This is a genomic window from Microcoleus sp. MON2_D5, from assembly GCF_036701905.1.
In the GTDB taxonomy this organism is placed as follows: domain Bacteria; phylum Cyanobacteriota; class Cyanobacteriia; order Cyanobacteriales; family Microcoleaceae; genus Microcoleus.
The window spans coordinates 1-57,671 of the sequence record NZ_JAUBRM010000026.1 but is presented as its reverse complement, the minus strand read 5'-3'; the positions used below and the strand labels follow the sequence as shown (position 1 = coordinate 57,671).

41 protein-coding genes and 2 tRNA genes (1 of these 43 running past the window's edge) are annotated in these 57,671 nt (G+C 46.7%); 17 read left to right on the top strand and 26 right to left on the bottom strand.

Annotated elements, in window-relative coordinates; genetic code table 11:
- The 4 genes from QUA47_RS11835 to QUA47_RS11820 form a co-directional block, all read right to left on the bottom strand.
- Positions 1-6,006: the 5' portion of a DUF4347 domain-containing protein gene (locus QUA47_RS11835; protein WP_333430877.1), read on the bottom strand. 1,893 nt of this gene lie to the left of the window's left edge; the window shows 6,006 of its 7,899 coding nt (coding positions 1-6,006); it begins with the start codon at positions 6,004-6,006; its stop codon lies beyond the left edge, outside the window.
- A gap of 402 nt (positions 6,007-6,408) precedes the next feature.
- Positions 6,409-7,287 carry an inositol monophosphatase family protein gene (locus QUA47_RS11830; protein WP_333430876.1) on the bottom strand — a complete coding sequence of 293 codons (879 nt, stop codon included), beginning with the start codon at positions 7,285-7,287 and terminating at the stop codon, positions 6,409-6,411.
- A gap of 188 nt (positions 7,288-7,475) precedes the next feature.
- Complete coding sequence (locus QUA47_RS11825) at positions 7,476-8,600, bottom strand: cupin-like domain-containing protein (RefSeq protein ID WP_333285450.1); 1,125 nt, start codon at positions 8,598-8,600, stop codon at positions 7,476-7,478.
- 232 nt (positions 8,601-8,832) lie between these two features.
- On the bottom strand, positions 8,833-9,690 hold the full coding sequence (locus QUA47_RS11820) for a PfkB family carbohydrate kinase (protein WP_333430875.1): 858 nt from the start codon (positions 9,688-9,690) through the stop codon (positions 8,833-8,835).
- 84 nt (positions 9,691-9,774) lie between these two features.
- Between QUA47_RS11820 and rsmI the strand changes: the two genes are divergently transcribed.
- Positions 9,775-10,626, top strand: coding sequence for a 16S rRNA (cytidine(1402)-2'-O)-methyltransferase (gene rsmI, locus QUA47_RS11815; protein WP_333430874.1), 852 nt, complete (start codon positions 9,775-9,777; stop codon positions 10,624-10,626).
- Positions 10,627-10,756: 130 nt separating this feature from the next.
- Entirely contained in the window at positions 10,757-11,974 is a 1,218-nt protein-coding gene (locus QUA47_RS11810; protein WP_333430873.1) for a glycosyltransferase, read from the top strand.
- Between the two features lie 186 nt (positions 11,975-12,160).
- Here QUA47_RS11810 and QUA47_RS11805 read toward each other — a convergent pair whose 3' ends face one another.
- On the bottom strand, positions 12,161-13,150 hold the full coding sequence (locus tag QUA47_RS11805) for a DNA cytosine methyltransferase (RefSeq protein WP_333430872.1): 990 nt from the start codon (positions 13,148-13,150) through the stop codon (positions 12,161-12,163).
- Positions 13,151-13,228: 78 nt separating this feature from the next.
- Here QUA47_RS11805 and QUA47_RS11800 point away from each other — a divergent pair, with 78 nt between their 5' ends.
- Positions 13,229-14,491, top strand: a complete 1,263-nt coding sequence (locus QUA47_RS11800; protein WP_333430871.1) for a folylpolyglutamate synthase/dihydrofolate synthase family protein — start codon at positions 13,229-13,231, stop codon at positions 14,489-14,491.
- A gap of 5 nt (positions 14,492-14,496) precedes the next feature.
- On the opposite strand, the gene QUA47_RS11795 is transcribed toward QUA47_RS11800, so the two are convergent.
- The 3 genes from QUA47_RS11795 to QUA47_RS11785 all read right to left on the bottom strand — a co-directional run bounded on the left by QUA47_RS11795 (position 14,497) and on the right by QUA47_RS11785 (position 17,006).
- Positions 14,497-15,072, bottom strand: coding sequence for a Uma2 family endonuclease (locus QUA47_RS11795; RefSeq protein ID WP_333315702.1), 576 nt, complete (start codon positions 15,070-15,072; stop codon positions 14,497-14,499).
- A gap of 394 nt (positions 15,073-15,466) precedes the next feature.
- Positions 15,467-16,750, bottom strand: coding sequence for a sugar ABC transporter substrate-binding protein (locus QUA47_RS11790; RefSeq protein ID WP_333430870.1), 1,284 nt, complete (start codon positions 16,748-16,750; stop codon positions 15,467-15,469).
- A complete protein-coding gene (locus tag QUA47_RS11785) occupies positions 16,740-17,006 on the bottom strand; it encodes a hypothetical protein (protein WP_333430869.1) in 267 nt (88 codons plus the stop codon). The genes QUA47_RS11790 and QUA47_RS11785 overlap by 11 nt, the downstream gene beginning before the upstream one ends.
- A 172-nt stretch (positions 17,007-17,178) precedes the next feature.
- Here QUA47_RS11785 and pilM point away from each other — a divergent pair, with 172 nt between their 5' ends.
- The 7 genes from pilM to QUA47_RS11750 all read left to right on the top strand — a co-directional run bounded on the left by pilM (position 17,179) and on the right by QUA47_RS11750 (position 27,051).
- A complete protein-coding gene (gene pilM / locus QUA47_RS11780; protein ID WP_333326906.1) occupies positions 17,179-18,273 on the top strand; it encodes a type IV pilus assembly protein PilM in 1,095 nt (364 codons plus the stop codon).
- Positions 18,274-18,671: 398 nt separating this feature from the next.
- Positions 18,672-19,577 carry a PilN domain-containing protein gene (locus QUA47_RS11775; RefSeq protein ID WP_333430868.1) on the top strand — a complete coding sequence of 302 codons (906 nt, stop codon included), beginning with the start codon at positions 18,672-18,674 and terminating at the stop codon, positions 19,575-19,577.
- The gene (locus QUA47_RS11770) at positions 19,574-20,374 is read left to right on the top strand and encodes a pilus assembly protein PilO (RefSeq protein ID WP_333430867.1); all 801 of its coding nucleotides are present in this window, start codon (positions 19,574-19,576) and stop codon (positions 20,372-20,374) included. Before QUA47_RS11775 ends, QUA47_RS11770 begins: the two co-directional genes overlap by 4 nt.
- 475 nt (positions 20,375-20,849) lie before the next feature.
- A complete protein-coding gene (locus QUA47_RS11765; RefSeq protein WP_333430866.1) occupies positions 20,850-23,234 on the top strand; it encodes an AMIN domain-containing protein in 2,385 nt (794 codons plus the stop codon).
- A 662-nt stretch (positions 23,235-23,896) separates the two neighbouring features.
- On the top strand, positions 23,897-24,205 hold the full coding sequence (locus QUA47_RS11760; protein WP_278187376.1) for an HU family DNA-binding protein: 309 nt from the start codon (positions 23,897-23,899) through the stop codon (positions 24,203-24,205).
- Between the two features lie 15 nt (positions 24,206-24,220).
- On the top strand, positions 24,221-25,372 hold the full coding sequence (cobD, locus tag QUA47_RS11755; RefSeq protein ID WP_333430865.1) for a threonine-phosphate decarboxylase CobD: 1,152 nt from the start codon (positions 24,221-24,223) through the stop codon (positions 25,370-25,372).
- A gap of 200 nt (positions 25,373-25,572) precedes the next feature.
- Positions 25,573-27,051: an NAD(P)/FAD-dependent oxidoreductase gene (locus tag QUA47_RS11750; RefSeq protein WP_333430864.1), complete on the top strand. Its 1,479-nt coding sequence runs from the start codon at positions 25,573-25,575 to the stop codon at positions 27,049-27,051.
- A 335-nt stretch (positions 27,052-27,386) separates the two neighbouring features.
- Here QUA47_RS11750 and QUA47_RS11745 read toward each other — a convergent pair whose 3' ends face one another.
- Positions 27,387-28,643 (bottom strand): FAD/NAD(P)-binding protein, encoded by a 1,257-nt coding sequence (locus tag QUA47_RS11745; protein ID WP_333430863.1) that lies wholly within the window; start codon positions 28,641-28,643, stop codon positions 27,387-27,389.
- Positions 28,644-28,925: 282 nt separating this feature from the next.
- Positions 28,926-29,069, bottom strand: coding sequence for a hypothetical protein (locus QUA47_RS11740; RefSeq protein ID WP_333430862.1), 144 nt, complete (start codon positions 29,067-29,069; stop codon positions 28,926-28,928).
- Between the two features lie 504 nt (positions 29,070-29,573).
- On the opposite strand from QUA47_RS11740, the gene QUA47_RS11735 reads away from it, so the two are divergent.
- Complete coding sequence (locus QUA47_RS11735; RefSeq protein ID WP_333430861.1) at positions 29,574-35,045, top strand: AAA family ATPase; 5,472 nt, start codon at positions 29,574-29,576, stop codon at positions 35,043-35,045.
- A 548-nt stretch (positions 35,046-35,593) separates the two neighbouring features.
- Here the strand turns inward: QUA47_RS11735 and QUA47_RS11730 are convergent.
- The 3 genes from QUA47_RS11730 to QUA47_RS11720 form a co-directional block, all read right to left on the bottom strand.
- A tRNA-Ser gene (locus tag QUA47_RS11730) sits at positions 35,594-35,680 on the bottom strand.
- Positions 35,681-35,740: 60 nt separating this feature from the next.
- Positions 35,741-38,311, bottom strand: a complete 2,571-nt coding sequence (locus QUA47_RS11725; protein WP_333430860.1) for a ComEC/Rec2 family competence protein — start codon at positions 38,309-38,311, stop codon at positions 35,741-35,743.
- Between the two features lie 211 nt (positions 38,312-38,522).
- Positions 38,523-39,002 (bottom strand): DUF4079 domain-containing protein, encoded by a 480-nt coding sequence (locus QUA47_RS11720; RefSeq protein WP_333285484.1) that lies wholly within the window; start codon positions 39,000-39,002, stop codon positions 38,523-38,525.
- A 252-nt stretch (positions 39,003-39,254) separates the two neighbouring features.
- On the opposite strand from QUA47_RS11720, the gene QUA47_RS11715 reads away from it, so the two are divergent.
- Complete coding sequence (locus QUA47_RS11715) at positions 39,255-40,301, top strand: endonuclease/exonuclease/phosphatase family protein (protein WP_333430859.1); 1,047 nt, start codon at positions 39,255-39,257, stop codon at positions 40,299-40,301.
- A gap of 838 nt (positions 40,302-41,139) precedes the next feature.
- Here the strand turns inward: QUA47_RS11715 and QUA47_RS11710 are convergent.
- The 4 genes from QUA47_RS11710 to QUA47_RS11695 all read right to left on the bottom strand — a co-directional run bounded on the left by QUA47_RS11710 (position 41,140) and on the right by QUA47_RS11695 (position 44,078).
- Complete coding sequence (locus QUA47_RS11710; protein ID WP_006634844.1) at positions 41,140-41,478, bottom strand: DUF1815 family protein; 339 nt, start codon at positions 41,476-41,478, stop codon at positions 41,140-41,142.
- Between the two features lie 317 nt (positions 41,479-41,795).
- Entirely contained in the window at positions 41,796-42,527 is a 732-nt protein-coding gene (radC, locus tag QUA47_RS11705) for a RadC family protein (protein WP_006634845.1), read from the bottom strand.
- A 122-nt stretch (positions 42,528-42,649) separates the two neighbouring features.
- Positions 42,650-43,279 carry a hypothetical protein gene (locus tag QUA47_RS11700; protein ID WP_333430858.1) on the bottom strand — a complete coding sequence of 210 codons (630 nt, stop codon included), beginning with the start codon at positions 43,277-43,279 and terminating at the stop codon, positions 42,650-42,652.
- A gap of 556 nt (positions 43,280-43,835) precedes the next feature.
- Positions 43,836-44,078 (bottom strand): hypothetical protein, encoded by a 243-nt coding sequence (locus QUA47_RS11695; protein WP_190736146.1) that lies wholly within the window; start codon positions 44,076-44,078, stop codon positions 43,836-43,838.
- 238 nt (positions 44,079-44,316) lie between these two features.
- Between QUA47_RS11695 and QUA47_RS11690 the strand changes: the two genes are divergently transcribed.
- Both QUA47_RS11690 and QUA47_RS11685 read left to right on the top strand, forming a co-directional pair.
- Positions 44,317-45,333 (top strand): succinate dehydrogenase/fumarate reductase iron-sulfur subunit, encoded by a 1,017-nt coding sequence (locus QUA47_RS11690; protein WP_333430857.1) that lies wholly within the window; start codon positions 44,317-44,319, stop codon positions 45,331-45,333.
- Between the two features lie 94 nt (positions 45,334-45,427).
- Complete coding sequence (locus QUA47_RS11685) at positions 45,428-45,619, top strand: chlorophyll a/b-binding protein (RefSeq protein ID WP_333430856.1); 192 nt, start codon at positions 45,428-45,430, stop codon at positions 45,617-45,619.
- Positions 45,620-45,858: 239 nt separating this feature from the next.
- Here the strand turns inward: QUA47_RS11685 and QUA47_RS11680 are convergent, their stop codons facing one another.
- The 5 genes from QUA47_RS11680 to psbX all read right to left on the bottom strand — a co-directional run bounded on the left by QUA47_RS11680 (position 45,859) and on the right by psbX (position 50,823).
- Positions 45,859-46,479, bottom strand: coding sequence for a pre-peptidase C-terminal domain-containing protein (locus QUA47_RS11680; RefSeq protein ID WP_333430855.1), 621 nt, complete (start codon positions 46,477-46,479; stop codon positions 45,859-45,861).
- A gap of 183 nt (positions 46,480-46,662) precedes the next feature.
- Positions 46,663-48,111 (bottom strand): trypsin-like peptidase domain-containing protein, encoded by a 1,449-nt coding sequence (locus QUA47_RS11675; protein WP_333430854.1) that lies wholly within the window; start codon positions 48,109-48,111, stop codon positions 46,663-46,665.
- Between the two features lie 109 nt (positions 48,112-48,220).
- Positions 48,221-49,345, bottom strand: a complete 1,125-nt coding sequence (locus tag QUA47_RS11670; RefSeq protein WP_333430853.1) for a redoxin domain-containing protein — start codon at positions 49,343-49,345, stop codon at positions 48,221-48,223.
- Between the two features lie 267 nt (positions 49,346-49,612).
- On the bottom strand, positions 49,613-50,422 hold the full coding sequence (locus QUA47_RS11665; protein WP_333430852.1) for a Ycf66 family protein: 810 nt from the start codon (positions 50,420-50,422) through the stop codon (positions 49,613-49,615).
- A 281-nt stretch (positions 50,423-50,703) separates the two neighbouring features.
- Positions 50,704-50,823, bottom strand: coding sequence for a photosystem II reaction center X protein (psbX, locus tag QUA47_RS11660; protein WP_006634855.1), 120 nt, complete (start codon positions 50,821-50,823; stop codon positions 50,704-50,706).
- A 124-nt stretch (positions 50,824-50,947) separates the two neighbouring features.
- Between psbX and QUA47_RS11655 the strand changes: the two genes are divergently transcribed.
- The gene (locus tag QUA47_RS11655; protein WP_333285505.1) at positions 50,948-51,232 is read left to right on the top strand and encodes a YggT family protein; all 285 of its coding nucleotides are present in this window, start codon (positions 50,948-50,950) and stop codon (positions 51,230-51,232) included.
- A gap of 88 nt (positions 51,233-51,320) precedes the next feature.
- Here the strand turns inward: QUA47_RS11655 and accC are convergent, their stop codons facing one another.
- Positions 51,321-52,673 (bottom strand): acetyl-CoA carboxylase biotin carboxylase subunit, encoded by a 1,353-nt coding sequence (gene accC, locus QUA47_RS11650; protein ID WP_333430851.1) that lies wholly within the window; start codon positions 52,671-52,673, stop codon positions 51,321-51,323.
- A gap of 228 nt (positions 52,674-52,901) precedes the next feature.
- Between accC and QUA47_RS11645 the strand changes: the two genes are divergently transcribed.
- Positions 52,902-52,985 (top strand) — tRNA-Leu (locus QUA47_RS11645).
- Positions 52,986-53,210: 225 nt separating this feature from the next.
- Entirely contained in the window at positions 53,211-53,423 is a 213-nt protein-coding gene (locus tag QUA47_RS11640) for a helix-turn-helix transcriptional regulator (RefSeq protein ID WP_333132465.1), read from the top strand.
- A gap of 68 nt (positions 53,424-53,491) precedes the next feature.
- Here QUA47_RS11640 and QUA47_RS11635 read toward each other — a convergent pair whose 3' ends face one another.
- The 3 genes from QUA47_RS11635 to QUA47_RS11625 form a co-directional block, all read right to left on the bottom strand.
- Positions 53,492-54,988, bottom strand: a complete 1,497-nt coding sequence (locus QUA47_RS11635; RefSeq protein WP_333430850.1) for a hypothetical protein — start codon at positions 54,986-54,988, stop codon at positions 53,492-53,494.
- Positions 54,985-55,326 (bottom strand): hypothetical protein, encoded by a 342-nt coding sequence (locus QUA47_RS11630; protein WP_333430849.1) that lies wholly within the window; start codon positions 55,324-55,326, stop codon positions 54,985-54,987. Before QUA47_RS11630 ends, QUA47_RS11635 begins: the two co-directional genes overlap by 4 nt.
- A gap of 3 nt (positions 55,327-55,329) precedes the next feature.
- Positions 55,330-57,671: CHAT domain-containing tetratricopeptide repeat protein (locus tag QUA47_RS11625; protein ID WP_333430848.1), on the bottom strand; the 2,342-nt coding region annotated here is incomplete at its 5' end.

The window sequence follows — 57,671 nt, the reverse complement described above, 5'->3', positions numbered from 1 at the left end:
TATCAAATCGATCCCGACTTTTCCTTGAATTCCACCTTTGACATAACCCTCGACAATTTTTGCATCTATCCCAGCACCCACCGCAATACTAGCGTCAAGACTGAGTTCGTCAACATCTGGCCCTGTACCGTCAGCATTTTCGCGATCGCTCACATAAAATCCATCCAAAACTTTGTCAGCAGAACCCGCATCAAAATTCGAGTTTTTCCACTCATTTAATCCGTAGGTATCGTACCCAAATCCTAGATGAGCTGAAGCACTAAAATTCCCTTCTAGTAAACCCTCGATCGGCCCCCAAATTGGAAATTTTTGATCGATATTAAAGTCAAATCCCAGTTGGGGCATCTGATAGCTGAAGACCGGAACATCCGGTTTACCTATCAACAATTGAATTGCGGTTTCTGGTTTTGTCAATAGTGGCAAATCAAAGCCATCAATATCTTGTAAAGCATTTAAGAAGTCCTTGACAGTGGCGCTTGTTTTGGAGTTAATTTGTTGGTTAGCCGTTTGCTGTACAGCATTTGTTGGAACTGGTAAAGCATTCTGAAGATTAGCACTTGGGTCGGCAACATCTATATTACCCAGAGTGTAGGAACCCAAGTCGATTTTATCTGGAGAATTTGCTATTTGGTTTGCCAAATCCACAACTTTATCAACCTTGGCAACCGCATCTAAAAAGCGAGTATCGATATCGCGACCAGATATTTTTGCGGCCAGCTCTAGTACACTGACTATGCCATCCTCATTTTTATCAAACGGCCCCGCTAGACCGATTTTAGACAGTAACTTGGTGTCGGCATTGAGGAAGTTGATAACTGGTCGAAATGGTTTAATGACATCGGAAATTTTACCGATAATTGGTTTGGCAAAATTATTGACAAATGTTCCCAAATCTAGTTGCATATTGTTAAATGCAACTGTGGGCTTTTGCGGCCCGGTGAATTGACCGTTAGCGTAATTTAGGATGGGCCAATCAACTGCTAAGTCGAAGTTATAGGAGGGGAATGCAGCATTGCCGTTGATGCTGGTTTTTGCTGTGAGACCGAGATTAGCATTGCTGCTTAAGCTGGCGTTGAATAAGTCTTTAAACTGATAGTTGCCTTGCAGTTCTGGCAAGGTGAGGCGAGATCCATCATTGGGGCCGCCTAGATTGTCTAAGTCATTGAGCTTGACTTCGAGGTTGGCATCGACTTTAGTAGGGTTGTTGGTATCGTTTGCCAGGTCAACTTGGAAAAAACCTAAGTTCCCTTTAGCCTTGAATTGGTCATCTAGGTTCAAGTCAATGTTGGCGGTTAACTTGGTTTTGTCAGTATCTATGTAGCAGCCGAAATCTTTACTAACACCAACTCCTAGGGACAAGTTGTAGTTGTATTTTGATTTGGCTTTTCCCTCTACATCTAAGCTTAACGCTGGTACTCCTAAATTTTGCGACAGATTGATCTCGGGAAACTGATATTGCTTGCCCAGAGTAATTAGCAAGCTACTTTCATCAGCACTAGAATTCTCAGTTAGAGCAACATTGAAGTCAGATCCCAGTGCAGTGCGGAGGCTACTTTCTAACTGACTCAGAGTTTGATTTCCCTGATTTTTAAGGGTATCGACTAGCTTAGTCTTGAAGTTGCCAATAAAATCTGGGGAAATGTCCTTGAGGGGGCCGACAATGGGTAGGTTAACTGCCTGTAATTGGTCGTCAAGAATTTTCTCAAGTTTATCCAATCCAGCTTCTACGCCGCACCAATTCTTCTGTGTGTCGATGGTACCAACAGGCGTTGGCGGTGTCGGTGTCGGCGGTTCAGGTGTCGGTGTCGGCGGTTCAGGTGTCGGTGTCGGCGGTTCAGGTGTCGGCGGTTCAGGTGTCGGCGTCGGCGGTTCAGGTGTCGGTGTCGGCGGTTCAGGTGTCGGCGGTTCAGGTGTCGGTGTCGGCGGTTCAGGTGTCGGCGTCGGCGGTTCAGGTGTCGGTGTCGGCGGTTCAGGTGTCGGCGTCGGCGGTTCAGGTGTCGGCGTCGGCGGTTCAGGTGTCGGCGTCGGCGGTTCAGGTGTCGGTGTCGGCGGTTCAGGTGTCGGTGTGGGTGTAGTGTCGTTATCCGCGATCGCCACTGTCACCCCTGGAACCACAACCCCATTATACTTAGTATCACTGCTAGTCACATTGTGAGTAAAATTAGCGCTGTGTCCCCCTTCCACAATCGTATCGTCAACAGCCTGCACTGTAACTGTTTGAGCGTCGTTCCAATTATCCGCAGTGAAAGTCACAGGGGCGATCGCCTGAATCTGCTCACCTGTTGTGAGAGTGATCGTTACAGGGGCGATCGGCTGCGAGGTTAATTTGATCCCATAACTGCCATTCGCACCGCCTTCTGTAGCAGTTGTTTGCGTGGAAGTAACAGAAATACCAGCGGTATCATTGTCCTTATTGCTAAGGCTAACATCCGCTACATCTCGGTTGTTATAATTCACATCTGTACTAACAGCAGCAGCCGTGACTATTTTGTAGTCAATATCGCCGTCAGCACTGCTATCCTCAACCCCTGTTACTGTTACTGGTTGCGCTCTATTCCAGTTAGCCGGAGTGAAAGTTAAGCTATTAGTCGAAACTGTTCCCTCGGCAACATTCTCACTGTTCAAACCGATAGTCACATCAGCAGTCGGCTGAGTATTCAGAACCGCAGTAAAGTTAGCCTTGGTGCCATCTTCCCCAGTAATTAATCTCGTCATCGGATTAATTGTAATTCCCGGAGTGTCATCGTCACTGTTGGTGACGGTGACATCATCAGGATCGAGGTTATTGTAATTAGCATCGGTACTCACAGCAGCAGCCGTGACAATTTTGTAAGGTTGAGGGCCATCAGCTACCAAATCGTCAACACCAATTATCGTTATTGTTTGCGGTTGATTGTAGTTAGCAGGAGTGAAAGTTAAGCTATTAGTTGAAACTGTTCCTTCGGCAAGATTGTCACTCCTCAAACCGATAGTAACGTCAGCAGTTGGTTGAGAATCAAGTTTGACTGTGAAATCTGCCTTGCCACCAGCTTCTGTTGTTGATATTGCTTTTGGACTGACAGTGAAACCGGCAGCATCATCATTAGTAATAGTTGTGGTAGCAGTAGCAGTGGTAATTGTCGGTGTAGAATCTAATGCCGAGGGATTTGACAGCGTAACCTCAAGGGTTTCATTGGCTTCGATCGCCGCATCGCCTAAAACATCAAGAGTAATGGTTTTCGATGTCTCGCCCGCTGCAAAATTAATCGTACCAGTCGCAGCAGTTGCACCGGATGTGCCACCGATGTTGTTGTAATCGCTGACGTTGCTTGCAGTACCTGCGATCGCATAATCTACTGTGCTCGCCAAATCAGTGCAACCGCTGCGGGTAACAGTAAAAGTGGCAGCAGTTGTACCGGAGTTGCCTTCTGTAACGGTTGCAACACCAGCAGTAATCGCGTAGTCGATCGGATTAAGCAGAATTGTCACCTTGCTAGCACCCGATCCGATGCGATCGCTATATCCGGAAATCACCCTGTTAAATCCGGCGTAAATCTCGGAATTGACTGGCCCCGTAGCATCAACTTGACCGTTGAGGGCGTAAAGATACGGGGAATTCAAGCTATTTTTTAGCCCGCTTTTGTTATCCCACGCCAGTTGTTCGTTGCTGATTTCTAACTCGACGGGGGAAGCGTTAGTCACAAAGTTAGGCACATTTCCTGGGGTAAGTTCTCCGCCAGGAGGTGTATTGTAGTCATTGCCGAAAACGCTCATATTGCCGTCAACAATGTTCATCTCGGCATCGCGGCTTTGAGTGCTGCCATCCCCTCCATAGCCGTCGTTTGACCCAGAGTCGCCGAGATTTACCGTCCATCCTGACGGGGCTTTGTCGTATTCAACGATGAATTTTGCTTTCTTGATCTTGCCGTCAAAATTGATTTTGGCTACGGCTTCTAACCAACTGTCGCCGTCTGAGTCTTCAGGGGTATTTACTAGAGAAATAAACTGGTTTTGCCCACCGATAATTGTGCCTGTTTTGAGGTCTATTTGATACGGACTCAGGCTTGAAACAGTACCGTTGGCTGGAATAGTTAATGTGGTTTGAGCCGTTGTACCGGCTATGCCACCTGTAATTGTGTCAAAGTTGAGGATTGCGGTTTCATCGTTTTCAGGGAGATTGTCAGGTTTGATAGTAACTGCAACATTCTGGGTGAGTTCCACACCTGTCGCACCTGCGGGGAATGTAATCGAGGTAGGGGAAATGGTGTAGTCTGAATTTTGGGTGGCTGTGCTGCTGGGGTCGATCGCAATTGGTACTGTTACATCAGCAAAAGGAGTGCCGCCGCTGATGGTGACGGGAATATTAACTACTGTGTCTGTTGTTCCTTCTGTACCGCTGTAAGTAGCCGCACCGAAATTCACTGTATTGGCTGTATTCAGCAGAATTGAGACATCTTTAGAGGTAAAGTTTGGCGTCGCTAAATCCAACTGGCCGTCAGCATTAAAATCTGCCGCAGCGATCGAACGGGGAACAGTTCCTACACTAAAATTGACTGCAGTACCAAAACTACCCGTACCATCCCCCAACAAGACTGAGACATTGTTATCTCCGCCGTTAGACGCTGCTAAATCGGTTTTGCCGTCGCCATTAAAGTCGCTCGCAATTACAGATTCTGGAGATGAGCCGACACTAAAGTTGGTAGTAGTACCAAAATTACCCGTACCATCCCCCAACAAGACTGAAACGTTGTTAGAACCAGTGTTCGATACGGCCAGATCGAGTTGGCTGTCGCCATTAAAGTCCCCTGTAGCGACAAAGTGATTCCCCGTCCCCGCACTAAAGTTAACGGGGGCGCTAAAGTTCCCTGTACCCTCTCCTAACAAAACTGAGATATTGTTAGTGGCGCTATTGTTCGAGGTGACTAAATCGAGTTGGCCATCGCCATTAAAATCGGCTGTGGCAATAGTAAGAGATGCTCCTGCATTAATGCTAACGGGATCGCTAAAGCTACCGGTACCGTCTCCCAAAAGAATTGAAAGGTTGTTACCACTCAAAGGGGCGGTGGCTAAATCTAACCTGCTATCTCCATTAAAGTCGCCGGCAGCGATTGATCGAGGATTTATCCCTTGACCGAAGTTGGTAGGATTGCCAAAAGTGCCAGTACCTGTCCCCAGCCGGATGGAAACGAAATCGCCGTTAGCGTCACTGAGAGGATTGGCTACAGCTAAATCGAGGTTGCCGTCTCCATTAAAGTCGCGCACTGCACTGAAAAAGGGATTCTCGTTGCCGGGGTTAAATAAGTTGGTAGCAGTACCAAAGCTACCCGTACCTGTCCCCAACAATATGGAAATATCTCTGGAGTTGAGGTTGATCACGGCTAAGTCGGGGAAACCGTCGCCGTTAAAGTCGCCCGTATCAATCGAAAAAGGAGTTGCCGTCGGGGTCAAGCCCGCACTCAAGTTAGTAGCCGTACTGAAGCTGGAGAGAACGTGGCTGTAAGCCGCCAGCACTTCTGGCCGAAATGCTAAAGGTGTTGCTATTTTCCCTGATGTTACTTCTAGGAACCAGTCGCCGCCTTTTGCTGCACTTCCGGTGAGGTTTTGCGAAGCAGCAACCGACGCGCCGGTTAACTCACTCAGGCGTTTTATAAATGCTTTACCTGTCTCGCCTGCTGCTACGTTGCACCCGTACAAAAGAATGTGAGGTCGATTGTTGGGGATTGAGTCGGTTCGTGGCGAAAACCACTGCTGTAGATCATGCCGATCGCACTCTGTATCATCTAAACTAAAGCGAACGTCGCCGAGTTGCAAGCTGCCGGGAGCACCGTGAGAAATGATGTGAATGCTGTCAATATTGCTGCGATCGCCTAAAATTTCAGTAATTTGGTCGATCGCATCCCGGTTCCCATCCAAAACGACTACTTCCGTACCCGGTTTTACCCCGGCAATCAAACTTTGATAATCTTCAACTTGAGTGTCGATAAAGGCGATCGACCTTACTGAAACTGGAATATTTAAATTGGGCATAATCCACCTGACTGGGGTTTCAAAAAAATACAAAAATTCCGCTATTTCGTGACTGGCGTCCGAAACTATCTATCAATTTTTATTTATACAGACACACCCTTTATCCGTAAAAACCCGGTGAGTCCTCATCTTTTGTCGTAACCATAACAGTTTTTTTACAGAAAATATGTAAATTTTTCTTAAAAAATACCTGGTTAATTAAAATTTTGATAAAGATGTGAAAAATACTTAAGTATTATTACTGTAAAAAATGCGAGATGGATTTACCAAAAATATTTAGGAAACGTAAGTGCAATTGTACAGAAATTTCAAACTCAGCAAATTTGATACATACTTTAGGGTGCGTAAGCAATTAGTCGTGCACAAAATACGGTCTTCTAACGCACCCTACTAAACTTTTGATTACTTCAAACCCCCATCTATCCCCGCTAAAATCTGCTCAGCTTGCCCGCACAAAGCAGCGTGACAGCAACCGTTACTCGCCAACAATCCCCCCCACTGACTCACATCTCCCCGGTTATATTGCAAAGTAGAACCGTCAAAACGAGTAAATTGACCGCCCGCTTCAGTCAAAATTAATTCCGGTGCCGCTAAATCCCAATCTTTCGGTGCCGACTTTCCCGAAAGCGCAATATAAGCATCAGCCTTTTGTTCGACAATTGTCGCAATTTTACAGCCAATACTGCCGACAGCTAGTTGATTTTGACAAGGCAGTTTTTGTAACAATTGATTAAAGCGATCACCCCGGTGACTGCGGCTAGTTACTATAGATAAATCTTCCACTATATTTCGCGCCGAAACCTGCAATTTGACTGCAGAACCGTCCCGACTTTCCCCAAAAGCACCCGCATCGCGGATTGCGTAATAAATCTTTTGCTGTTGAGGCCAAGCCACAACTGCCAATACCGGTCTTCCCTCGAAGGCTAAAGCAATGTGAACCGCAAATTCACCTGTCCTGTCAATAAAATCTCGCGTTCCATCCAAAGGGTCAATAATCCAAACCCAACTTTGAGGTAAGGGAATTTGACCGTTTTTTTCTAAATAAGATTTGTAAGTTTCTTCGCTGAGATAGCCAAATTCTGCATTTCCTAAAGCCGACTGCAATTCGTCGAGAATGTAAGAGTTGACAGCGACATCGGCGGCGGTGACGGGGCCATCTTTTTTCTCTTGGATGTCAAGGTTAGGAGTGTTGGAATCCTGGCGATAATAGGATTGTAGGATATCTGATGCACTCCAGGCGATCGATCGGGCAATTTCGCTGATTTCTTCGAGATTTTTCATCCTCAAATTTCCCCTATATTAGCTTGATTATACTCGTTCCCAGGCTCTGCCTGGGAATGCCTACTCGGAGGCTCTGCCTCCTGCTTCCTGTTCCTAGAATCAGCAGCAGAGCGTTCCTTTTCCTATTAGTAGAATCGGAGGCAGAGCCTCTAGATATGCGTTACCAGGCAGAGCCTAGCAACGATAGATTACCAATTAATATGAGGATATTTCCATTCATAATAATTGGGAAACACAAAATTAGTAAACGAAACCGAAATACTAACCTCCAATGATTTTACATGATGCCACCAACCGACAGGAATAAAGATAGCTTCTCCCGGTTCCAAAATCACTTCAATAATTTTTGCATCTCTGTAAAGCGGGTATTTGTCATAATCGGGATTTTCGCCGTCCACCTTGCTGAAAACTCCGACGTGATTGTAAAGCAGAGGTGTTTGTTGCGGAGAAATCAATTTAATTAGTTTGCGACCCGACACTTGAGCTAAAATTAAATTAACTGGGTCATGGTGCAGCGGTGTAATCGTGCCTTTCGGACCGAACCAAAAGAAAACTCTGCCTTTTGTGTCCGTTGGATTTAGGTATTCTGGGAAGATTTCAATGTCATCGAATAGGGGTTTAAATTCCTCTCTTTCCAGAGTTTGGTTGTTAGCAACCATGTAGTAGTCGTTGCTAGGTCCGCCCTTGACCACCATCTCTACATATTTGCGGAACAAAACAATTTTTTTGTGATTTTCTATCTTAATTTCGTAATTCGGGTCGGAATTGCGGTTAGCTTGAATTTGTACCTCTGCATCGCCATATTTTTGCTGCAAATACTCCGGCGTCCACAATTGCAACGCTTTCCAGTTGTGCATAATGTTGGTAATAATTACTGGAGTATTTTTGGCGTAGTAATTTTCGAGAAAATACTCTCTAGAAAGGCTGCTTTTGCGTTCGATTGTGCCAAACTTGGAAGACAATGCAGCTAATTGATTGCTAATCCTGAGATGCGATTCTAATTTCTGCAATAACTGCACGTACTGACTACCTGCTTGAAAGTAAGGATGAGATGATATTTCCCTAACTTCTGCGGTGGCTGTTTCCGCATCTATGCCGGTATTTATTAGTGCTTGAATGATTTCTGCATCGGGTTGATTTAATAACTTGTTAGCCGCCACCCACTGTTTCATATTGTCTGGGACTTCTTGTTTGCTTGGGGTGAGGAGATTGGGCAAGTTTTGTGTCAGCCATTCTAGGTTAACTTGCTGTTGTTCTGTGAGGGTAATCCGCAAAGGGGGAAGGGTGATACTTAGAGGTTGGGTGTCAGGCATGATTAGGGTATGTTGTTTTGGGAGTGTTTTGTGTGACTTTAACTTGTCTTACTAATATAGCAATTTTGTTAACGAACCGCGAAGGCGCTAAGGGCGCGAAGGAAGAGAAGAGGGAAGTTCACAAATTTTGTCGAGGTTGCTGTCAGGATTTTAACTTAACAAGTGTTGCCAGTTCAAGTTTTCTAGCTTTGAGGGGTTTTAACCGGATAGTTTGGTTAATTTTAATTTTAAATTAACCCTTATTCATCCAGGCGCGGGTTCCGAAGTTTTTGCAGGATTGGGAAGCGATTTTAGCCGCTGCGGTGAGAGTATCGGTAAAGTTATTTTGCAAAATGTAGTGACAGAAAGCCCCGTGAAAGATGTCGCCAGCGCCTAAAGTGTCTGTGGCTTTAATTTGAGGTACTTCTACAGCGCCAGAACTGCCATTGCTGAGGTATAAAATTGATTTTTCGCCGCGAGTGATGGCAATATGGGAAATTCCGGCTGCTGACAGGTAAGCAAAGACTTGTTCTGAATTGTCGCACTCTGGCGGATGAAAGTTATCCGAACATACGGCCCATTCTATAAAAGGCAATATTTCCTCTAATCCGGGTTTCCAACTGCCACCGTCGAGGACAAGGGGAATGTTTTTTGACTTGGCAAGTTGAGCAATTTCTTTGCTGGCTGCGATTTGATGTCCGTCAAGCAGTACAATATTAACTGATGTTAAAATATCCGGGTTAATTGTTTGACTGTCAACTTGCGATTTCGTAGCATTGATGGAAATTACCGATCGATCGCCCGTTGCTTCAGTTACAATAATCGAGGAAACTGGCGGCGAGTGCGATCGCCCGGGTTCTAAATCGATTATCCTGACATTATACTCCGCTAAGTCTGCACGAATTAATTGGGCGATCGCGTGAGTGCCCAAAACCCCAGCCCATATCGCCGCATTCCCCAAATAGCTAAAAGTCACCGCCGCATTCGCCGCCGGCCCGCCCGCAGCAATGGTACAATCAGAAGCAACAACTTTCTGATTTTCACCCGGAGGCTTCTGGGCCAAATAAATTAAATCTAAAGTCGCCAATCCCAAAAACAATCCGGTTTTCATATCTTCTTAAATATGTGGCATGGGCGTGTGGCATGGGCGTCCCGCCCGTGTCCCATCTGCGGTTAAAAACTTCAAAATATCAAAATGCAGCCAAATCCCAATACAGGAACACTTTACATCGTAGGAACCCCGATCGGCAACCTCGAAGACATGACATTTCGCGGCATCCGAATCTTGCAAACAGTAGACTTCATCGCCGCCGAAGATACCCGCCATACCGGCAAACTTTTGCACCACTTTCAAATCCAAACGCCCCAAATCAGCTATCACGAACACAACCAACACCAGCGACTTCCCGAACTCATCGACAAACTGCATTTAGGCAAAGATATCGCCCTCGTCACGGATGCCGGAATGCCTGGAATTTCTGACCCCGGATACGAGTTAGTCAAAGCTTGCGCCGATGCTAATATTAACATTATTCCGATTCCCGGCCCAACCGCCTGCATTGTTGGCATAACTGCATCAGGATTACCCACAGAAAGATTTGTATTTGAAGGTTTCTTACCCGTGAAAGGTCAAGAACGACAACAAAGTTTAGAAGCTTTGCAAATAGAATCCCGCACTATAGTATTATACGAATCTCCCCACCGATTGCGGCAAACTTTACAAGATTTAGCAAATACTTTGGGAAGCGACAGACAGATTGTGCTGGCGAGAGAGTTAACTAAAATGCACGAAGAGTTTTGGCGTGGTAGTATGGAAAGTGCGATCGAACTTTACACCCGTCGCGAACCCCAGGGAGAATTTACCCTCGTAATAGCCGGCATCCAAACAGCAGCCCCAATATTTTCCGAAGACGCCATTAAAGCAGAATTGCAAACATTAATTGCAGAAGGCATAAGTCGTTCCCAAGCCAGCCGCCAGCTAGCGCAACAAACATCCCTCCCCCGCCGCCAAATCTACCAACTAGCCCTCACAATAGGCGACAGTTAATGATTATAATAGAAGCAATGCACGACACCGATTTTGACACGCATACACGGATTAATTATTGACCGTGAGGCAGCAGTTAGAAAAAAAACCGAAGTTTGGAATAATACCTACAATCATACTATAAAAACCTATGGCACGCGGCAACTACGAGCGACACAAACCATATTTACGCAACCCCCACATCAACAAACCAATCGCCGAAATTTATGCAGACTTAGACGCCTTTAGCTGGGAGATATTTGAGGATCAACCCCAGCGCTTCGATACCGTCAGTTTTTACGTTTTGCTTCCCCCATTGATGTACGAAGGAAAATTCATCAAAGGAATTTACTTCAGCGAAGGAATCGAACTCATCAACAAACTATTTCCCGGATTATCATCAGTCTTTCATTCCTTTGCCTATAACCCCTGGATTGGATATCCTTGGGCACCGATAGCCGATGCTTACTCCAGCTTGTACAAAAACCCGCAGCGGGATAAATGGTTTCGCGAAACTTATCCCCATCGCGCGCACAAACCAACTATACCCTTACAAGACTGCGACTTCATCAACGAATACTGGATTTCCCCCAAGAATGTCCCTGAAAAAGACATCGATTTACTCGCCGTCGCCCGAATTTCCGAAGAAAAGAACTTGCCAACAATTGCCAAAGCCTTAAAAGTTTACCGCCAAAAATACCCGCAAAAACCGATAAAATTAACAGTGCTCACCGGACACGACTTTGAGCCTAGCAACCTGAACACTCTCGACGAATGTGCCTTAAACGAATGGCGACAAATCGAGACAATTTTAACCAATCCCAAGGACTACATCAGCTTAGTACCGAGAGTAGACTACTACAGCGAAATGCCGCTGTATTATTCGCGAGCAAAAGCATTTGTACTCGGTTCTCTCCTCGAAGGAAAAAACCGAGCCATCATGGAAGCCATGAGTTGCAACGTACCAGTAATTTGTTTCCAAGAATTCAATCAATACGCCAGAGGAGACTCGCCCGTTTTCCCCGAAGGTGCAGGGCTTTATGCTAAATTCAACCCAGAATCTCTCGCCGATACTATATATACAGTATTGGAAAATCGGACAGAATTCAAACCACGATATCAGTATTTAAAGCATTCCGGGCGCAAGAACTTTTTCAATACTTGTATAGACAGTTTTCCTTACTATCAGCACAACATTCCCGACTACAAGCCCGGAGATGCGATTAACAATTTGTGGCTGGATTTAGCAGTTCAACAAAATTATCAAGTTAGTTTGAATAGCTTTTTATACGGAGGTTCTCCTTTGTCTCATATTCGCGGGATAAATACGATTCAGCAAAATCTAGGCGAGTTAACAAAATTCAAATGACAGATAATTCGGAATGATGAAACCACAGAGGGCACAGAGGACACAGAGGAAGAGAAGAGAGAGATGAATAATTCTGATGTCAACGGATTTGAGATTAGTCTTCATAGCGAGGAGTTTCGCTAAAAGGCCAGTGGAATTCATTCCCTAGCGACTGGTAGATGGTCGGTTTCAGTTGACACCGATGCCCTATTCCCTATGCCCTATGACAATATCCTCAAAAATCTTACTTGCCAAAACTCTAGCAAAATTCACAGGAACAGCATTGCCGACCATTTTGTATCCATCAGCAATATACTTGTACTTAAAAATAAACTCATCCGGGAAAGTCTGAACTCTCGCGCACTCTCGCACAGAAAGGCGACGGTAAGGCAGAGGCGAATTGGGGTCAAAAATGCGTTTGTCTTTGCCAACCAAAATCATTTTACTAGCTTGAGGATGTAGAGGCGCGTGTCTGCCGCTTGCCTGAATAGTAAAAGAAGGTTCCGACCAACTTCGGACTCGATTCCGCGACATATAAAGGCTGGAAAACCCCAAATCCGCACATTCGTGATTTGGGACAGAATCGTGATAATTATCTAATTTAGCCTTAACTGACAGTGGCGCGGCCTGCAAATCAAAAATCGCATCTTTCAGCGTCAAAACATCGGTTCCAGGTTCGGGAAACTCAAAACTAAAACCCAGATTTTCCCGATAGCCAACAACAATCACCCTTTGCCTATCTTGCGGAACACCAAAATTTCTAGCATTCAACAACTTGTACGAAACCCGATACCCGATGTCCTCAAACTGCGATAATATATAAGTGAAAGCATCCTTGTTTCTGGGAGCTAAGATTCCGCTAACATTCTCAGCTAAAAAAAACAAAGGCTGCTTGTCCCGCACAATTCTGATATACTCCCAGAAAAGTTGGCCCCGACTATCATCAATCCCCCGTTTCGCCCCCGCTTCACTCCAACTTTGACAAGGAGGCCCGCCGATTATCCCAATACAATTGGGAATATCATCAGAATTAATTTTTCTGATATCTCTGCGATCTAAAATGGTTTCAGGATGGTTAAACTCGTAGGTATCCCAAATAGACTTATCATATTCATTCGCCCAAATCGGATTAAACCCAGCCAAGCGAAAACCCAAATCCAACCCGCCACAACCCGAAAACAGAGAAATAATATTCATACCTATCGACATCTATCTCCTCTCTTCCTTCGCGCCCTTCGCGCCTTCGCGGTTCGTTAAAAAATCCAATAATCCTCAATGAATGCAGAATCCATCCTTCAATCTTACCAACACTTCGGCGTCCACCTCGGCTTAGAAAGAATTCACCAACTTCTCCAAAAACTACACAACCCCCACAAACAAGTACCCATTATCCACGTTGCCGGCACAAATGGTAAAGGTTCCGTTTGCGCTTATCTCTCTTCCGTACTAACAGAAGCAGGCTATCGAGTCGGGCGCTACACATCCCCGCACCTAATCGATTGGATAGAAAGAATTTGCATCAACCAAAAACCGATTTCCCCAACAGAATTGCAACAGTGTCTAGAACGAGTTGTCGCCGCCACCGAAAACAACACCGAAACTCCCACCCAATTTGAAATGATCACCGCCGCAGCTTGGCTGTATTTCGCCGAACAAAAAACCGACATCGCAGTGATAGAAACTGGATTGGGCGGTAGACTAGACGCGACTAATGTTTGCGAAACACCTCTCGCTAGCGTTATTACTTCTATCAGTCTCGAACACTGGCAAATACTCGGCCCCACCGTCGCGGATATTGCTGGGGAAAAAGCGGGAATTCTCAAATCAAAGTGTCCGGCAGTTATCGGAGAATTGCCAGAATCAGCTAGAATAGTAGTAGAAAAACGCATTCAAGAATTAGACTGTCCGGCAACTTGGGTAAAACCCGCAATAGATTTAGGACAAGGATTCGCAGAATATCAGTTAAATCAAAATGCGGATAAAATAAAATATCAATTGCCGCTGCTGGGAAAAATTCAATTAATGAATTCAGCAATTGCGATCGCAACTCTCGAAATTCTCCAAAACCAAGGATGGCAAATTTCCTCAACCGCCATCGAAAACGGTATAGCCAAAACCCAATGGCCCGGAAGACTCCAGCAGACAACTTGGAAAAACCGCAAAATCTTAATTGACGGCGCGCACAACCCCGCTGCTGCGATCGCACTGCGCGAATATGTCGATAATCTTAACAGTTCCCAACCGATTAACTGGGTAATTGGGATTCTGGCTACCAAAGACTGCGATGATATTTTGAAAGCATTACTCAAAAAGGGCGATCGACTTTACTTAGTACCCGTACCCGATCAAAACTCATCATCCCCCGCAGAATTAGCCACCCTAGCTCAAATTATCTGCCGCGAATTAACTCTCTGTCAAGCCTTCTCCGACTTAACAACAGCTTTAGATGCTGCTGTTACAGGTGACAACCTAACAATCCTTTGCGGTTCGCTTTATCTCGTGGGCTACTTTCTGCAACAACAACAATCCCAAGCTTAAACGCATCAGAATTGTGTTTCTTCCTCAGTAAAGATAGGAGGCCACAATTCTGAAACGGGCAATTCCCAACCGGGAAAAAGTTCTGCTACTGTTAAGATATCGCCATTTCCTAAAACAGTCGGTTCACCTGTAGAGCGATAAATAGTCACTGTCTCTTCATCAGGATCGATCAGAATTCCGACGATCGCACCCAGCTCTATAAACTTCAAAACCTTGGTTTCTATAGGCTTAATGCGATCGCTCTGAGATTTAATCTCAACCACCAAATCGGGGACAAGTTCTCCAAAATAACGCGGACTTTGGCGCAAGCGGGCGGCCCGCACAAAAGAAACATCCGGTGCTTTGACATTCGTATCCGGCATGATGAAACCGCCTGCGGAGTCAAAGACTCTCCCCAAGCGACGGGGATAAACCCAGTTACCCAGCAAGCGAATCAAAATACTACTGATTTCACTGGATACGATGTCTGATGGCCCCACAATTGAAAGTCTCCCGTCTTCTAGTTCAATTTTGTAATCTAAACCCGCTTCGGAAAAAAGGGTTTGAACTTGGTTTAAATCTTTGAGTGTCATTGCTGGCATAAGAATTTTCTCCTATTCCGATCTGAGCTTTGATTTTAACACAAGTCAAATTTCTGAATATTTGAGGGATTCAGGCTATATTCCTACAAATAATCAATCAAGCTTAATTTAGAAAGGCGATCGCACGGGATAAAGAAACCCGGTTTTTGGGATGAGGGATCGTTTTTATCAACAAACATTTACGTCTAAAATAGTCGAGATTGACTTATCCAGAGTTCTCCTCCGACTCCGCGTTGTGAAGAGGCGGTAATTTCATCATTCGATAATAACTTAAAAGCTTATATATGCTTATATATATGGTGGCACAGATTCCCATTATTTAATAATACGTCAAGTGGCAGAAAAAAGCAAGGGGCGAGAGCAAATAAAATCCCGCCCCTGCTGCAATTCAAAACTACCTTTGATCCCAAGCCTTAGCCGCATCAGCCACAGCCTGTTCTACCGATTTATCCTCCAACATTGCAGCCTGCAAATTGTCATAAATCGCCTTTTGCAACTTCTTAACATCCTTGAGAGGCGGAATCAATAGCTCGGCGGAAGTCAACCCAGAAGCACTAACAACCCGAGCTCGATCGGCAGCAGTAGCATCAGTCGGAACGTTCTTAAAATAATCGTCCTGCAAAGCCTCAACCGTAGAAGGCAAAACATTAGCAGCCTTAGCAAAAGCCAACTGATTTTGAGAATTAGTCACGTACAGAGCAAACTTGACAGCATCATCAGGGCGCTTGCTGTCGCGGGGCACAACCAAATTCATCACCGCCACAGTCTTCTTGCCGGTTTCCCCCGTAATTTGAGGCGCAGCAGCCGAAACAGCACCAATACTAGGAGCATTCTCAGCAATCGCCTTCAAAAACTGAGGCCCCGAAGCTAACAAAGTAGTTTCCCCAGCTTGATAAAGCTCGATCGCCCTGCGATGTCCCTGCACCAAAACATCCTGCGGCAAAAGTCCGTTCTTGTACAAATCTACCCAATACTGAAAAACAGCTTTGCCCTTAGCAGTATTAAAAGCCGCCTTGCCTTTAGCGTCAATCAAAGGCACACCCATCTGCACGAAAGATTGCAAAACTTCTGCCGAATCTTCCGGCACAAAAGTCACAAAAAAAGCAAACTTACCAGTCTTTTCCTTCACCTGCTTGGCAACAGTTGCCAACTCGGCATAGGTAGCCGGAGGCTTAGCAATTCCAGCCTTCTTCAACAAATCAGTATTGTAAATTGTCACCCCAGTCGTGAGATACCAAGGAATGCCAAAACTCTTGCCGTCGAGTACGCCAGCTTTCCAGATATTTGGCAGATAGGTCGATCGAACTTGCTGCGGAATCCGAGAATCCAAATCCAGCCAAGCATTGCGTCCCGCCAACAGCGAAGCAAAATCGGGATTTAGGTTCACCACATCCGGCGCAGTTTTCGCCGAAACAGCCCCCAAAATCTTGCTTTCCATCGCCGACCAAGGAACGTCCACCCAGCGCACCTTCACCCCCGCATTTTCCGCTTCAAAACCGGCGATCGTCTTGTTGAAATACTCAGAAAACTGAGGTTGAAGCTGCATAGTCCAGAACTCGATTTCCTGCGTATTATTTGCCTGGGAATTAACAGCAGGCTTGCCGCAACTCACCACCGCAGCCAGCAGCAGCCCCACCAGTCCAAAAACAGCAAACAGTTGCCAAGATTTACGTTTCATAGAATAAAATTTGAGAGTTATGGGAACCGTCAGACAAAAAAGCGTGAAGCGAAGCTATCCCGTTCCCCGCAGGGGTTCCCGAAGGGTAGGGAATCGCCCCAATCAAGGGCGATCGAGTCACTAACAGAGTTTTGTACCTGGGCCTAGGAGCGAGATAGTCTGTTTTTGTGCAGAATCGGCAGGTTTTCGGTCGATCGAGCTGGAATTTATTGACATTCGCAGCAGAATAGCTATTGTCAAGTAAATTGGATAGCATAAAATCGGAACTAGCGATCGCGCAACACAGACAGAGCTGCGTAGCTACGGCGGGATACCGAGATTACAGCACTATTTCGGCAGTTGGAAACCAACCCTCCAACACCGGGCGCGCTTAATCAGGCTGGCCAACTACAAAAGAAAAAAATAGCAATTACCGGCGACCCAATCACATGGTTAACTTTTTCAAAGGTCTACTTTCCCAACGCCAGCCAGGAATCGGGATCGAAATAGCCCCAGACCGCATCAACATCATTCAGCTCGAAAAGAAAGCTCAGACATTAAAATTAGCCACCCTAGCCTCAATAGAAGTTCCCGAAGACATAGTACAAGAAGGACAAATAGTCGATCCGCCAGGAATGGCAGAACTCATACGCGCCGTCCTCGCCGAAAACAAAATCAAAGCCAAGCGAGTAGCCACAGCCATTCCCGGCCGCGAAGCCGTCATCCGCCTCATTCCAGTTCCTGCAGAACTCAACGAAGAAGAACTGCGGGATTACATGAACGCAGAAGCAGGACTGTACTTGCCGTTTCCCAGAGAAGACGCCGACGTAGACTATCAAAAAATAGGCCTTTTTGTAGATGACGACGGAGTAGAAAAAGTGCAAGTCGTGTTAGTAGCCACCCGCAGAGAAGTTACCGACACATACATCGAAACCTTCAAAGAAGCCGGACTGATTATAGACGTACTAGAAGTAACCAGTTTTGCCCTAATCCGCACCCTCAAAGAACAACTGCAACAATTTTCCTCCCAAGAAGCCGCAGTTCTCACCGCCATAGAATTTGACAGCACCGAGTTAGCTATAGTAGTGGACGGCATACCTCAGTTCAACCGTACCATCCCGATCGGCACCTACCAAATCCAGACCGCCCTCAACCAAGCCATGAACCTGCCGCCAACCAGGGACACCAGCGAACTGCAAGGCATGACCCTGCCAGTCACAGATACAATGGGGGCATCGGGAGACGCCAATCCCGGCACAAATGCGATGATTAAAGTATTGGGAGAACTAGCAGACGAACTGCGCCGCTCAGTAGACTTTTACCTCAACCAGAGCGAAGAACTCGAAGTAGCGCAACTGCTGCTAGCGGGTCCAGGGGCTGCGATCGGCAAACTAGACGAATTTTTTATGCAAAGATTAAGCTTGCCCGCATCTCAAGTCGATCCCATCGAAACCCTAGGACTCGAAATCAGCCAAGAAATTACCCCAGAACAGCGAGCAGGTTTAGGAGTTGCCCTAGGTTTAGGACTGAGGGAGGTTATGTGACCTAACAGTTTTAGATGAGAGAAAAACCGATTTGAGAATTTTAGGTGAAAACCCCTTCCAAAAGAAGAAGGCAGAAAGCAGAAGGTAGAATATTGGAGGTAGAAGGTAAAAGGTAGAATATATCTGAGGTAGAAGCAGCCCCTTCCTTCAGTAGAAGGCAGAAAGTTGTTTCTTTCTCCCTAAATAAATCCTTCACTTGTACCAGCAATCTTGGGTTCTGTCTAAAATCTAAAATTTCAAATTTAAATCTATAGCAACAGCCAAGACTGTTAGGACCTTCTTAATTGCTGAAACATAACCGGTAGATAACTTTTTCCTTCTACCTTCTACCTCGTGCCTTCTACCTTTTACCTTGTGCCTTCTACCTTCTTCCTTCTGCTATAAAATCGAGTGAAGCCATGTACAGTCTAGATATTAATTTTCTCAACGACCGTCCGGACTACAAACCCGTTGCAGCAGCCAAAAGCTCAACTAAAAAAAGTTCCGGTGGAGCCAAAGACCAACTGCCCATATATGGGGCGGTACTGTTTGCCTTTGGGATCAACGCCGCAGTCATGGGCGCCTGGTGGTGGAAGACTAACGAAAATACCAAATTAGCCGCAAAACAAGCCACCATCGACCAAGAACTGGCAACGTTAAACACTCAAGCCAACGTCATCAAAGCCATCAATGCCGAAACCGACCAAGTTACCGCCGAATACAAAGCGTTAGCCGGAGTATTCGACCAAATTAAACCTTGGTCGGCGATGCTGCAAGACCTCAGTGCCCGTACTCCGGCAGGAGTGCAAATTGGCAAAATCGAGCAAATCGACCCGAGCCCCTCCCCGGTTGCAGCAGCACCCCCACCCCCCGCTGCCACCCCCGCAGCCAGCCCGTCCCCAGGGGCGAGTCCGTCCCCAGCCAGCCCAACTCCGGCTGCCGCTCCCCCCCCCGTCGTCCCGCAGCAGGCAGCAAAAGTACAAATTTCAGGGATAGCCAGTACCTTTGCCCAAGTTAACGACTTTATGCTGCTAGTCCAGCGCTCTCCTTTCTTCCTCAACACCGATACCAAACTGGTAGCGGCCACATTAAAGAACAACCCCGCCCAATTACAAGTACGCAACCAAAACGCAGCACCACCAGAACTTCCCAAACTGCGACCGGTGGTGGAATATAAAATTGAAACGACGCTCAGCCCGACGGGGGCCTCCGAGTTGCTCCCCGAGCTCCGCAGCAAGCAAGCAGACGGGCTAGCAATACGGATAGAAACACTTCAAGAAAAAGGAGTGCTAGAACCACAAAAACCAGAGGTGAAAAAACAATGACAGCAAATCAGTTTATTCCCAGCGGCGCACAAGCAGAAGAGACAGGGGCTCAGGAAATATTCGGCATTAAGCTGACACCCCAAGTCCAAGCAATCGGCATCGCCGTTCTCGGTCTCGGAATTGCGGGCTACCTCGGCTACCAGTTCGTACTTCCCGAATTCCAAAAAAACAGCGAATTCCAGCAAAAACTTAGCGAAAGCGAGCAAACGCAACGGCAATTGCAAACTCAAATTCAAAAAAAGGCAGAAGCAGAAGCCAAGCAAGAAGAAGCAAAACAGCGTCGGGCAAACGTGACGGCAATGTTTGCCAGCGACGCCAGCGCCAACACGCTTTTGCTTGACATGACGCAACTGGTTAATAGAATCAACGCCGGCGTGCAAGGAGATGACCTGAAGGCTAAAATTACCAAATTTGAGCCGGATATGCCCCCAGCAGCAGCAACCGCCGCGCCCGGAGCTCCAGACCCTGATATTCTGGCCGATACCTCCTTCGGGCAGTCCCTGGCGGGCAAGCTCAGACGCAAAAAATTTAAGGTAGAGTTTGAAGGCACTTTCGCTCAAACCCGCAATTTTATGCGTAACTTGGAGTTGATGCAGTCGCTATTGGTAGTGAGGAATTTGAAATCTGAATTGCTAGCATCAAATCAGCCAATTGAAGTTGATTTTTTGAAAGGGAAAATAGTTCCTGTGGAGCAGCCACCAACTAAAATTAAAACTGCTTTTGACTTGCACGCGCTGCTACCGTTAAAGCAAGAAGAAAAACCGCCAACTCCGGCTCCAAGTCCTGGTGCTAAGTAGCTGTAGTTGGGCGGAGATTAGCTATTGTTCTAAACTCGCTCTTTCACAAGAAGGGAGAAGGCAGAAGGTTGAAATTGGATGATTGAAGGTAGAAGTCAAAAAAATATGAATGCCACAAAATTATTTTTTATATGGCAATCAACAATTTGCTCTAAAACCTAATTTCTTCTAATACCTGTTTCAAAAATTAATGGAACTGTATAGCAATCATTGCAGGAGTCGTAAATTTTTTACCCCACCCCAACCCTCCCCTTACAAAGGGGAGGGAGTAAGAAATTCACAAATGATGCGAGGATTGCTGTAGGATAGCTTCTAACCCTGATGTCATCAGTTATTCCCAATCGAAAATAGAAAATCGAAAAGGGCATAACTTCTTCCTTAAAAAAGGCTCGAAGCGAGAATATTTTAGTCAGTTTAGCAGCTAGCGACAAAAGACTGCGAACAACAAATAACAAAGTGTAGTGGAGGAGAGAACGTGAAACAGCATCTACGGTTAAGTGGAGGACTCTTATGCAGCGTTGCAGGAGTTCTGATCGCCCAAGCCCCCGTCTTGGCAGCACCGACTCAAGTCACAGGAGTGCAAGTAAGTCAAGGCAATAATGGCGTAAATATTGTGCTGGCGACAGAAAAGGGCGATCGCCCGCAAGTTTTCGCCATCAATAACGGCAATACTTACCAAGCCACAATTGTTAACACCCAGCTCCGCTTGCCACAAGGCAACAGCTTCCGTCAAGATAACCCCGCTCCGGGAATTTCTTCAGTAGAAATCAGCCAGGTAGAGGCTAACAGCATCCGCGTTGTGGTAGCCGGCACCAACGGAGTTCCCAACGGACAAATTGTGCCGGGACAAGGCCAAAGCATCGTCCTCAGCGTTGCCGGACAGGGTGGTACAGTACAGTCTGCCCAAACAGCACCTCCGCCGCCTCCAGGGCTGCCACTGAGCCAAACAGCTCCCCCGCCGGCTCCCCAAGTCCGCACCTCGCAAAACCCAGGCGTGCTGCTGCCAAATCCCGAAGTTACTGTTACCAGAAACGATCGCCCGCCCCTCCCCAGCGAAATACAATCCCAGACAAATCAGGCTGCGCCTTTCCAGCCGCGGGCCGTGGCGCCGCCCTTGGGAGATATCGCGGTGTCTAACATCGCCCCCGGCGCTGGAAATATTGAACTGAGTTCGGGAGAACGCATCCCCCGCTTGGTGCTGCGGGATGCCCCAGTCCGGGACGTTTTGGCTCTGCTGGCCCGCGCTGCTGGATTGAACATCGCTTTTACAGGCGGTGGGGCCCCTGGTCAACCGGGTCAGCCCGCAGTGCCTGGTCAGCCGGGAGCCTCCGGTTCAGATGAAGGGCCGAAGATTTCTTTGGACATCGAAAATGAGTCGGTGCAAGATGTCTTTAATTACGTGCTGCGGCTCAGCGGACTGCAAGCTAACCGCCAGGGGCGGACGATTTTTGTAGGGACTAGCTTGCCGATCGACTCACGCAATATTATCATTCGGACTTTGCGGCTCAATCAAGTTCGCTCTACGGATGCAGCTAACTTTTTGAGCGCTCAAGGCGCGGAAAGTCAACTGCCGATTACTCGGGTGACTATTCAAAGCGTGGGCCAGGGAAATGCGGCGCGGGATGTGGAAATTAGGGAACCGGACATTAAGGCGATCGGCGCTACCCAAGGCACCGGGCCGCTCTTGCTGAGGGGACTGTCGGTGCTGGCGGATGCGAGGCTCAATTCCATCACTTTGGTGGGCGACCCGCGCAAAGTTGATATGGCTGTGGCTTTCTTGACACAGCTAGATTTGCGCCGCCGTCAAGTGGCTGTCAACGTCAAGGTGATCGATATCAACTTGTTGGGAGACAACAGAACCAACAGCAGTTTCTCTTTCGGAATTAATAACAATTTCTTCGTCAATGACGGCGGGGTGGCCAGTCTCAATTTTGGTGGCATCAATCCGCCCGCTGGCCTTGGAGATCCCATCGCTAGGCCGATCGTCCCCAATCCAGTAACCGGGGACGTTTTCTACGATGCGAACGGCCGGCTTATCGTGCCGTCTACAGGTCAAGCTCTAGGTCCAGGTCTCCCCCCCACCAAAGGTGTGTTCCTCCAGCCGACAGCCCCTGTTACTAATGACCCCACGCGAGTTGGAATTACGGATTACGAGCCAGGCTCGGCGACCGCCTCAGGAAGTGCAACTTTCGGCCTGTTCCCGCTGTTCCAGTATCCGAGGAGGTTCCTGTCGGCGTTGCAGGCAACTATTCAGAGCCAGAATGCCAAAATCCTGACCGATCCGACTCTGGTGGTTCAAGAAGGAGAAACGGCGAATGTGAATATTACTGATGAGGTGATCACTAACATCACGTCCCAAACCCAGAGTACCGGCAATACAAGTACCACAACGGTGACGGCCGTCAAAGACAGGGCTGGTTTGCAGTTGGGGGTGGCGATCGACCGGATTGACGATAATGGCTTTGTCTCTCTGCGGGTCAACCCGATTATCAGGACACCTGGCGGCGAGCAAAACCTGGCCACAGGGGCGAACACCAATACTATCAGGCTGCTGGGCGAGCGATCGTTGCAATCGGGCCTAATTCGCCTGCGGGACGGTCAGACTTTGATTGTTTCGGGAATTATCCGCGATGAAGAACGGGTTACAGCGAACAAGATTCCGATTTTGGGAGATTTGCCGATTATCGGTTCGCTGTTCAGGAGAACCAGTAAGGCCAACCAGCGGGCGGAGTTGATTGTATTGCTGACTCCGCAGATTTTGGATGATAGCGATCGATCGAACTTTGGCTACCAAAACAACATCAGTCCCGACGCGCGCCAACTGTTGCAGCGCAGTCAGCCAGTCCAGCCGAGACAGTAGACTGAAGGAAAAATTCCTTGCTGTCAACTTTCCACGCTCTTTACCCTGAGTCCGACAGTCCGACAGGGGTTGAAACCCCTGCCTCAAAGCTAAAGTCCTCTAAAAGAAGACTAAAAATTAGTATTTGAGTCGGTTAGAACCGACTTCAGCTATGAGACAGGGACTTCAGTCCCTGGCGGGTTTCGGGAGAATGAAACAGCCCTCCCCCACGGGAGAAAGAAAGAAGCTAGAAGGAAAAAACTTTTCCTTTAGCCCTTGACAAATTACATTTTATTCCTTCTATTTCGCATTTTTTTCTGCTCACAAATCCACCGAGGCGAGAAATCTTGTCTCCAAGGTGGTATTTTTTTACCTAAATTTTGGGATTAATTAAAAAAATTGTCCAAATCCATATAAATTAAAGGTTCCACCGATCCATAACGGTCGGCAAGACTTTAGAATAATGCAGTGAAAATTAGATGCTGTGGGGTTTTCAGCAATTAGAAACAAAAATTCCTTTTCTGACCAATTACCCTAGGGTAATTGGTATTCAGCAGGAGTTGTGATTCGGGGAAGCGGACGGGAGCAATCGGGAACCACCCAAACCTCCCAAGCCACACCTCAATCCAGTTGATAACTCACGGCTAATAGTTGAACTAACTCTGTTTAACGTAATTTTGCAAATCCAGAAGGAGTTCGCAATGAACAAAGGTGAATTGGTTGATGCAGTCGCGGAAAAGGCTAGCGTGACGAAAAAACAGGCAGATGCTGTTTTGAGTGCCGCCCTTGAAGCAATCATGGAAGCTGTCTCCGATGGCGACAAAGTGACGCTGGTCGGTTTTGGCTCGTTTGAGTCGCGGGAACGCAAAGCCCGCGAGGGTCGCAATCCCAAAACTGGCGACAAGATGGAAATCCCGGCAACCAGAGTTCCTGCATTTTCCGCAGGGAAGTTGTTTAAGGACAGAGTTGCACCCCCGAAAAACGCGGAATAGCTGGCGAACTGAGTCTTGATTAGACCTGTACACGGTGGGAATTTAGCTTGGGCAGCCGCAGTGGCAGGCTGCCCTGCCTCTGCTATTCTCGATTTTTCTGCGAGTATCAGTCCTTTGGGCCCTCCTGAGTCGGCCCTGGCTGCGATTCAAGCACACTTGAGCAGTCTGACGGCTTACCCCGATCCGGATTATGGGGAGCTCAGGACTGCTTTGGGGGAGGCTTTGAATGTTGACCGAGATTGGATTTTGCCGGGGAATGGTTCGGCGGAATTGTTGACTTGGGCGGCTTGGGATTTGTCGAAGCTGGAGGCGACTTATGTGGTGACTCCGGCTTTTGGCGATTACTCGCGGGCTCTTTCGGCTTTCGGCGCGCAGGTGCTGAAATGCCCTTTGGAACTCCAATCGTTGGACGCGGAGGCTGGAAGCCGGTTAGTAACGGATGATTTGTCGGTTTCTAACCGTTCCCTTGTCTCCCCTTCTCTCTGTCTCCCAGTTCCTCTTGCTATCGATGCCCATCGACGAGGTTTGCTGCTGAACAACCCGCACAATCCTACGGGTTTGCTGTTTGGTAGAGAGGCGATTTTGCCTTATGTGAAGCAGTTAGGTATGGTGGTGGTGGATGAGGCCTTTATGGACTTTCTACCGCCTTCTGAGCAGGAAACTTTGATCGATGCTGTTGAGGAGTTTCCGAATTTGGTGATTTTACGATCGCTCACTAAATTCTATTCTCTGCCGGGACTGCGCTTGGGCTGTGCGATCGCCCATCCCGATATTCTGCGCCGGTGGCAGTTGCAGCGCGATCCTTGGCCTGTGAATGCTTTGGCTGCTGCTGCTGCTGCTGCTGTGGTGCGAGATACTGTGTTTGAGCGGCAAACTTGGGATTGGCTGCCTGTTGCTCGCCGAGAGCTATTTGAGGGTTTGGCTAATTTACCGGGTTTGCAGCCTTTTGCAGGGGCGGCTAATTTCTTATTGGTTGAGTCGTCGATGTCGGTTTCTTCTATTCAAAAAAGTCTGTTGGAACGACACCGGATTTTGATTCGGGATTGTTTAAGTTTTCCTGAGTTGGGCGATCGATTTTTTCGGGTGGCTGTGCGCTCAAGGGCGGACAATCTGCTGCTAATTGCTGGACTTTCCGAAGTTATTCGTCAGTTGACGGTTGTCAGTTGACTGTTGACTGTTAACAACCAATAAAAGTTGACAAACCGATTTTATTGGTCGTTTGAGCGGACATCCCCAAGAAACCCGGTTTCTCGGATAAATATTGGGTTTTGCAGGGAAGTATCTAGGAAGAAACCGGGTTTCTGACCCGGCGCGCGGATCGTCCTAAACTAATGACTAATGACTAATGACTACTGACTTTTTTATTTATGCTTGACTATGATTTAGTGATTATTGGTGGAACTCCGGCCGGACGTTATGCTGCTTTGACTGCAACTAATTTCCCGGCTCGCGTTGCTTTGGTGGAACCGCTAAGTAATTCGCAAGATTTGCCGACAAGGGGTAAAGAGTCGATCGACCTTGGTTTGAGATACAGCCAAACTTTGAGGGAGGCTGCTCGTTTTGCCCAGCAGATAACCCGCCAGCAGTTGGGGGTTCGCTGGGAAGTCGCTAATTCCTCTATGCCGATCAAATTGGGGTTTGACGGGGTTCTAAAGTGGGCCGAGGGTGTTGTTTCTAATTTGTCAGAAATTGATGATCTCGGCGTTTTGGCTGCTCGCGGGGTCGATGTTATTTTTGGCAGCGGCGAGTTTGTGGCGAAACCGGATTTGGCTTTTGTCGCGGGCGGTAGGAAATTGCGATCGCTCTGTTATTTGCTGGCTTGTCCTACTCTGCCGACGATTCCCAATATAGAAGGACTTTCATCTGCTGGCTTTTTTACTTCGGAAACTGTTGGGGAATTAGCAAAACTTCCACAGTTGCCTAAAAGTTTAGCTGTTATCGGCGCCGATCCCAGCGGTGTCGAAGTGGCTCAGACTTTTGCTCGGCTGGGGGTTGCTGTCACTTTGGTGGTGAAAAGTTCGCACATTTTGGCTAAAGAAGACCGGGAGGCTGCTGGTTTGGTTCAAGCTGCAATGGAAGCTGAAGGAGTGCGAATTCTGACTGCTACTGAGGTGACTCAAGCGAGGGTGATTGAGGGTAAAAAGTGGATTCAAGCTGGGCCAAGGGCGATCGAAGCTGAGGAGATTTTTCTGGCCACGGGTCGCCAGCATCATTTTGCATGGTTAAATCTCGAAGCGGCTGGGGTTAAATTCAGCGATCGGGGGGTGATTTTAAATGAAAAGCTGCAAACAACTAATCGCCGCATTTACGCGATCGGCGATCTTGCTGGGGGTTATCCGTTCCCTCACATCGCTAATTGCGAAGCTGCGGTTGCTGTGAAAAATGCTTTGTTTTTGCCTATGTTTCAAATAGATTATCGCGGGATTCCTTGGGCAATTTTTTCTGACCCGCAATTGGCGAGGGTGGGCTTGACTGAAGCGCAAGCAAGGCGCCGTTTTGGAGACGATCTCATTATTGGTCGGGAATATTTCAAGAATGTTGAAAGAGCTCAAATGTCCGGCGATACAACTGGTTTTTGTAAGATTGTCGGGCATCGCAACGGGGAGATTTTGGGAGCGAGTATTGTGGGGCCACAAGCTGCTGAGTTGATTCACGCGATCGCCCTGGCTGTGCGTCACGGGATGAAGGTTGAGGCGATCGCCGAACTTCCTTATATTTGGTCGAGTTTTTCGGCAATTAACGGTCAAACTGCTGCTGCTTGGGAGTCGCAGCGCTTGGGCAGCAATACTTTTATGCAGAATTTGTGGGAGAATTTGTTTCACTGGCGCAGGTATTGGAATAAGTAAAGAAATCAAATGCTTGTAGTAGGATTTTTTGAAATTTTTATGATGAGCGCAGAGTTAAAAAGTAACTTGCTAATAAGCTCACTCAGCATTAAAAGTGTATGTCACTAAATAATCAAACCATAAGTGTGTAGTTGCTCTGGCGCCGCCAGAAATATGCAATTTTAATGTACCACAACTTAACTAATAACTGATGACTACTCACTGATAACTAATGACTACTGCTCTCGTTTCCGGTTGCATCGGAATAATAAAATCGAGTCAACAGTTAACACTCAACCATGCAGTTTTTCGACCCGCCCGTCAACAGTCAACAGTCAACAGTCAACAGTCCACAATCATGTATGGGTGCAACCGGAATTGATATGACTAATTATTGCTGGCGAGAGTGCAATGCTGGATTTGACGATCGCCGGTACAATGCGATCGCAAGCCATTCTCGCCCCAGAAAGGTTTCTTGCGACTGGCCCCACTTGCAGCGCTGCTAAACCACCGGTCAAAAATAATTCGCATCCGGGCCAACGCAGGTGTTTGTCTAAGACTGGCAAACCTTTAACTATTTCAATGGGATGCGTTTCTAGCATTTCTTTGAACATGGGCTCGGCTGCAATGTCTAGTTTGGTGCCGGTTGCTAGCCAAATTCGATCGACCAATAACGTCTCCCCACTGCTGCAATCAACAGTCCATCTGTTATTTTCCCACCGAACGCCAACAACTTCGCACTGTTCGTGAAATGTCAGTTTTTCGCTGCGGGAGAACCTCCGCAACTGTGTCATAATTTCCGGTGTCATCGAGCCGCCGTTGCGGGCTTGTTGAATGATTTCCCACCGCGAATGCCAATCTGGTTCGGCGGCGAATCCTTTGAGGTATTTTGGCCCCAACCAACCGGGTTCGGCATCAAATAGTTTTTCTTGGAAATAGCGCCTAGTCATTAACAGGACTGTTGCTCCTCTGGCGGTTGCTCCTACTGCTAAATGTCCGCTGGTTAGTCCGCCGCCGACAATTAATATTTGTTCTCCTTGCAATTGCAAATTTCGCAAATCTATTTGATGGGAGTGGCGAATTCTTTCGGCGGGATGCTGTGTTTGAATTTGATTTGCCCACGCTGGTAAATGCGGTTTTCCACTTCCGGCGGCGACAATTACTCGGCGGGCGATCGCACTTTTTCCGTCTTCAAACCACAGGCGGAAACGGCCGGATTTCGGCTGAATGCGGGTAACTTTTGCTTTGATAACTCGATCGCCCAATTCCCACCTTTTTATTGTGTCCCCGCAAAATTCCTCAAATAACCGACTTCCAGGCAAATCGTAGGGGGGAAACAATTCGCAGGAGCGATTTTGGGCAAACCTCCGCAATTCGTAAGGGTTGGGATCTGGGTGGTGGACTGCGGGCGATCGCAAATGCCCAATTTCTAAAGCTGCAAATTGCCTCCGCCACTGGATCAGCCATTCGCCACTCGGATCGAATGCTAAAAGTTTATCCCGGAGGCTGTTGCGTTTTTTCAATATGTGTGGTACCAGAGTCAGGGCGTGCGGCCCAGCGCCGATTACAGCTAAATCAATTTGGGGCGGCGTGGCTTCTGAGTTCGCTTGCATGAGAAGTGAAATTTGCGAATGATAACAATTCTCATCCTAGGTTGATCGAGCATCAAGTTTACGCCTTTCGAGAGCAAGGAGGATGGATGTTCCGCAGAAAGAGACAGGATACGCAAAAGCTCAGAAAGCGGTTTTCTGAGAGATTTCTGCCCATCCTGAGCGCACTGGGGCGCTCAGAAACCGAGTTTTTTAGCCCACCGGAATGAAAACCGATCTCGGAAAGCGTCGGGACGATCATCGGTGGGCGTTACGATAAAAGTAAAAAAAACTTGTAAAAAAAACTTAGCCGACTGCCTGTGGCGCTGCCTCAATTGCCAGAGCCGGCAAGCATCGCTGACGGGCGCTAATCTCTGCTTGGAGTGCCTGATTGACTTGGGCTAGTTTCATTCTCCGCTTCGGAACTTTGGCATTTAATACGTGATTCACTTCTGAGAATTGGGCAGCTTGTTATTGAATCTTGACAAATAATTCAGCTTGCGATCCGATGACTCCTAAGTGATCGGCAATTTTCTGGCGCACAAACTCGATTTCCTCTGCTTCCTGCTGTAAATGCAGAATCGCTCGAATTGTAATGATGAGATTAAATTATGAGCTAAACTAGACATTAGATTGAATAGGCGATCGCATTCCAGCATCGGTTTCAAAAATACTATTAAGTATCGGATTAGCCTCTTAAATTCCTCTTCTATCAACTGCTGTTGTTTAATCAGCCTTAGCCTTCTTCATTTTCTACTTAGTCTTAACTCAAGCATAAACAGCTCTTAGATAAAATCTTCCACTATTGTTTTAAACTGGCACTTTCATAAGTTGAGCCACAAAGTATATTAAGAAAAATGTACTTGACTGAATAGCACAGCAGAGCGAGCGAAAATAGTAGATAGTAACTCTAAGAAGCTTCGGGCTTGACAGAAGCCGTAGGAATACGTAGATATGATTAACCTTACAAAAGTTTTCCTAGGATATCACATTAACGAGGAAATTTACGCAGGCAATCGAACTCTAGTTTATCGCGGCATTCGCTCTTCAAATGGGCAACCCGTCATCATCAAACTACTGCGAAATGAGTTTCCCAGCTTCAACGAACTCGTTCACTTCCGCAACCAATACGTCATTGCTAAAAACTTAAATATCCCCGGCACTGTCAAGGTCTACAGCCTGGAGAGCTATCATAACCGCTATGCTCTGGTGATGGAAGACTTTGGCGGAATTTCCTTAAGTAACTACCTTGCTAGTGTAGCAGAAGCTAGCAACGAAACCCCAGAAGGCTTGCCCGTTAACGAGTTTCTTCCTATGGCGATTCAAATTGCCAACGCCCTTGACGGACTTCATCGCCACCACGTCATCCATAAAGACCTCAAGCCCGCCAATATTCTAATTAACCCCACCAGCAAAGAAGTGAAGGTGATTGACTTCAGCATCGCTTCCATGCTGCCGCGCGAAACCCAAGAAATTCAAAATCCCAACGTCCTTGAAGGCACTTTACCTTATATATCTCCCGAACAAACGGGGCGAATGAATCGAGGCATTGATTACCGCACAGATTTCTACTCGCTAGGAGTAACATTCTACGAATTACTAACAGGAAAGTTACCATTCCAAACGGATGACCCCATGGATTTGGTACACTGCCACCTCGCTAAGCAACCTATCCCAGCCTCAAGTGTCAACAAAAGCGTTCCATTGGTGCTGTCGGAGATTGTCAGCAAACTGATGGCGAAGAATGCTGAAGCTCGCTATCAAAGTGCCCTAGGACTCAAGTTTGATTTGGAAACTTGTTTATCCCAGTGGCAAGAGACAGGGGCGCTGACTAAATTTACCATAGGGGAGCGAGATTTGTGCGATCGCTTCATCATCCCCGAAAAATTATACGGTCGAGAAAGCGAAGTATTTTCGTTGCTAGCCGCCTTTGACCGGGTGAGTGCAGGTAGCACTGAAATGATGCTCGTTTCGGGTTTTTCTGGTATTGGTAAAACCGCTGTCGTCAACGAAGTTCACAAACCTATTGTCCGGCAGCGTGGCTACTTTATTAAAGGAAAATTTGACCAATTTCAACGCACCCTTCCCTTTACAGTATTTGTCCAAGCTTTTCGCGATTTAATGGGACAAGTGCTATCGGAAACAGATGCGAAAGTTGAACAGTGGAAGTGGGAAATTTTGGCAGCTTTGGGCGAGAATGCTCAGGTAATCGTTGAAGTCATTCCTGAACTAGAACGTATTATCGGACAGCAAGCGCCAGTCCCCGAACTTTCTGGAAGTGCTGGTCAAAATCGCTTCAATTTGTTGTTTGAAAAATTCATTCAAGTCTTCACAACAAAAGACCATCCTTTAGTGATTTTCTTGGACGATTTGCAATGGGCAGACTCAGCATCGTTAAAATTAATTCAACTGCTGATGAGCGACGTTGATAACTGCTATCTCTTTTTAATTGGAGCTTATCGGGATAACGAAGTTTTTCCCTCACATCCATTGATGCTGACGTTAGCAGAGATTCAAAAAACTGAAGCCAAGGTGAATACTATTACCTTAGCACCACTTGATCGAGCCGATGTAAATTGTTTAGTTGCCAATACTCTAGCTTGTTCTACAGCGTTGGCTCAGCCTTTGACACAACTCGTTTATCAGAAAACGCAAGGCAATCCATTTTTCAGCACACAATTCCTCAAATCTTTGCATGAAGATGGGCTAATTGAATTTAATTTTTATCTTCGTTATTGGCAGTGCGATATTGCCCGAGTGCGAACCTTGGCACTAACAGATGATGTTGTAGAATTTATGGCAGTTCAGTTGCGAAAGTTGCCGGCCCAGACACAGGAAGTTTTAAAGTTAGCGGCTTGTATTGGCAATCAGTTCGATTTGGCGACGTTAGCAATTGTTGATGAAAATTCGCCAGAAGAAACCGCATCGGCTTTATGGAAGGCACTACAAGACGGCCTAATTTTACCCATTAGCGAAGTTTATAAGTTTTATCAAGCAGAGGGAAATAGCGAATCGGTAATCAGTAAGGGGAAGCAATCTGAGCAATTACTAATTACCCCGGATCAATTACCCAAATATAATTTTTTACACGATCGCGTCCAACAAGCTGCTTATTCTCTGATTCCAGAAGACCAAAAGCGATCGACTCATTTAAAAATCGGTCAACTGTTATTACAGAATACACCAGAAGCCGAGCGAGAAGAAAGAATTTTTGATATTGTCAACCACTTGAATGTGGGAGTTGAGCTAATTACTCAGGAAGCAGAACAAGAGCAATTAGCACAATTGAATCTGGTTGCTGGAAAGAAAGCGAAAGCTGCTACAGCCTATTCTGCTGCGGTTGAATATTTGAACGCGGGAAGGGAATTACTGACAGCAAATAGCTGGGAGAGTCAGTATAAACTAACTTTGACTCTGCATGAGGAAGCAGCAGAAGCGGCTTATCTGAACGGCGATTTTGCAGAAATGGAGATATTAGCTATAAGAGTGTTGCAAAAAGCTATATCGCTGCTGGACAAAGTGAGGGTGTACGAAGTGCAAATGCAAGCTTATATGGGGCAGAATAAGCTACAAGAAGCACTAGGTATGGGGCTCCAAGTGTTAAAGCTGCTCGGAATAGAGTTTCACAACTCGCCAAACCAATCTGATATCGGACACGCGCTGACCCAAACCACTTCAATTTTGAGCGGAAAGCAAATTGAGAATTTAATCGATCTCCCTCAAATGACAGATCCGCATCAGCTAGCAACTATGAGGATTCTGTCAACTCTATTTTCCTCTGCTTACATAGCGCTGCCGTCCCTAGTGCCTTTAGTAATTTGCAAACAGGTCGATTTATCTGTCTTATATGGCAATGCTTCTGTATCTCCCGCAGCTTATGCTCAGTATGCTTATCTGCTCTGTGCGATGGGAGATATAGATACAGGCTATCAGTTCGGTCAATTAGCTTTATCTTTGGTCTCGAAGTCAAATGCTAAAGCAATCGCTGCCAAGGCGCAGTACATAGTTGCTGGTGGCGTTCAACATTGGAAAGAACATCTCAAGAATACAGTAGAACTTTTGCTTTCAGCATACTTTATTGGCCTGGAAACCGGAGAGTTAGAATTTGCTGGCTATACTATTAGCGTATATATTAATCACTCGTATTTTAGTGGTAAGCCATTAACGCAATTGGAACCAAAAATGGCAACATACTGGGAAGCCGTGCTGAAAATTAAGCAAGAAACACCGCTTCATTTTGTAGAAGTATTTTGGCAAGCTGCCTTAAACATGATGGGACGGGTGGAAAATCCCTGTCAGTTAAAGGGTGAAGTTTACGACGAAGATAAAATGCTGCCACTACACCAGCAAACTAATAATGGAGTAGCACTTCATTACCTCTACTTGAACAAGATTGTACTTTGTTATTTATTTGATCATTACTCGGAAGCACTGGAAAACATCGAGCGAGTAGAAAGTTATTTGGGTGCAGCTACAGGACAGATAACTTTTGCTATCTTCTATTTCTATGATTCTCTGGTGTGGCTGTCGGTATACTTGAATACTCCCTTTTCAGAGCAAAAGGAACTTCTTGACCGAGTACAAGCTAATCAAGAAAAAATGCAGAAATGGGCACATCATGCCCCCATGAATCATCTGCATAAATTCTATCTAGTGGAGGCTGAACGGCATCGGGTTTTAGGGAAAAAAATAGAGGCGATCGAGATGTACGACAAGGCTATTGCCCTCGCCAAAGAAAACGAATACATTAACGAAGAAGCACTAGCTCACGAACTCGCTGCCAAATTCTATTTGGAATGGGGGAAAGAAAAACTTGCCAAACCCTATTTAATTGATGCTTATTATGCCTACGCTCGTTGGGGAGCAAAAGCAAAGATTGACCATCTAGAACAGCGCTATCCCCAACTCATTGCTTCTATCCTGCAAAATGAGCGAACTTGCCAGAATCCCAGCGAAATGATTCACTCCTATAGCAAGAGTGAATGCTCCCTATCTAACAATAATAGAACACTTATCGGTAGCACCAGCAGTTCGGAGTTAGTAGATTTGCCGACAATTATCAAAGCTTCTCAAGCTCTTTCCAGTGAAATAGAATTAGAGCAATTGCTGACGACTTTAATGCAAGTAGTAGTTCAAAATGCCGGAGCACAAAGCGGAGCATTAATTTTGGATGAAGGTGGAAAGTGGAGAGTTGCCGTACACTGTACAAATCGCCAAAATTGTAATTTGGAATCACTTCTAGTTGAAGAAAGCAAAGCAATTCCTCTGAGCATAATTAACTACGTCAAACGTACAAAAGAAATTTTGGTATTCGATAGTGCCAGCACTCAAACCGCCTTCGCGGCAGATCCTTACATCATTGAGCAGCAATCCAAGAGCGTTTTATGCACTCCGATTCTCCATCATGGTAAAGTAATGGGCATTTTGTATTTAGAGAATAATCTCACAACGGGGGCGTTTACGCGCGATCGCGTCGCCATCCTCAATATCCTGTGCTCGCAAGCAGCAATTTCCTTACAGAACGCCCGACTGTATCAGCAATCCCAGGAATATGCCCAAAAATTAGAGCAGTCTATCCACGATCTCAAACAGATGCAGTTGCAATTGGTACAGGGTGAGAAAATGTCTGCTCTCGGCAATTTAGTCGCAGGGGTAGCCCACGAAATTAACAATCCCGTAGGCTTTATCGCCGGCAACTTGCAACCCGCTCAAGAATACGTCGGGGATTTATTCAACTTGATTGATTTGTATCAAGAAAGATTTCCCAATCCGGGAGGGGAAATTGAAACAGAAATTGAGGATATAGACTTGGAGTATTTGCGAGAAGATTTGCCCAAATTGATTGGCTCGATGAAGGAGGGAGTTGAGCGCATTCGCAATATCAGTACGAGTTTGAGAACGTTTTCCAGGGCAGATAGCGATCGACCAGTTTCTTTCAATATTCACGATGGGATCGAAAGCACTCTGCTAATTCTCAAGCACCGTTTAAAAGCCAGCGAGTTCCGCCCTGCCATTGAAGTTGTGAAAGAGTATGGTAACTTGCCCCTAGTGAAATGCTTTCCCGGACAGTTAAACCAGGTATTTATGAACGTACTGGCAAATGCCATTGACGCTCTGGAGGAGTCAAATAAGGAGCGCACTTTTAAGGAAATTAAAGCCAGACCTAATCAAATCACGGTTCAAACTGCTCTGAGCGAATCCAAAAATCACGTTTTGATTCGCATTAAGGATAATGGAGTGGGGATGTCGAACGAAGTCAAGGAAAACATCTTTAACCACTTATTCACAACTAAGTCTGTGGGTCAAGGAACTGGATTAGGGTTGTCTATAGCCCACCAAATTGTTGTGGAAAAACATGGAGGCACATTAGTGGTGAATTCCTCCCTCGGTCAGGGTTCGGAGTTTGTGATTTCTATTCCGGTGTGAGCAGTTCGTAGTAGGTCTTTAGCGCAATTAGCAGCGCCACCTCGCAATTATCAAGCCCCCTTATTAGAAGAAAGAGGGAAGGGAGAGCGGGGAACGAGCAACAGGCTAAGGGTTCTTTTGCTAGGAACTAGCGACCTACGGACTAGGGAAAGAAAGAATCTAGATTAATTCCCCCATCATCTGCCCGCATTTTATTCGTGATTGAGACAGCGGTTTGGAACCGCCCGCTTTACCAATACTCTTCCCTTTTTTTGTGCCCTGTTTTGAGTTATATCATTTCCGGTTACACCGGAATGATGTTGACGGTTGACTGTTGACTGTTGACTGTTGACGCCGTGAACAGTCAACAGTCAACAGTGAACTCGAATTTACTATTCCGATGCTAACGGATTTGATATTAAGAGTTTCCTTGAGATTTTAAGCCTCTACCTTACCAAAAGGAAAGCAGCTATCATGCTACGGAGATTGTGGAGTTAAATTTCATAATATGATAAGGCGCGCACCCTAGGTTAATAAGGTGCGCGCTTGACGCTTGACGCTGAGATGTACGGAGAGGGTGGGATTTGAACCCACGTTAGAGTTACCCCTAAAGTAGATTTCGAGTCTACCGCATTCAACCGCTCTGCCACCTCTCCAATTGATTTGAGATGTGAGCTAAAAGTATTTTACCGCACAGTGCGCCAGATTGTAAATCTTTATAAAAAAGAAGTTTGATTTTCTTCAGATTCCAAAGTGGTCTTAAATCCCCCTGCTGGAGTCCACTGGAGGGCTCCGTCGCGCCCTGTCCAGAATATCTGGGTTTTGCTTTGGCGCAGTTGGGCTGCGGTTTCTGGGTCTATTTCGTCAGCAGATGCGATCGCCACTTGCGGCCCCACTGCGCCCAATAACTCGGCCGTCAAGGCTTTTCCTGACCACCACAGCACTTGAGCCGGCTTCAAGGTTCCCGTTGCTGCCAATTTTTTTTGCGCTTCCGGTGTCATTTCACCGACGAGCAACCAAGTTCGATTTCCCACCAGGAATTCTACCACTGGAATCTCCGCATTCACCAACTGCAACCGCGTCGAACCCAGATCAACTGTACTGTTAGTTTCTAAAGGAAAGTAAACGCCTTGGCGAGATTGCACAGCCGTCATAAATTCCTGACTGTTGCCACGGTGAATTTGTTTCGGAGCATTGTTATCATAAAATGTTTTAATTGGCAAGCGTTCTAGTAATTTTCCCCAACCGGCGCTCAAACCTAAGTGACCGTGAGTGGCGATCGCAAAATTCACAGAATTGACTCCTTGCTGCTGCAAAAAAGGCAACACTGTAAACCTTACGGTATTTTCATCACCGCTATTAATTAGCGCCACTTTTCCCCTATCTTGAATTACTAAAACAGGCTCGCCAGATGTCGCCAGCAAAGTAACTTGAAATAAAGATGATTGAACGTGCCAAGCTGGCAAAACTATGATACTTATTCCCGCCACAAGCGCCAGCGGTAAAATCCAAGCCGATGAAAAACTCGGCAGCGAAATAACTCTACTTTTCCCCTTCTTTTTTCTTCCTTCCTCCTTCTTCCTTCTTCCCTCTTCCTTCTTCCTTCTTCCCTCTTCCTTCTTCCTTCTTTCCCCGCTCCAAACCCAGCAAATTAAACTGTAAAGCGCTATTAGCTGAAACACCGATACTTGACCGACAGCTACCGAATTACCCGGTAATTGCGAGAAATATTGGGCGATCGCAATTAACCCCTTTGCCGGATAATCGAGCAGTTGCGCTAAAACACTGCCAGCGGGCGGAAAAATCAATCCAGCTAAAGCGCTAACCATCCCCCCAATACTCAAAATCCACAGCAAAGGAGCCGCAATAATATTAACTAAAATGCTGTAAGGTGATACCACACTAAAAACATAAAGTAACAGCGGCAGCACCCAAACTGAAGCGGCGATCGGAACCACAACAATCGAAGCGATCGCGGGAGGCATCCAGTCCAACTTTGCCATCAGCGGGGGCGTTGTCACGATTAACCCCAAAGTCGCCAAAAAACTCAGTTGAAAACCTAAATCCCAAATCCACAAAGGGTTAACCAGCAGTAAAATAGTAGCAGCGATTAACAGCAACCCCAGCGGCTTAACTTGGCGGTTCAGCACCAAAGCAAATAAGGTTCCAAATCCCATCAAAGCAGCGCGGCATACTGAAGCTTCAAAGCCAGTTAACGCCACTAGCAAAAATAAAGCACCGACGCCAAAACTAAATTGTAATTGTTTGGAAAAACGTCTGGTTAAACCTAGAACTAAAGCCAAAACCATTGAAACTTGAGTGCCGGAAGCTGCGATCGCGTGGGCCAATCCAGCCTGCACAAAATAGTCGCGGATATTGTAAGGTAAATCTACTGCTTGTTTGCCGAGGGCGATCGCACTGATTAAGGGCCCTTCGGGAACATTTAACTGCGATAGTTGCGATCGCACGATCCGTTGCCGCATCGCTTGAATTTTCGATGGCTGCATCCCGCTGGGCTCCAAGAAAGCAGCCGTTTGGCTGTTAACTCGATTTACATCCGCAATCGCCTTTTCTCTCGTCCAGTCAATTTGACGACCTTTGAGTCCTACAAAAGCTCCTTCTCTGGCTAAATATGTTTGAAAATCAAAAGCCCCCGGATTCGACGGCGGCTGCGGTTTGTACAAGGAACCCACAACTGCGATCGTATTGTCGGCGTACAAACCCGTTGCTTGCAGCAGGGGAACTGTAACGTAGAGTTTGCCGGATACTGGGCGGTTGACAACTGCTCCTCCCTCGCCGCCGTTGATTTCGCTAACTAAATCTGTTTCTAGCCAAAATTGCGATCGACCCGATCGAGTCAATCGAGGCGTACTGACAACTCTACCGCGAACTGTCACTGCCACTTCTTGAGTGTTCCCGCCAGCCGGAATCAGTTTGCTGATGTCATCTACTGCCGGTTGGGGCGATCGAACTGCAAAATAAACGCTCGCTAGAAATGCCACCAAACCCGCAACTGCCCACACCCATTTCGCTCTCGGCAGCATCTCCAACAAACTCAATTCTTCCCTCGTATCTAAGGGTTCTTCAAGAGCATTTTCTTTTTGCCGGGTGCGTCTTTTCTTGGTGACTTTGACAGAATTTTTAGTAAATTTTCGCAACAATTTTGGCATGGCGATCGCCACCGCTATTCCCAAAGCAAGTATCCCGTATCTACCCCAAGAAACCGCTGTAGAAATCAATCCCAAAATGTAGGCAAGACAGAAAATGGCACCCGTTGCTTGATTCATTAATTAGTAATTTAGAGGGGGAATATTTCAGGGAAACCTATGCGGGACCTATGCACTCCTTACCAAAAAAACCGGGTTTTTAAACCTAGATCAAAAGCTAAACGCTGTGTATTTAGATAAAAAACCCAGTTTCTCGCTACCCGTGCGTAAGTTAGGGCAAAATTTCTTTCCTTACATTCTTTCCCTTCCCCTTCCCCTTCCTTTTCCTCTTCTAAATAGACAGCCCCAATTTTAAACCGAAAGCCGCGTGCAGCACCATAAGTGCAAGGGCGGTCGTGCCTAAATAAGCGTGAACCGCGCGCAGTGCCAGCTTATTGCCCCCAAAACCAGTTAGCGAAATCAAGCTGCCAACAGCCAGTAAAACCAGCACTGCCGAACCTGTCCAAAAATGCGGACTTTCCATGACTGGCTGGTGCTGCATCACCAGCGACAGCAAGCCGCCTGTATAGCCCAAAGCTAGAAACAGAAACATCCACGGTGCAAGCTTCCGGTGATCCGAGCGACTTTTGAGTGCGACATCTTTATCGGCGGCCAAACGTCCCTGCCATCCCGTATACCCGACAAAACTGCCCATCGCCACCACCACTATCCCCATCATTACAGGGTGTCCCCAATGGGTAATTGGTTCGGGAATTCCCATACTGCGAAATTGACTGGCGATAGGTTCTAGTAGTTCGCTGAGATTTATCATTTGCTTGAGATTCCTAACTTTGCGATCGCTAATTTTGATTTAACCAACAACTTGCTCTAAATAGCAATATATCGATCGCGATTTTCAATCACTGTTTCCAGCCAGAAGTCTGTATAAAATAAAAGAGCCGGACACAGGAGAAGTGTATTCCCTAGCCTCAGCCGGGGAGCGCCCATTTCAGTTAATTTGAGTTGAGCAGTATCCAGTTTTTTGTCCCCACACCCGTAAGAGGATGCTATTGCAGACGGCGCTATGATTAAGCCTTACCGATTTTTGCAGCGAATTGCTCAACTGCTCGCCTACGCTTACTCAGCACTGATTGTCAGCTATCTGATTCTGAGACTGATCTTTTGGGACAGGCTGTGGCCGATTGCCTTGATGGGGGATTTTGTTCCTTGGATTTTCTTGCCAATCTTCCTGCTGCCAATTCTAGGGTTTTTTATCATAAAGAAACGCTGGTTCGCGATTGTTTCCTCTGTCGCTGGCATCTGTTTGCTGGGTTGGCTACACGTCACCTACTTTTCTCCCCAGCCGACGAACATCAGTGACTCCCAGCCAACCCTCAAGATTTTTTCTCTCAACCTCGGCTGGCATCACAAATCCCCACAAGCTTTGGTCAACCTAATTGAGGAAGAAAAACCAGACCTCATTTGTTTGCAAGAAATTAAGGAGGATTACGCCAAAGAAGTATTCTCTAAATTGGCGGCATTATACCCGCACCACCTGGGGCGCGGATACCATGTGATTCTCAGCAGATATCCCATTCGCTCTTTTCAAAAGTTAAAGCTAGCCCGTGGGAACGAACCACAGGAACGAGCTATTATCGGAATGAACCAGCAAGATGTAGTTCTTTATAACATTTCAACAACCCCACCTTGGTTTCGCCAGCATAAAATTTTGCCTTTCCTCAAAATCCCAGTTTACGAGTACGGCGACCGACCGGCACAAATTCAAGATTTAGTGCGGCGACTCCAGAAAGAAACGCTGCCGACTATTGCTGCCGGGGACTTTAATCTGACTGACCAGTCTCAAGACTACTATTATTTGAGAGCGGTTATGCAAGATGCTTTCCGAACAGCAGGACTGGGTTTTGGCTTTACTTTTCCTCACGGGTGGGATCTGAATTTACTGGTTAAACAGTTAAACTGGAAATTAACTTTTCCCCTGGTGAGGCTTGACTATGTTTGGTATTCTCAGCACTGGGGGGCGAAATCAGCCAAGGTTTTACCGCCAATTGGTTCAGAGCATCTGCCGCTGTCGGTCCAACTGCGGATGCGACCGGAATTGGGACGAGTGTAGGGGGTACGCAACACTTTGGTGGGGCTACCACAAGGGAATTAGTGTCAATTAAAGCTCCGGGCGAAGATTCTGATGCTGTTGGCGAATCCGTGAAGCGTGACACCCCACATTTGCTCCCGTCGCACCCCTGTTAGATCATTTCCGGTAATTACCCGCAATTAATTTTTATTTCCCTGTTTCTCTTTCTTCTTTCTTCTTGGCGTACTTGCCATCTTGGCAGCTCATTATTAAACCTCCCAAGGAGACAAAGTATTGATTCGCCAACAGTCTCATGGAATTCGCGGCTATCCAAACAAGGAATTTTAGACAAATGAAGATGTTTTCCATCAAGCACACACTAATTGCTCGAATTAAGCCTTACGGGCTTTGCAGTTGACTGCTGAATCGCCCCTAGGCGATAGCCCCCGGTATGCGCTTCACCCAATCTTCACAGCCTCATCCTCACTCTGGATGTTAAATTCTACCTGCCTGCTCAAAGTTAATTTCAATTCCTTGACTTTGTGAATGCCAAAGGGAGAAATATTAACTTCGCAGCCGACGAGCACTCGCTCTTCTACATTTTGCTAATCGCTCTCAAGGGAGAATCAACTTCTGGAAAAAAAACTAGAGGTTCCAAGTTTGAGACTTCTGGCATAAAGTATGCCGTCTGCCCAGGCTCACTTCGATCGACTGAGCGCTAACCCGTCTAGAAGGCACCCTGATAGCACCCTTGTCTGTTGAGCAGCCATCGGTGTGCACCTAAATGAACCCTCTCAACTAACTCGCTGGGGATTCGGTTTTAGCAGACAAGCACCCACTTTCTTGCGTCGCCTTCCTCGGAACCGTGCAATCGCTAAAATCACTGCGCCGTCGCTAAAGTAGCTTCCGAAGGTTGGATTTGATACTTTACGAGATTTGCCAGTTCTTGTAACTGACTAATAGCTTCTGCACCTTCTAGTTTCATGAGTTCGCGGTCGTCCCGCATCTCAGTCCAAGTGATACCGTAATCTGACACTAAAAATCGAATCAGATGGTTGTCCGTCAAACTGACCATAAATGAGGCACTGTTCATCTGACCCCCGCAAGTGTAGCAGGATGCCAGATAACCCCGATGCTCTAGCACGATCGCTAAAGCTTGGAGGTTCATTACCAGATCTTGAACGAATTTACGGTGTTGTTCTGCAAGTCTCAGAAACACAGTTCTCCTCCTATCACCACACCGTGTATTTTACATCCCATTTAATAATTTCTTAATAAATGGGTATTTAGGTGCTGGTTCAGTATACGTTTAGTATGCTCAAAAAAAATCGGATTAGCGACCTCTTCAGCCTACCTATACTAGATTAACCGAGTTGTGGTCGAAACGAAGTATCAGCAGCGACATTCAGCCAAAACACGGTCTCGCGGGGGACTCCAGCCGGAAAATTTGCCTGCTGTCATGGCTGATTCAGCCGTCGGAGAACCCAAAGATACAAATAACTAATGATAGTGATGAAATTAGTTAAGCATAAGAGTTCAATCGCCTTGGGGATACTCGTCCCAAAGCGTCGTCGTCTGCCGCAAGCTCCGAAAATCGCCATTCCCCAAAATCAAGTGATCCAGCAGCGGAATCGACAAAAACTGCGCTCCCGCCAGCAACTGTCGCGTCAAAGCAATATCCTCCGGGCTTGGCTCCACAATCCCCGAGGGGTGATTGTGCGAGATAATCGCCCGCGTCGCCCCCTGGCGGATCACCTCGCGAAAAATATCCCGTGGGTGAGCCAAAGTTTCCGTTGCTGTGCCGATCGTAATTACCTGAGTACCCAGCAGGCGATTTTTCACATCCAGCAGCACTACAGCAAAACGTTCCTGAGACTGCCACATCAAATCCTGACTCAGGGCGTCCGCCGCCGCTTGGGGAGAGTCAACCACAGCCATTTCCGGTGGTCGCGACTGAAACACCCGCTTCCCCAACTCCACCGCAGCCAAAATCGAAGTTGCCTTGGCAGGGCCAATCCCGTGAATCTGCGTCAACTCCTGAACGCTAATAGTGCGTAGCACAGCCAGAGGATCGCGGTGGTGCAAACTCAACTGATTTAAAATATACTGTCCGAGCCCGACGGCGGAAAGTTTGCCTTGTCCCTGACCAGTACCCAGGAGAATCGCAATCAATTCTGCAGTCGCCAAACTTTTCGGGCCACCCGCCATCAACCGTTCCCGTGGTCGTTCACTCGTTGGCAAATCGACAATTCTCAAGCTGTAAGTCATAGCTGCACCCGCACCGCAAGCTCAACAATTGCACAATTTTAGCCGATCGATTGGCGTTCTTCAATTCGTACAATCACCCAAAAAAGCCTCGATCGTTAACCGAGGCTGTTGGTAGAGTAAATCTAACCTAGCGTTTCGCAAGCGATCGAGTCTCGATCTCGATCGCGATCGAGCTTAAACGGATCGCCCGGATATGCCTCTAACACTCGCTGCGCTTCGGCTTGACTCGCAAAGTCCGAACAGTCGCAATCCGAGTTAACGCAACTCGGAAAATCGGCACTTTTAACCTTCGGTTTAGAAGACTCGTAAATAACTTTCTTAGTATCTTCCTTTGGCTGCTGTGCATCAATAGCAATCTCTGCGGTTCGCTCAACAGATTTGACTGAAGAGGGCAATTTGCGATCGGGCCCTGGTTTGGCAAGTGCAGGTACCTTCGCAGAAATTGCAGGTTTCGGTGTTGGTGTCGGCGTTTTCACAGTCTCCGGCTTGGGTGTCGGCGCTGCCGAAAGCGGTGACGGCTTAGCGGTTTGAGATGATACTAGCGGATCGCTTGGGGCCGTAAGCGCCACTGAAACTTCCTGAGACGGAGGGGGTGCGGTGACGCCAACAAGCACAAACGAAGCCACCATCAACCCGCCGTACATCGCGATCGATCGCTTGCGGGTTGGTGCGCCCACCCATTTCGGATTAACAATACCCAGAAACAAGGCAGGGATAGACAACAGAAAGCTTAAGACGAAAAAATTAAACATAGCGATTTTTAGCAGTAAAAAAGAGAAGTCATCCAGGACGCAGAAACCGGGTTTATTTTACCCAAATCCGAGGTGAAGCACGAAGGATATCTGTTTAAACCACCTGAGTTCTTTAATCCCTGTGCGTAAGTCCTGAGAAGTTAACTTGCTTATTTATCTACCGATCGACTCAAAAATCCCTATGATTTACGAAGTAAACTAGAACGTTGGACACCTGACCCTAGTGCAACCCCGTTTCTGAGTCAGTCCTGGACGCACTCAAAGACCAAAAACCCGGTTTCGGCGTCAATATTTATCGAAAAAGCGACGAGTTGTGGAATAAACCGGGTTTTTTGCGTAAGTCCTGTTAGGGTATTTCTCCTTACTAAAGCCCCGATTTTTCCCTACAGTTGGCGATCGCACTCCGACGCCTATAAACCGGGGTTTTTAATTGCAGTAAATGAGTAGAACCAAGTATTTTTCTTAAAAAACTACGTTTCTGGCCCCAACCGGCCGTAAGTCCTGGTAAAATTTCTTGTAATGCTGCCAAAAAAGTGAAATGCATACCCAGCTACCTTCAGCGCAAAGGTGCGCTTACCCTAAATTCTAGCGATTCAGTTGAGGCCAGCAGCCCCGATGAAACTGGTTGTGGCGCCTTGGGTGCTGTAACCCCAAGCAAAACGAACGAAACTGCCATCAAGCCGCCGTACAAGGCACTCGATCGCTTGCGAGTTGCCAGTCCCACCCATTGAGGATTTAGCAGACCCAGACAAAAAGCCGGTGTGGAAAACATGAAAGTTAATACAAACAAGCTGGACATCACGCACCTCCGACTACCGAATTGCAGCGATTAATTACTTTTCTCTCCAATTAATAGCTCACAAATCCGCTTAAAAAAGTGGTAATTTAGGATTTATAACTTGAGAATTATTCATGTTTATCAAACAATAATATTTTTTTTAAAATCTCTTACTTTAGGTAGTGGTTAAAAAAATAAGAGCTTTCTAAAGAAGTCAAAAATTTAGCTTAAAATAGAAAGTAAATTCCTTACTCAAAATATGAAAGTCCGCTTTAATGTAGTGCGCCAAAATCAAAACGAGGCTCCTCGGGTTCACACTTACACCCTAGATGTGGAAGAGAGCAATACCATCCTAGACTGCCTCAACAGTATTAAGTGGGAACACGACGGCACTTTAGCTTTTCGCAAAAATTGTCGCAATACAATTTGCGGCAGTTGTTCTATGCGAATTAACGGTCGCTCAGCATTAGCTTGCAAAGAAAATGTAGCCAGCGAACTCGCAAGACTGCAAAAAATAGCCGATTCCAGCTCAGCACAAATACCTACCGATTTCATCCCAGAAATCACAGTCGCCCCAATGGGAAATATGCCGGTTATTAAAGATTTGGTTGTTGACATGACCAGTTTTTGGGACAACCTAGAAGCAGTTGAACCCTATGTCAGCACCGCCTCGCGAGCAATTCCAGAACGCGAATTTCTGCAAACTCCAGAAGAGCGATCGAAACTCGACCAAACCGGCAACTGCATCCTCTGCGGCGCGTGCTATTCTGAGTGCAACGCCCGCGAAGTCAACCCGGAATTTGTCGGCCCCCACGCCCTCGCCAAAGCTTACCGCACGATCGCCGACTCCCGCGACAGCGAAACCGAAAATCGGCTCGAAAAATACAACGAAGGCACCGCAGGCGTCTGGGGATGCACCCGCTGTTACTACTGCAACTCGGTTTGCCCCATGGAAGTGGCGCCGATGGATCAAATTGGTAAGATTAAACAAGAGATTCTCGATCGCAAAGACGACCAAGCCAGTCGATCGATCCGCCACCGCAAAGTTTTAATCGATCTCGTCAAAGAAGGTGGCTGGATAGACGAGCGCAAATTTGGGATCGAAGTAGTAGGAAACTACTTCCGCGACGTTAAAGGTTTGCTGAGTCTGGGCCCGTTGGGTTTGAGAATGATCGCTCGGGGCAAGTTCCCGCTGTTTTTTGAGCCTTCTGAAGGTACCGAAACCGTGCGAAATCTGATCGAATCGGTTCAAAGTTTAGAAAAGTCAGCAGATTAGCCATGGGCTGTCATTTTCCTGGTAAATTACAAGTTGTGCGATCGCCAAGCTTCCGAAAATTCATCACTCAAAACTCAAAACTCAAAACTTTTAAATGACTGCTCAAACTCCTCCCTCCCCAAAACCGACAACCTCAAATACCCCCCCAAAACCAGAACCAGCCTTTGGGTGGAATGCCTATGCAGAACAAATCAACGGACGATTTGCGATGGTGGGATTTGTGGGACTTTTGCTGCTAGAATTCTTCACCCGCCAGGATTTTTTCACCTGGCTGGGTCTGCGTTAAATTAATCAAAATTAATTAAAAATGGAAGCTGAAAAAATATCTATATTTCAGCTTCCATTCTATTTTTAAGATTTATTGGAAATACAGATTATAAAATAATAAGTGCAAGACTATAACATTTATAGTTGCAGAGAAACATATGAATTTACCAAAGTCGATAGTAGTTGCTTGTAGTGCGATCGTCCTAGAATTATAGGGACACGGCAAGGCCGTGCCCTGACTCCCAAGTTTCGTTCAAACTAATTTCCAGTTGTTTCGCGGACGGTCAAACTGTACTTGCCTCTACCTTTTGGAGGCGGATCGTAAGCATTGACAATGACGCGGTAGCGACCGTTCGCAGACAAGGTAACAGTAAGCTCAGAATTGGAATTTTGCTGCGTCGCATCATCATTTTCTGCCAGTAACTCGCCCTGGGAGTTGAAAATAGCCAGGTAAGTATCAAAATCGGTACTTTCTACGCTAACAACCACTTTCTGACCCTGAGTGCCTTCAAAGGTATACTCGTCGTACAAACTGCTGTCCGAGGGCAGTACAGAAGACTTAGCAGGGGTGAGTTCTCCGTTTTGCTCTAAAATGACCTTAGATGAACCCGCATCAGGACTCGACCGAGGTTCTACAGTTGGACTCTGAGTTGGCGAACTCTGTGGTGATGGCGACGGGTTGGGGCTGGCTTGAGCTAAAACCGCCTTTTCAGCAGGCTTTGCATCAGTTAAATTTTGAGGAAGTTTTGCTGAAAGGAGGGTGGAACTACTGTTAGCAACTCCACCTAAATTTGAAACTGGTAGGGAGACAGTCGGCTTACCAGAAAAAGTAGCTAGTAGAGCAATTGGCGCGATCGCCCAAAATCTAACTTGACGCATGAATTACCTCGGTTTGCAACGAAGAAGGAAGTTCGGCAACGGATTTTGTAACGGATTTAACGGATGGAAGAAGGAAGTTCGGCACCGGATTCTGTAACGGATTTAATGGATGCACGGAAGCAGGAAGCAGAATAATTCGATCAATTACCAATTCCCGATTACCCATTACCTTTTTCCCCATTTTCACCGGACAGTTAGAGTGTAACGACCCCGGCCAGAAGCATCGTAAGCATTGACAATTACGCGATAGCGACCCGTAGCGGGCAAAGTAACGGTCAGAAACGCATTTTTAGTCGAATCGCTCCCATCGTCATTTTCTGCCACTAATCGGCCGTTAGGGCCAAAGATCGCCACATAGGGATCGAAATCTGTACTTTCGAGGGAAATGGTTACAGCCTGACCCGATCGACCTTCAAAAGTATACTCGCGATACAGACTGTTGTCAGACGGCAATACTGGGCCGCCTGCGACTAAAGCGCCTTCTTCTTGCAAAATCGCCCGAGAAGGCGCGGTAGGAGCACTCGCTTTCAGTTCTAACGTATAAGCCCCTGACTGCCTAGCTTGGTAGGAATTTGCCACTAACGTGTAAGTTCCGTCTGCTGGCAGCCTGACTGTAATTCTGGCGTCTTTACTGCCTGCGCCGTCATCGTCTTGCGCGATTTCGCGCTGGTTGGGCCCGAGCAAAATTAAATAAGGGTCAATTTCTTGACTTTTCATTTCTATTGTGATTTGCTGGCCCGCTTTTCCCTCAAAGGAGTAGAGGTCAAAAAAGCTGTTGTCGGTGGGCAGAACGCTAGACTTGTCGGTCAGGAGACCGCTGACGGCGGGCCCGTTTAACGGAACTTTTTGAGGTGATTTGTTGCCAAAGGGCGATCGGGCTTGAGCCACGCGGGGAGCTCGCCCTTCTCGCACCGCTGTCAGGAAAGCGGGTATTTTGTCTGCTGAAATTGCAAAACCGATACCGATACTGCCACCGCCCCGACCGCGAGTAAAAATAGAAGTATTGACGCCGATTAATTCTCCTGAACTGTTGAGCAAGGGCCCTCCAGAATTGCCGGGATTGATGGCGGCGTCGGTTTGAATTAAGCCCCGCTGCTGGTCGATGCGGCTGACGATTCCGACTGTAAAAGTACCTTGAAATTGACCGAATGGATTGCCGATCGCAAATGCTTGTTGCCCGACTTTCACCGAACCGGGACGGGCTAAAGGAATGGTGGGCAAATTGTTTTGACCGCGAATCTTCACCACGGCTAAGTCTAGACCTTCTTCGCCGAATCCGATGACATCGGCGACAAGTTTTCTGCCGTCTGACAAAATGATATTGACGGTACCGCCTGCCGAAACAACGTGGGCATTAGTTAACACCATGCCGTCGGGGCTGATAATTGTGCCGCTGCCGTTAGATTTATCTGTATCGACGGTAACAACCGCCGGACTAGCCTTTTCGTAGACTCGAATATTGGTTTGTTCTTCAACATTTTGGGCGATCGCACCCTGGGAATGCACCGAGTTAAATTCCGTTAAATCTGTTGATTGCCGCACAGGGGATGTCGTTACAACCGCAGTAGCGCTGGTTGCAACCCCAACCGTTAAAATTCCCGATACTGCTAAAGTTAGAAGTTTGAAATTCATGGCGATCGATTATTATTTAGCGATCGGTAGCTAGGAATTAGGTTTTGTGGCTAACCGCTAACTACCTTCTGTAATTATTTTAGGACTTGCACCACGGTAGTGACCTTCCTCACGCCGGTTCTCCAATTTGGAAATCTGAATCAGCAGCTAAATACTTAAAATTAGCTTCTCGTACCGCAGCGTCCTCATTGCCGTAGAAAAAAGACAGCAAAGCAAAGCGCTGACCACTAATCACGGTAGTGGCTTCATGCAGCAAAGAACACGAAAAAATAATCGCCGTGCCAGAATCGCCTTTATAACCGTGCGGCGCGTACTCTGGAAACCGTAAAAATCCCCCCGTGTACTCTCCCACATTCAAGTTTAGCGTCATCGCAAACCTGCGGTGCAGCGTAGCTTTGCTAGTGTTGTCGCGGTGCGACCGAAAATAACCGCCGCTGTCAGCATCGTAACAACCTATCAAATACCGTTCAAACCTAGTGATTGTAAACTGAAAAGCTTTCTCTACTTCCGGCCGCACCCGGCGTAGAATAATCGCATTCAATTGTTGCTGGAAATCCTCGTCTTGAATAAAGAAATCTCGGCGCTTCTTAAAAGTGTCGTCGTGCAAGCCAACTGTTTTCCCGCCTATTTGCCTCATAAAGCCCGAGGGACTGCCACCATTAGCTTTGTACATATCGATCAAACTGCGGCACAAAGCTTTGTCCAAAACGTTAGGAATTACCAACACCGGGGCGTGGCGAGTGGCTGATCGGGCTTCCTCAATAGGGGGCAAAGTTTTGAGAAAATCTAATACTTGTTGGGCGTGTTGGTGCGGTTCGCCCATCGGCAAAATATTAATTATTTGAAGGTTTTCGTTGAGTACAAAAGTTTGGGGTGCATAGTGAACTCCGGCAAATCCATTGTCTTCGATCTCTCGGAAAACACCGTACTGCTGACTGACTGTTTTATCCAAGTCCCAGAAAAATAGGAATGACGGAGCAATTGTTGTCGGTCTGTTTTGTTCTTTGTCTGCTGGGTCAACGCTCACTCCGAACCGCGCTACTTGCAAGCTTTGGAATTCTTCTGAAAGCTCTTGAAAGCTTTTGAGGATAACTTGGATTTGTTGAAAAGCTGCGCTGGCAAAGAAAAACAGCACGATTCGCCGACCGGCAACCGTTGAGAAATGAAATAAGGGGTTATTTGTAGAAGGAATGGAAAACCAGGGAGCCGGATCTCCTATTTCGAGTAATGGCATCTTGCTGATTTAAGAATTGGGATTTTATATTAAGATTGTTATGCTGTCGATTAGTTCCACAGGTTGGGTCGGTCAAAATAATTTTAAAAATACTTAGCTTTTATTTATGTATATATATGTTGGTCTGGGGTTCCACACTCACAATTTACAGTTTTTTTAATCATTTTAATATCTGAGAATAAGTAGATGGGGATCAATAAACGCAACTTATTTTTTTGCCTGCGGGCATGAGAAATGTTTAGTTTCACCCATCTACTTAGTGTTTGCCTATTTGTCGAAACTGGGGGAATTATCCGGTTGGTCTTCCGGGTATTCTACAGGTCGATACTCCACGTAGTCTGACGGCGGTGCTTCCACGTCGCGGTTGCTGGGGCGAGACCTGGATGATTCCGTAGGACGGGGTTTTTTGGTTCTCGGCGGCGTATCGGAACTGCGATTTTCCGAAGCAGGGGGGCGACTGCTGCGGCTGCGGGTCGGTCTTTCTTCGGGGTTGTCTGAAACGTCCCAGTTGTCAGACTCTTGGGCAGGCGGGGCTTCTGGGCGAGAGGGGCGTTTGCGCGACGCTCTATCTGCCGAGTCGGGCCTGGAGGTGTTAACGCTGCCGTTGCGATTCGAGGGGCGGCGGCGGGGTTCGTCGTCGTAGGCTTCCCGAGAGGAACGGTAGTCTTGGCTGCCTCTAATCCGGGGACGCTGCGGATAGTCTTCCTCTGGTTCTAGCTGTTCCATTTCGCCATCGTAGCCCTCGTAACCGTAGGCGTTGCTGACCGGTCGCTCTTCATCTACGTATTGGGCGCGAGTTTTGGCTTGGGCTGTGGTCGCTCCTCGCAGTTTAATGCTTTCTGCTGCAAAAAATATGGCCGAACCGGTGAGCAGAAATTGACCGAATGCCAGAATTGGGTCAAGCCGCCATCCTTGAAATAACAGAATACCGCCGCACAGCAGGCCGACTGCTGCAAAAAAAATATCGTGGTCTCGGGCTAGTTTGGGACGCCACGATCGCAGAAAATACAGTCCTGCCCCTGCTACTGCTAGGATAATCCCTAACAGGCTGCTCCAGTTCAATCCTAAATTGACCATTAGCCTATCTCCTATGTCTTTCCTATGTTAGCGAGTTAGATTTTACATCTATCATTAAGTCTGTCAGCCCGACTGTGCTTTCTGGGGCAGCGTCCGGTCAGGGTTTCAGCTTGGGAAGTGAGTATAATAATGAGTTTAACGGGAAAAAACCTCAGCTTGGCAGTCAACTGAAGGTTTTGCCTTGACAGTTGCTGGCAGCCGAGGTTTCTCGGATCGGGGGAATGCCCGACTTGTAGCCCACAATTGACTTGCAGCGCCGGACTTAGAAACCCGCTGACTTTTTAGGTGCGCTTGATTTTGTCTTTTTGGCTGATGAAGATCAGGCCGATCGTTGCTGGAAGCACTACAACCACCACGCCCACCAGCAGGCTGTACAAAAAGTTCGCGAGAGAAGGAGTCATAGATTCAAAGCCTTTGTTACAACAATTTGATTTTTATTAATTTTATACTTTCGATCGCACCTGTCAAACGGTTAAAATTATGAAGAGCAGACTTAACAAAACTTAAAATTTCGAGATAAGACCCATGACTGGTATTACCGTTGCAAGTTGGATTCTGGGCTCTGTCCTAGTTGTGATGACCTTGCTGTTTATTTTTCGGATCGTCCTGACTTGGTATCCCGAGGTGAACCTGAGCAAATTTCCGTTGAGTCTGATTGCTTGGCCGACGGAACCTTTTTTAGCCGTAACGAGAAAGATTGTACCGCCGATCGGCGGGGTGGACATTACGCCGATTATTTGGGTGGGTATCTGTAGCTTGCTGCGAGAAATGATTCTCGGTCAGCAAGGAATCCTGACAATGATGATGTAATAGTCAGTTGGCGGGCATCGGGCATCGGGCATCGGGCATCGGGCATGGATGAGTTGCCACCAACTGCTAACTGCCAACTGACTACTGACTACTGACTATTGTTCAAGAACTGTTCGACGAAATTGGTGTAAACTTCGCCGCTGAGAAACTCAGGGGAATCGAGGATTTTTTGGTGAAAGCCCAGGGTGGTAGGCACGCCGGTGATAGCACATTCCCGCAATGCCCGTTTCATCCTGCGGATGGCTGAGGGTCGATCGCGCCCCCATACAATTACTTTACCGATTAAAGAATCGTAGTAAGCGGGTATTTCGTAATCGGTGTAAACGTGAGAGTCCATCCGCACGCCGGGGCCACCGGGAGGCAAATAACCGCTGATTCTGCCGGGATGCGGTCGGAAATTGCGTTCGGGATCTTCGGCGTTGATGCGGCACTCGATCGCGTGGCCGTTGAGAATTACTTGGTTTTGCTTGATTTGCAGTTTTTCTCCTTGGGCGATGCGAATTTGTTCGGCTATCAAGTCGAGGCCTGTAATCATCTCGGTGACGGGATGTTCTACTTGGATGCGGGTGTTCATTTCCATGAAGTAGAACTTGCCGGATTTGTCCAGCAAAAATTCGACTGTGCCGGCACCCGTGTAGTTGATGGATTTGGCGGCGGCAATGGCGGCGTGACCCATTTGATCTCGCAGTTTCTGGCTGAGGGCTGGGCTGGGGGCTTCTTCGAGGAGTTTCTGGTGTCGCCGCTGAATCGAACAATCTCTCTCGCCGAGGTGGATGACGTTACCGTAGTTGTCGGCGAGGATTTGGATTTCGATGTGGCGGGGTCTTTCGATGAATTTTTCGAGGTAAAGTCCGGGATTGCCGAAGGCTGCATCGGCTTCGCCTTGGGCTGCTGAGAATAGTTTGGGGAGTTCGGATGCTTCTCTGACTAGCCTCATGCCGCGGCCACCACCGCCGGCTGTGGCTTTGATCATGACAGGATAGCCGATGTCGCGGGCGATCGACAAAGCTTCGTGTTCGTCCGCCAGCAATCCGTCGCTACCGGGAACTGTGGGGACTTTCACCCGCTGCATAGTTTCTTTGGCGGTGGATTTGTCACCCATCGCCCGCATCGCGGCTGCAGAAGGGCCGATGAAGGTAATTTGATGGTCGGCGCAGATTTCCGCAAATCGGGCATTTTCCGAGAGGAAGCCGTAGCCCGGGTGAATGGCTGCGGCGTTGCGCGTCAGGGCGGCCGCGATGATGTTGGGGATGTTTAAATAGCTTTTGCTGCTGGTGGGGGGGCCGATGCAAACGGCTTCGTCTGCCAACTGGACGTGCAAGGCGTGTTTATCTACGGTGGAGTGAACGGCGACCGTGGCAATCCCCATTTCCTCGCAGGTCCGCAATATGCGGAGAGCTATTTCTCCCCGATTAGCGATTAAAATTTTCGAGAACCCCATCTTCGCTGCTTAATTCACTCAATATTCTGTACAATAATGCCTTTCGGTATGTTCTGGATAATGGTTTTGCAGAAATTGTTCACAAAAATTTATTTTACATTTGGCTGGTAGTGGTGCTATGATTGTAAATCGGCGGTGCAAAAGGGCAAGTCACAAGTTAAATGTCAGGAACCTCAACCTGTGAATCTTTAACTCGTAACGCAAAAATCCCGGAGATTGCCAGAAAGAGCGGATGTGGCGGAATTGGTATACGCGCACGCTTGAGGTGCGTGTGGCATTATGTCCTTGCGAGTTCGAGTCTCGCCATCCGCATTGAATATATAAAACAACTGTTGACAGTTTTTGCTGTTGGCAGTTGTTTTGTATAGAGTGGTTTTTCTAGAAAGTCGATCGAGTACCGTAGGGTGCGGATTCATCAGATATCTTTAAGTGCGATCGAACTTCTGACAGATCCGCACCATACAAAATACTCTTTAACTCTCGATCGACAATTGTGTTTGAATTAAAAAGATAGATACTTATCGTTTGTCAAGTAGAATGGGGTTAGTTAGGTTCCGAATCCGAGAGTTTGCTGACGAAAAGGGATGGACGTTAAAGGATGTTGCCGATCGATCCGAGGTTCCGTACAGCACAGTCAGGCACTATGCTCGATCGGAAGGTCTAGCAACGGTTGATATCACATCAATTCAAAAAATAGCTCGCACCCTCGATGTTTTGATTGAGGAGTTGATGGATGTTGTCAAAGAGTAAACAGATTTATCAGTAAGTCGCGAGAATATAACTGCGAAAATTTAATTAACAAAGAAAGCAGAGGGCGATTACACATCCCCAGAGGGAAGTTGGTTTTGGGGACTAGGTGAAATTGTCTGCTGAGGTGATGATTTAGCCTTGAGGTGGCGTTTAGTGAAAAACCAAGCCAACCATCCCAAGCCTCCACCGCATAAACAACTAAGTACAACGGCAATAATGAAGGGATGAGGTGGCAGCAGAGGATGCTGAGGAGAGGGCAAATCCCAAGGTTTTTCGATTAAGGGGTAGCCGGCTGCTAAGATTCCGGCAAAGCCGACTCCGACACCGATGCCGGTACCGACTGCTTGAATCGTGTTTTGTAAATTGCGATCGCGCTCTTTTTCTTTTTCCTCTTTTTTCTGTAAAGTTTGTTGCAGTTGGCGATCGGACTTGGCTTGTTCTATTTCCACCAAACCCCGCAATGTATTGATAAATTCGCCGATCAAGTCTTTACCCGGCTGGATATAACTGAGGTAGGTTTCTATTTGGTCGAGATAGCGCTTGCAGGTAATTTCGCCAAACTCTCGCCAACTGGGAATATCGCCCGGTTGCCAAAATTTTTGTAAATAAGTTTGATAGTTGATCTGATTGGTTTTGATTGTGGTATAATGCCCTTGCAGATTTCGCAGTTGCCGTTGATACTGCATAGATAGTTCTGGCATTGATTCGAGAAGTTTTTGCAGTTCTTCTAAGGGCTTATCTTGCTTGAATTGTTTAATCTTTGCTTCTAGTTCGCTGTAAGATTTTCTGGCTTCACTGTAACTTTCTTGCGCTTGTTGGTAAACATATTCAATTTTGTGGCGAGTCAAGAGTGAGCCAAATAAATAGTCATAAACAGAGGTTACATCTGGAGATATCCCTTGATTGTCGATCCAAACTAAAATCCGATAGAGTTTATTGGGTTTATTTGCTTGGCTAATTTCATATTCAAATAGGGGAACTTTGAGCAAGTTACCTTGAGCGACTAATCCAAATGTAAAGTTAGTGTTTTTTAGCAGATTTATCACTAATTCATCAGCTACGCCTTGACATTCTGTATCAGGTATTTCTGTTTGTCCGTAAAGCCAGATGGTTTCACCGAGAGTGTTTTCCGAACATTCTAAGAAAAGGCTGCTAGGTTCAAATAAATCGATTTCTGCTGTTGCAATATCTCGGTCATCATCGGCGGGAGATAAAGTTAGATCGAAAGCGTAGGTATCGTGCCATAGAAAGGGTTGCAGATTCCCGCTAATCGCTAATTGATTGGGGTGAATCGCAGTAAGTGCGATCGACTGTTGTTCTTTGGTTAGCCATTGATTGATTAAATTTAAGGTTTTTGTCTGATGTTTGAAAGCCTGGGATACTTCATCAAATTCGTAGCAAACTAATTGAGATTTTAAATTTTTGATTTCAGTGAAAGGCAGTTTTTCACTTAGTTTAATCAGATTTTCCCAAATAAAATCGGCTGTAGGTGAAACTCGATCTGGAGGTTCAGCTAAAGTCTGATTGAGATGGAAATAACAAACACTGATAGTAAAATTTTTCATGGAGAAGACGGCGTATCTTGATTGGCTTCAGGAGGTTTTTCCGCAGCTATCGTCAAATTTTCTAGGGTTTCTTTCAAAATTTGACTTGGCTGTCCCGGCTTAGTGGTTGATTGCCCTTTATTGGGGAATTTAACTTCCTCAAATTTCATCACCTTAGCTCTGTATTGCAGCTTCATTGCTGGCTTATCTTGCAGCCAATTTTCAATAAGTTCGACATTCTTGTCCTCATTGTCTGTTAATTCAGCTTTGAGAGCAGCTAGGGCATATCTCAAGTTAAAAAAGAAATCTGATTGAATTAATTGCAGGAAAATTTCTATTTTGTTGCTGCTATTAGTCATGTTTTACTCTCCTTTGCCAGCCGCAGAGAAGCCGGCCCAATGATAGGGGTTTTGATAGATTTTAGCACAGACTCCTTGAGTTGCTTTGTCCTCTTCCAAGCAGTATTGTAAGATTTCTCGCCAGTCAGTGTCTAGGAGGTGACATTGGTTTGTCCAGTCGAGGAAGCCTTGGATGTCGGTGTCTCGCATCCAGATTTGGGCTTGGCTTAATGCTAGGGCGAATTTACCGGGTTGGTGGTAGAGGTTTTCGTAGGTTCTGATCAGTAAAATCGCTGTGGAAAAGGCGTTTACTGACCACAGGCTGACGTATAAACTGGGACTACCAGCTAGTAGGAAACCGCTGGTGAGGCTGATGTATTCGTCGGTGTTGTCGAGTTGGACTTGTCCGGTTTCGCAGGCGGAAAGGGTGACGAGGCTGCATTGACTGAGGTTGAAATAGCGGATGATTTCTTCTAGGGTGAGAGTACCATCATATAGTTGTAAACCAGATTTTAGGGGTTCGTTGCGATCGAAGGAACCGTGACAGGAAAAGAACAGATGATGGCTGTCGGCGACTTTTTCGGCTATTTCTAATTTTGACTCTGATTGTTTGCCTTTTTTGGCATCTTGTTTAGCCAAAATTTCTGGGCTGGGGAAAATATTTTTGATGCTTTGTACTTCCATTTCGGCTGCCATCAAGTCATCTGTGGGGTTTTGAATGGCGAAGAATCGCTCGAATTTACCCCGTTTGTATTTTTGGACTTGGTGCAATAGTTGACAACTGGGGGCGTAGGAAACTCCATTATCGAAGCAGTCAACGAGACAGGGATTCAGGGGGCAATTTTGGTTGTTCGGGTGAAAGCGCTGCCAATTTTCCCTACTCACCGGGAGGGCGTGGAGAGGGAACAGGTGCAAGTAGCGGTGGGGAATCAGGATTAGTTGATCGCAGGTTTCGGGGATGTTTTTAACTATTTCATTAATGTGGAGAATTTGGGCTAGGTTTGCTAGTTTGGTTTCTAGGCTATTTTGCCATTGTTGACGCTTACTGTAATAATTTCCTAAATATTCATTTACCCAATCCATTAGTTTTTCTAAATCTTGCGGTGATGATTGCCAAAATTCGCTCCCCCCTGCCCCCCTTAATAAGGGGGGTTCTGAATTTCGATCGGGTTCGCTGTGAGATAACTGTGTAACTTCTAATTGGTTCTCTCCCATTTTCAAGGGGGATTCCGATCCCTCTTCCTCTCCCCTTATTAAGGGGGGCTGGGGGGGATCGTTCGCGATGAGGAAAGCACAAAAACTATCGCCCAAAATGTACCATTCTACAATGGCTGTTTTTTCATCTGCTAACTGCTGAATTTCAGCAAATTTGAGAGGTGTATAGGGATATTTTGCAGCTAAATCTTGGCGCAGTTGGTTGATGAAATCATAATTTTTTTCTTCAGCTTGTTTTAGCCGTTGATTTTCCTCGGCAATTCTCAGTCTTAACTGTTGCAACTCTTGGCGCACTTGGGGGGGAATTTCTCCTTTGGGATACAAATCTTTCACCGATAGCAACTCGATTAAGTTTTGCCCCTTGGAACGTTCGGCATATTCCACAGCTTCGGTGTAGCGTTGCAGTTCGATGCAAACTTCTACCATGCCCAGATAGAGTTGATTCCATTCTTCGGCTAATTTCTGTTTGGTTTCATCCCCAGATTGAATCTCGCCTCGTAAAAATTCTACCGTTTCAATCGCTGGGGTATATGTATCGTAAGCCAGGTGCCATTGCTGGTTGTTTTGGTAAAGATTTCCTAAATTAAACAAAGTTGCTGTGTAATCTTGCGGGAAAGCCTCGCGAGTTCTGATACTTAAAGCAGCCTGAAAAAACTCGATCGCCCTTTCCAGATTATCAGCTCGTGAACCGTTGATTCTGTATAAGTAGGCATTAGCTAGGTTATTTTGAGTCATTGCCCAATCTTGGGGGAAATCCTCAAAGGTATAAACAGTTAAAGCAGCTTGATAAAACTCGAGCGCCCTTTCCAGATTATCAGCCCGCGAACCGTTGATTCTGTTTCTGTACGCTTCCCCTAGGTTATTTTGAGTCATTGCCCATTTTTCGGGGAAATCCTCAAGCTTATAAACAGTTAAAGCAGCCCGATAAAACTCGATCGCCCTTTCCAGATTATCAGCCCGCGAACCGTTGATTCTGTTACTGTAGGCAACGGCTAGGTTATTTTGAGTCCCTGCCCAATCTTCGGGGAAATCCTCAAGGGTACGAACTGTTAAAGCAGCCTGAAAAAACTCGATCGCCCTTTCCAGATTATCAGCCCGCGAACCGTTGATTCTGTTTCTGTACGCTTCCCCTAGGTTATTTTGAGTCATTG

Bases quoted from the DNA above. Each gene is read 5' to 3' on its own strand.
- QUA47_RS11830 (WP_333430876.1), bottom strand. From the start codon at position 7,287: ATGAAAAATCTCGAAGAAATCAGCGAAATTGCCCGATCGATCGCCTGG.
- QUA47_RS11825 (WP_333285450.1), bottom strand. From the start codon at position 8,600: ATGCCTGACACCCAACCTCTAAGTATCACCCTTCCCCCTTTGCGGATT.
- QUA47_RS11820 (WP_333430875.1), bottom strand. From the start codon at position 9,690: ATGAAAACCGGATTGTTTTTGGGATTGGCGACTTTAGATTTAATTTAT.
- rsmI (WP_333430874.1), top strand. From the start codon at position 9,775: ATGCAGCCAAATCCCAATACAGGAACACTTTACATCGTAGGAACCCCG.
- QUA47_RS11810 (WP_333430873.1), top strand. From the start codon at position 10,757: ATGGCACGCGGCAACTACGAGCGACACAAACCATATTTACGCAACCCC.
- QUA47_RS11805 (WP_333430872.1), bottom strand. From the start codon at position 13,150: ATGAATATTATTTCTCTGTTTTCGGGTTGTGGCGGGTTGGATTTGGGT.
- QUA47_RS11800 (WP_333430871.1), top strand. From the start codon at position 13,229: ATGAATGCAGAATCCATCCTTCAATCTTACCAACACTTCGGCGTCCAC.
- QUA47_RS11795 (WP_333315702.1), bottom strand. From the start codon at position 15,072: ATGCCAGCAATGACACTCAAAGATTTAAACCAAGTTCAAACCCTTTTT.
- QUA47_RS11790 (WP_333430870.1), bottom strand. From the start codon at position 16,750: ATGAAACGTAAATCTTGGCAACTGTTTGCTGTTTTTGGACTGGTGGGG.
- QUA47_RS11785 (WP_333430869.1), bottom strand. From the start codon at position 17,006: ATGCTATCCAATTTACTTGACAATAGCTATTCTGCTGCGAATGTCAAT.
- pilM (WP_333326906.1), top strand. From the start codon at position 17,179: ATGGTTAACTTTTTCAAAGGTCTACTTTCCCAACGCCAGCCAGGAATC.
- QUA47_RS11775 (WP_333430868.1), top strand. From the start codon at position 18,672: ATGTACAGTCTAGATATTAATTTTCTCAACGACCGTCCGGACTACAAA.
- QUA47_RS11770 (WP_333430867.1), top strand. From the start codon at position 19,574: ATGACAGCAAATCAGTTTATTCCCAGCGGCGCACAAGCAGAAGAGACA.
- QUA47_RS11750 (WP_333430864.1), top strand. From the start codon at position 25,573: ATGCTTGACTATGATTTAGTGATTATTGGTGGAACTCCGGCCGGACGT.
- QUA47_RS11745 (WP_333430863.1), bottom strand. From the start codon at position 28,643: ATGCAAGCGAACTCAGAAGCCACGCCGCCCCAAATTGATTTAGCTGTA.
- QUA47_RS11735 (WP_333430861.1), top strand. From the start codon at position 29,574: ATGATTAACCTTACAAAAGTTTTCCTAGGATATCACATTAACGAGGAA.
- QUA47_RS11725 (WP_333430860.1), bottom strand. From the start codon at position 38,311: ATGAATCAAGCAACGGGTGCCATTTTCTGTCTTGCCTACATTTTGGGA.
- QUA47_RS11720 (WP_333285484.1), bottom strand. From the start codon at position 39,002: ATGATAAATCTCAGCGAACTACTAGAACCTATCGCCAGTCAATTTCGC.
- QUA47_RS11715 (WP_333430859.1), top strand. From the start codon at position 39,255: ATGATTAAGCCTTACCGATTTTTGCAGCGAATTGCTCAACTGCTCGCC.
- radC (WP_006634845.1), bottom strand. From the start codon at position 42,527: ATGACTTACAGCTTGAGAATTGTCGATTTGCCAACGAGTGAACGACCA.
- QUA47_RS11700 (WP_333430858.1), bottom strand. From the start codon at position 43,279: ATGTTTAATTTTTTCGTCTTAAGCTTTCTGTTGTCTATCCCTGCCTTG.
- QUA47_RS11695 (WP_190736146.1), bottom strand. From the start codon at position 44,078: ATGTCCAGCTTGTTTGTATTAACTTTCATGTTTTCCACACCGGCTTTT.
- QUA47_RS11690 (WP_333430857.1), top strand. From the start codon at position 44,317: ATGAAAGTCCGCTTTAATGTAGTGCGCCAAAATCAAAACGAGGCTCCT.
- QUA47_RS11685 (WP_333430856.1), top strand. From the start codon at position 45,428: ATGACTGCTCAAACTCCTCCCTCCCCAAAACCGACAACCTCAAATACC.
- QUA47_RS11680 (WP_333430855.1), bottom strand. From the start codon at position 46,479: ATGCGTCAAGTTAGATTTTGGGCGATCGCGCCAATTGCTCTACTAGCT.
- QUA47_RS11675 (WP_333430854.1), bottom strand. From the start codon at position 48,111: ATGAATTTCAAACTTCTAACTTTAGCAGTATCGGGAATTTTAACGGTT.
- QUA47_RS11670 (WP_333430853.1), bottom strand. From the start codon at position 49,345: ATGCCATTACTCGAAATAGGAGATCCGGCTCCCTGGTTTTCCATTCCT.
- QUA47_RS11665 (WP_333430852.1), bottom strand. From the start codon at position 50,422: ATGGTCAATTTAGGATTGAACTGGAGCAGCCTGTTAGGGATTATCCTA.
- psbX (WP_006634855.1), bottom strand. From the start codon at position 50,823: ATGACTCCTTCTCTCGCGAACTTTTTGTACAGCCTGCTGGTGGGCGTG.
- QUA47_RS11655 (WP_333285505.1), top strand. From the start codon at position 50,948: ATGACTGGTATTACCGTTGCAAGTTGGATTCTGGGCTCTGTCCTAGTT.
- accC (WP_333430851.1), bottom strand. From the start codon at position 52,673: ATGGGGTTCTCGAAAATTTTAATCGCTAATCGGGGAGAAATAGCTCTC.
- QUA47_RS11640 (WP_333132465.1), top strand. From the start codon at position 53,211: ATGGGGTTAGTTAGGTTCCGAATCCGAGAGTTTGCTGACGAAAAGGGA.
- QUA47_RS11635 (WP_333430850.1), bottom strand. From the start codon at position 54,988: ATGAAAAATTTTACTATCAGTGTTTGTTATTTCCATCTCAATCAGACT.
- QUA47_RS11630 (WP_333430849.1), bottom strand. From the start codon at position 55,326: ATGACTAATAGCAGCAACAAAATAGAAATTTTCCTGCAATTAATTCAA.